Here is a 45,592-nt window from a genome sequence, read left to right as displayed (position 1 = left end):
GTGGTCTTCTTCGCCGTTGAACTCGATCAGGTCTGCCTCGAAGTCCTCGCAGACTTTTCGCATGATCTCTTCGCAGCGTGTCAGCATCTCGTCGTTGAAGACATCCCGCCGGTACCTGGTGACGAACAGCAAGTGTGCGTGGAGGCTGCAGGTGACGTGACGACCGGTGCGGATATCGGGGTTTGGTTCCCAGCGTGGTGGTATACGCCAAGCGCAGTACGATCGTCGAAACCAGGCTGGAAGGGGGTGGGCCGGATGATTCATGCGTACAAGTTCCTCATGCGGCCCACCGTGGGCCAGCAGATCGCGCTCGGCGAGATGCTGCGTGATCACTGCTCGCTCTACAACGGGGCATTGCAGGAGCGCCGTGACGCCTACCGGCACGCCTCGAAGACGACGGTCCGATACGGGCAGCAGTCCGCGCAGCTCAAGGAGATCCGGGCGTTCGACCCGGAGCGTCAGGGGCGCTGGTCGTTCTCGTCGCAGCAGGCCACCTTGCGCCGGCTGGACAAGGCGTTCGCGGCGTTCTTCCGCCGTGTCAAGGCCGGCCGGACGCCGGGGTATCCGCGCTTTCGTGGACTTGGCCGGTTCGACACGGTCGACTTCCCCAGGGACGGCGACGGTTGCCGGTGGGATGCCACCGGGCACGACCCGGTGGTCCGCGTTCGTCTGCAGGGTGTCGGGCACGTCAAGGTGCACCAGCACCGGCCCGTGGTCGGCCAGGTCAAGACCGTCTCGGTCAAGCGCGAGGGCAAGCGCTGGTATGTGATCCTGACCGCCGAGCGGCCCCGGCCCGAGCCGCTGCCCAAGACTGGCAGCGTGGTCGGTATCGACCTGGGCATTGCCAACTTCCTCGCCGACTCGAACGGCGGGTTCGTGCCCAACCCGCGTCACGGGCGAAGGGCCGCAGCGAAGCTCGAAGCAGCTCAGCAGGCACTCGGCAGGTGCAAGCGCGGAAGCAGGCGCCGCCGCAAGGCAGTGGAGGCCGTGGCATGTCTGCACCGCAAGGTGCGGTGCCAGCGGCTCGACCACGCCCACAAGACCGCGCTGGCCCTGGTCCGTGAGCACGATGTCATCGCGCACGAAGACCTCAAGATCCGCAACATGAGCAGGGCCCCCGAACCGAAGCCCGACCCCGACAAGCCGGGCAGCTTCCTGCCCAACGGGGCGGCGGCCAAGGCCGGGCTGAACCGCTCGATATCGGATGCCGGATGGGGGGTGTTCCTCGCGATCCTGAACGCAAAGGCTGAGAGCGCCGGGCGGGAAGTCATCGCCGTGGACCCCCGCAACACCTCCCGGAGATGCCCCGAATGCGGGCACACCGCCAAGGAGAACCGGCCCACACAGGAGAAGTTCCACTGCGTCTCGTGCGGCCACAGCGCGCACGCGGACACCGTCGGTGCTCTCAACGTCCTACGGGCCAGGCTGGTCCGTCGCGAAGCCCAACCGGCATAGCGAGAAGCCACCCCGTCCACGGGGTGGAGGAGTCACGCAAGTGGGAGTGGGTTTCGGTGCCGACCGCGGTCACCGCATCGGCGCTCTCGCTCGGGGGACGGTGGAGGCGGCACGCTGATCGGCCGTGCCGTTGAGACTGGCGTACCTGGGCATGACGAACGCCTTCGCGATGCTGCGACTGCTGCCGATGAGCGACCGGGAGAAGGATTTCGAGATCCTGGCCCTGCATCATCAGATTGCCGTCCTGGAGCGGCATCTGGACGAGCAGCAGTTCCGGTTCGACGTCGGCGACCGGGCGTTCCTGGCGTCGCTGCTCCACGGCGTGCCCCGCGAGGTGCTGCGCCGGATGCGACCGCTGGTCCGGCCGGACACGGTCCTGCGCCGGCACCGCGACCTGATAGCCCGCCGGCACGCCGCCCGCTCCCGGCCCAAGCGCGGCGGCCGACCGCGCACGTGCGCTCGATCCGCGTGCTGGTCCTACGCCTGGCCAGGGAGGATCCCAACTGTGGCTACCGGAGGGTGCATGGCGAACTGCTCGTGCTCGGGGTGAAGGTGGCAGCGTCCACGGTATGGGAGATCGTGAAGGAGGCCGGGATCGAACCGGCACCCCAACAAGCTTCCAATGCCTGGGCCGACTTCCTGCACTCCCAGGCCGGCGCCCTGCCGGCCTGCGACTTCTTCGAGACCGTCACCTTGTCCGGGGCCCGGTTGTACGTGTTCGCGGTGATCGAGCATGCCAACCGCCCGATCCATGTCCTGGGCGCCACCGCACATCCGAACGCGTCCTGGGTGGCCCAGGCCGCGAGGAATCTCGTCATGGACCTGGAGGACGCCGGGTTCCGGGTGCGTGAGCTCATCCGGGACCGGGACGGCACCTCCGTTGGAGCGAGTGACCTTCCCAAGTCGCTTGCGCCCAACGGAGCTTCGATGAGCCGTCAGTCTGCCATGCCTTGTCTGGTGAAGTCTCTGCCGCTGGAGGCGGCCGCTGGTCTGCCCCGCGGATACGACGGCAGCAAGATGCGCGACGGGCGCAAGCGCCACATCCTCGCTCAAGGCTGCCACCTGCACGGATGATTTATCGGCACCCGCAGAGTTGGCCACGGATCGACTCGGAGATGCGCATACCACATCAACGAGCCACAGAGCGGGAAGCAACACGTTGATTCTCTGCGCGCCCTTACGTCCGACGACTGCCGGGTTGGGTCGCGGGGATGCGATGAGTGAAGCACAAAGCGAACAGCCCGGCCAGAGCAAGGATGGCGAGAGCAGCGCGCAGAGCGTCGACCCTCGCGTTGGTGTTGGCGTCGAGAGCGGCCTGGGCCGCATCCGTATGTGCACCCGCCTCGTCGAGTTGCCTCTTGAGCTGGGCGTCCGACAGAAACGGTACGCCACCTGAGAGTTCGACGTTCGCCCGTGCCTTGATTTCAGCCGGGATCGCTGGGCTCCGTTCGATGTTGGCGAGAAACGAAGACGTCAGGGCGGCGATGAGAATCGACCCGGTCAGCGCGGTGCCGATCGATGCGCCGAGATTGGTGACGGTGTTCTGGACGCCACCCACGTCGGCGCTCTGTTCGTCGGACACCGCCGACACGGTGACCGACCCGAGCTGCGACGCCAGCGCCCCCATCCCGTATCCGATGAACAGGAGGGGAATAGTCAACTTCTCGGCCGTAAACGACCGAGCTTGTTGGCTCGGTCGTCTACACCTTGTCGCGCTCCCGACTGCCCCCTACGACAGGGCGGTCACGGGTCGCATCTACCAGTGGAGGAGGTGTTAAGTCCGTTGTGGTACGGGTCCGTTGACGAGAACCCACGCCGAGCGTGCGCAGTTGCGCACGTTGACCCCGGCGACGTGATCGGCGGGACCGGCGAGCCCGCACCGACGACAGGAGAAGGCGTCCCGGGTGGGACGGTTGTGCCTCGCTGTGTGTCCACAACGCGGACACATCTGCGAGGTGTAGCGGGCGTCCACCGCGATCACCGGTACCCCGGCCCGCCGGGCCTTGTACCGCAGGTGTTCTTCGAGCTGGTGGAACGGCCAGGAGGAGAGCGTGGCCCGCTGGTCGCGGGGAGGCCGTACCCGGTCACGGATGCCGCTCAGTTTTTCGAGGGCGATCCCGCGTCCGGTGCGTTGTGCGACGGCCACAATCTCCTTGCTGATCCTGTGGTTGATGTGCGCGGCGTGCCGGGCTTCCTTCTTTGCCCGGCGCTTGGCCCGGCGGGTTGCCGAACGGCTCTGCTTCGCCTGCAGTTCGGCGCGCTTGGCCGCATGCCTGCGCCGGTACCGGCCAAGGCGCCGGCCCTGGTAGTTGTCACCGTCCGATGTGGTCGCGAGGTTCACGATGCCCCGGTCCACCCCGATCCAGTCCGCCGGCTCGAACCGGAGCGACACAATCGCCGGCAGGATCAGCGCCGCCCCGATTCCCTCAAGGAACGACCATCCAACCATGAGTACGGTGAGGTTCGGAGCGAGCGCGGTGGTGAGGGACCCGCAGCCATAGACGACGCAGCCGGCCATGAAGGCGCGCTTACGGCCGACGAGCGCACCCACCTTTCCGCCGCAGATCATGAACATCGCCATCACGAGCGTGTAGGCCGTGATCGCACCCTGGATACCGGTCACCGTCGTCCCCACGTCGGCGGCGACATTGGCGATGGAGACGTTCATGACCGAGCTGTCGAGAGCCATCAGGAACTGACCCGCCGCCAATGTGATGAGAACAATCCTTGTGGCTGGCATCCCATCGGAGGTATCTGCAGCGACTGTCATAAGCGGAGCCTCGGACAGCTGCTGGCAGGCACATGGTCAGCGCTGCATCAGATCAGTCAGTTGGACGAGTACGAAGAGCCGCATTGCCGGGCCGGCACAGCGGTCGGGAGTATGGGCGCAGATCAAAGACATGCCGATTCCGGTTCTGCCGCGGCGCCGTCTTCAGGGTCTCGATGTCCTCGGACGCGAAGACCGCGTCGAAGGACTCGGTGTACTTGCGGTCCCGGTCGCGGACCAGGAAGCGCAGCGACTCCAAGCGCAGGCCCAGGTCGACGGCGAGGCTGCGGGCTTGCTGGACGGTCCAGTGCGCGGTCGGATGCGCGGTCACACCAGCGATGTGCAGGTGGCGCGTGTCGTGCCCGAGGAAGACCAGCGCGCAGACCCGGCGAAGACCGACCAGATCGATGTGCAGGAAGTCGCAGGCAATGACGCCGTCGGCCTGCGCCCTCAGGAACTCTTGCCCCGTCGACCCACCTCTACGGGGAGCAGGGCCGGCGGATCGTGCTTCGTACTGATCGTGGGTGATTCGACAGCCGGCAAGTCCGGCTTGGCCTACGAGGCCATGCGCGCGGCTGTCCCCGATTTCTGGCTGCTGCAGGCGCGGCCGTCGGAGGACCTGCAGGCGTTTTCCTCCGCTGTGTGTGCGTTGCGGCGCTGTGTGGTGTGGTTCGACGAGTTCGACCAATTCATGCGGGCGGCATCACCCTGCAGATGGTCAAGGCCATGCTCGCCGTCCCGGAACGGCAGGTGGTGCTTCTGGCGTCGATGCGCAGCAAGGAGTACGACCGGTACAGCGCGCGACAGCGTGATGTCACGGCAGCATCACTCCGATGTTGAGGATGCCCAGGTCCTTCCCGAAAGTCTCCTTTGAAGGCAGGACTTCGGTCATCAACGCCTGGTCGACTGACTGATATGCGCCAATCCCGATCCCGAGGAATGCGGCCATCAGGATCGTGCCCGAAGCCGTCGGCAGCACCCACAGGATCACCAGCGACGCGGCCATGACCAGGCCAGCGACCAGGACAATTGGTTTGCACCGGCCCATACGGTCCGATATCGGCCCAGCGATGATCCTCGTGACGATGCCTGGGAGAACCGCTCGGTCCAGCCCGGCAGAGTCGCTGTGAGCCCGAAGGAGCCGCCCCGGATGCGCGCTGCCACCCAGACAACGAAAGACGCGGTCGGGAGCTGCCGCTCCGAGCCACTGGATGCCGCCGCTCTGACGGTCGTCCAGCATGTGAAACGGTGATCTAGGATGGGAAACGTGGCGAGGACGAGGGACAGCGAGACCGAGGACTGGGGACCGGCGGGACATGTGCCGCCGAGGCAGTCGATCGTGACGATCTACGGTCTGTACGGAGGGGCCGGCGGCAACTGGATGTCCGTGGCCTCCCTCGTCCACCTCCTTGCCGACCTGGGGATCGACGAGGCGGCCGTGCGCTCGGCCGTCTCGCGTCTCAAGCGCGCGGGCATGCTGGAGTCCACGTCCCGTGGACGGGCCGCCGGTTACCACCTCTCGGAGGGCGCGGAGGCGATGCTGCGCAACGGTCGGGAGCGCATCTTCCAGGCCCGTCGCGCCACGCTCGACGAGGGCTGGGTCCTCGTCGTCTTCTCGGTCCCGGAGTCGGAGCGGGCCAAACGGCACATCCTGCGCACCGAGTTGACCCGGCTCGGCTTCGGGGCGGTGTCCTCCGGGGTGTGGATCGCGCCCGGGCATGTGCACGACGAGGTCGAGGCGATGCTGGCCCGGCTCCAACTGCGTTCGTACACGGACATCTTCCGGTCCGACTATCTCTCGGTGGCCCCCGACCTCGCAGCCAAGGTGCGAACCTGGTGGGACACCGAGAGCCTGCAGGCGCTGTACGTCCGGTTCCTGGCCACCCACCGCCCCGTGGTCGAGCGCCTGGAGCGGGGCGAGACGCTGTCCGACGTGGAGGCCTTCGTGGCTCATGTGCGGGTGCTCACCGACTGGCGCCGCCTGGTGTATCTCGACCCGGGCGTCGCCCGGGAGTTGCTGCCGGCGAAGTGGAGCGGGACCGAGGCTTCCGAGGTCTTCGACGAGCTGCACGCACGGCTCGCGGGACCGGCCCGGCGCCATGTGGCGCGGGTCCGGTCCCGCTGACCCGGGTGGCTTCCTCGGCTCAAGCGCGCGGTGTCCCGGCGGCGCGCCGCCGGATGCTGAGCAGGTACACGGCGGACAGCAGCAGCGTGAAGCCGCCGCCGACGAGCGCCGCGTCGAGCATCGGCGGTACGACGGCGGCCGTGGCCACGACCGCGAGGACGCCGGCGATGCCGACCCAGGCGGTGATCCGCCCGCCCGGAGTCCTGCCCCCGCGCTCCGGCACAGCGGCCTGGTCCTGTCCGCGCCGGAAGCGCAGGTACGAGGCGAGGATCAGCAGCCACACCAGGAGGATCGCGAAGATCGCGATGGATACCAGGGCGTCGAAGACGTTGTCTACCCCGTACGCAGCAAGGCCGGCGGCGACCGCGATGCCGCAGGCCGAGCCGAGCAGCGCGTTGACCGGCACGCCCCGCCCGTTGAGCTTGCCGAGCGCCTTCGGTGCGAGGCGCTCGTGCCCCAGGGAGTGCAGCAGGCGGCTGGCCCCGTAGAGGTTGGCGTTGGCCGCCGAGACCGCGGCCACCAGGACGACAGCGTTGGTGAGCGAGGCCGCGGCGGGGACCCCGATGTCCGCGAAGACCTGGACAAAGGGGCTGGCCTGCACGCTGCCGTCGGCGGTGGCGCTGTCCCTCCAGGGGATCAGCGCGATCACGAGCGAGATCGACACGACGTAGAAGAGGCCGAGGCGCCACACCAGGGAGCGCATGGCCGTGCGGATGGACCGGCCCGGGTCGGAGGTCTCGGCCGCCGAGATGAACGTGGTCTCGAACCCGGCGAAGGCGAACATCACCACGGCCATGGCCACCCACACCGCGCCCGAGCCCTCGGGGAAGAACCCGCCGTCACCGGTCACGTTCCCGAGCCCGGCGGCGGGCGTGCCCGGCAGGCCGAAGAAGACGAGGAGGACACCACACACGATGAACACCAGCAGCGCGGTCACCTTGATGGTGGAGAACCAGAACTCGGCGACGCCGAACGACTTCACGCTCACGAGGTTCACGCCGAGCACGATGCCGGCCACCACGACGATGCCGACGGTCGTCGGGAGCTGCGGCCACCAGAACTGCAGGTACAGGGCGGCGGCCACGACCTCTCCGCCGACCGCGACCACGGCGCCGAGCCAGTAGAGCCAGCGGACGAGGAAGCCCGCCCACGGCCCGAGGTAGCGCCGGGCCACGGAGCCGAAGGAGCCGCGCTCGGGGTGGGCGATCGTCAGCTCGCCGAGGACCATGCCGATGATGCCGACGAGGGTCGCACCGAGCGCGTACGACACGATGACGGCGGGTCCGGCGGTAGCGATGGCCGAGCCTGAGCCGAGGAACAGGCCGGTGCCGAGCGCGGAGCCGAGACCGATCATCGTGATCTGACGGTGGGTGAGGCTCCGCTTGAGCTCCGGCTCTGCAGAACCGGTCGAGGCTGCCGTGGTGCTCCGGGCGGTGGACCCGGTGTGCGCCGTCATCGGACGCCCCCGGCACGCACCAGCTCCGCGAGGACGGCCATGCCGCGGTACACCTCGTCGAACGAGGTGCTCAGAGGGGCGAGCCCGATCCGGATGCCGTCTGGTGCGCGGAAGTCCGGGACGACGCCGCGCTTCCACAGCTCGTCGGTCAGCTCGCGGAAGTCGGCCCGGCACAGGGTGACGTGGCTGCCGCGCTGCTCGGCGTCGAGCGGCGATGCAACGCGGACGCCGTGCTCGGTGAGCCAGGCGTCGGCCAACTTCAGGGCGAACTCGGTCAGTTGGACGGATTTGGCGCGCACCGCCTCGATGCCCGCCTCCTCCAGCATGTCCAGGCTGGACAGCAGAGGCACCATCGCGAGGATCGGCGGGGTTCCGCTCAGCGCGGAGCGCACGCCCGGCGCGGGAACGTAGCCCTGCTCCATCTCGAAGGCGTCCTTGCGCCCCATCCAGCCCCAGACGGGCTGCTGCGTGCTGTCCTGGTGCCGTCGGGCGATGTATCCGAAGGCGGGGGCACCGGGGCCGCCGTTGAGGTACTTGTACGTGCAGCCGACGGCGAAGTCGGCCTCCCATGCATCGAGTTGGACCGGGATGGAGCCGGCGGAGTGGCACAGGTCCCACAGGATCGGGGCGCCCGCCGCGTGGACGGTCCGGGTGATCGCGGCGCCGTCGGCCAGGTGGCCGGAGCGGTACGCGACGTGGCTGAGCACGACCAGCGCGGTGTCCGGGCCGACCACGGCGGCGACCTGCTCGTCCGTGACGCCCGCCGCCGGGTCGGCCTCGATCCAGCGCAGCCGCAGTCCTCGCTCGGCGACGATGCCTTCGAGGACGTAGCGGTCGGTGGGGAAGTTGTCCGTGTCGAGCACGATCTCGTGGCGGCCGGGCGTGAGGTCGAGCGCCGCGCGCGCCAGTTTGTACAGCATGACGGTCGTCGAATCTGCGACGACCGTCTGACCTGCGGCAGCCCCCAGGGCCGCGGCGGCAACCCGGTCACCCACGGACTGCGGCCAGTCCAGCCAGCCGTCGGTCCAGCCCCGGATCAGGCGGCCCGCCCACTCCTCGGAGACGAAGCGCCCCATCCGTTCGGCGGTGGCGGCGAGCGGCCGGCCCAGCGAGTTGCCGTCGAGGTAGGCGATCACATCGCTCTCGCCCGGGGTGAGGAAGCGGTCACGGAAGGCGCGCAGCGGGTCTGCGGCGTCCAGCTCCTGCGCACGTCGCGCCCAGTCGTCCTGGGGACGTACGGAAGAGGTCACGGGATCGGTCACGGTGGGGCCTTTCAGGGAGGGTTCGTCCGGCGACCCGAGGGGCGCACGACGATAGACGCACAGCGCGGTCGACAAGCACGACGGACCGCGACGTCCAGTCGATTATTGGACGACCGTCACTAAGTTGCAAGACTCTGTTTTCCCGGCCGGACGGCCGCTGGGCGCCAGCAGGGATGGACCAGACCCTTCACCTGCCCCTCGCACCCCTCCTCGACCGCCCGATCCAGCGGGATGCGGGCGGTCGAGGAGGGGGCGGCGTCGAGGCCGCCGCGGCGGAGGGCGGCGATCACGGCAGGGAAGTCCGAGCCGGCGTAGCCGATCGTGGAGGTGAGGGCAGTCTCGGAGAGCATCAGCGGGGTGGGCGCGATCTGCGCCGACTGCTCCCACACCGCGAGGTTGACCGCCGTGGCACGTTTGCGCAGCGAGCCAAGTGCGGCGTCCAGGCTGATCTGGCGGCCGGACGCGCACGCAAGGACGTCGCGCTGGCGTTAGGCCGGGCCGTAGCACCACGGCCCCGCGCCAGGAAAGGAGCCTGCTGGGCGCCGACCTGGCCGGACTCAGCGGGCCGGCCGGTAGTGAGTACCAGGGTCAGCCTGCCCAGCCACTCGGAGTCGTCGGGGTACTCCCACTCCTCGGCAGCGGCAAGCACGACGGGAAGCTCCTCGCGCGGGATCGGGGGGCCGGGTTGGTAGCCGATGGCGCCACCTGGTGCTATCCACGAACGAACCGGCAGACCTCGACCATGTGGCGGTCGAAAATGGAGAGGAGAACGGGCTCGGTTCGGTACCTGCGTCACAGGGGCCTATGAAGCCTTCACACTGGACTGATTGGGCCGCCCCGGCGCCGCGTTTCTTCCGGACGGAAGGGGCAATATAGAGCATTCCACTTCATATGATCCGGCCAGAACGCAGCTGTGAGCCGTGCCCACCTCTGCCCGCCAGAGGTGCGGGACGCACAGTCGGATCCTCGAGGGCACCCTGGTGCGGCGGGCGTCGATGGAAACGCCTGCGGGAGCGCGGCGTCAGGTTCGCGCCCCCACAGGCTGCTTGGTGGCCCGCCGTTCTAGGCGGTGCCGCTAATCCGCCGGACCGCTTCAATCGTAAGTTGGCGGTCGTGCGGTGCGGTGTCGAGGGCCCGGTGGAGGGTGAGCCCTTCGATGAGAGCGTCGAGCTGGCGCGCCGTGCCAGGGTCGAAGTGGCGTTCCAGTAGGTGTCGGCTGCGGCTCATCCACGCCTGGGTCAACTCGCGGTACTCGGGTCGCCGGGCGGCCAGCGTGTAGAGCTCCTGGGTCAGGATGAGGTCGCGCTGCGGACCTTCGGAGAGGGCGTGGACGAGGTCGGTGACGGCCTCGCGCGCTTGATCCGCATTGGTGGCGCGGTTCAGGTGGTGTTCGAAGACCATGACGATGTGGTCGGCGAAGAGGGTGAAGGCTTCGCGGAGCAGGTCGTCGATGCCGGTGAAGTGGGCGGCTCCAGTTCTTCCTGTCCGAGTCGACGTGGGACCACGAGCGGTCAATTCCCGCAGGGTGGAGCTGCTGCTGGCCGATCCAGCGACCTGGTGATCGAACCACCCGCCCCCACACCCGCTTGCGGTCCCGGTCGCGGACCAAGAAGCGCAGCGACTCCAAGCGCAGGCCCGCCTCGACGGCGAGTCTGCGGGCTTGCTGGACCGTCCAGTGCGCGGTCGGATGCGCGGTCACACCAGCGATGTGCAGGCGGCGCGCGCCGTGCCCGAGGAAGACCAGCGCGCCGACCCGGCGAAGACCGACCAGATCGATGTGCAGGAAGTCGCAGGCAATGACGCCGTCGGCCTGCACCCTCAGGAACTCTCGCCCCGTCGACCCACCTCTACGGGGAGCAGGGCCTGCTCCGGCAACAGTCAAGATCTCCCCACGGCATCGTCCCACGCGACCCTGAGCGCCACCAGACCCCCTACGACCTGCAGCGACGCATTTCTGAACGGCACAGGCGCACTTTTCGAACGTGGCTCGTGTCGATTGGCTGCTCGACGCCACACGACGACTCGGCTGCCCAGGCGCAGCCCGGTCGACGGGCTTCCGGTCAGGCCCTGCCGTGTTCCTTCTGCGAGTGGCGCGACAGCGTGTCCACGACCAGCACCACGAGCAGCACCACGCCGGTGACCAGGAACTGGACAGCCGTCGGGATCCCCACGAGAACCATGCTGGAGGCGATCGACTGGATAACCAGCACGCCCAGGAACGCCGACCATGGCCTTCCGCGCCCGCCGAACAGACTGGTGCCACCGATGACGGCCGCAGCTATGGCATTGATCAGCAGGACACTGGAGCCCGAGGTCTGGCTGACTGAGGTGATCCGCGAGGCCAGAAACAGGCCGCCGAGCGCGGCCATCGTTCCGGAGATCGCGAACACCGAGATCCTGGTGCGGGTCACATTGACGCCGGCGCGGCGGGCCGCCTCGGCGTTGCTGCCCAGCGCCCGGACTGTCCTTCCGTAGGACGTCCGGCGCAGGACGCGGTCCAGGCCTGCGACGATCACGAGGAAAATCAGAAGCGCAAGCGGCAGGCCCTGGAACTGGTTGAGGACCCAGGCCGCGGCGAACGCGGCCGCCGCAAGTGCCCCCGCGCGCCATGCGATCTCGCTGAGGGACCGGAACGGTACCCCGGCGGCCCTGCGACGCCGCCGGTCATGGCAGGACGCGAAGAGGAACAGGGCCGTGCTGAGCACCGCCAGACCGTAGGCAGCGGCGACGTTGCTGAAGTAGGTGCTGGTCAGTGAGGCCACCAGGCCCTGATCATCCAGGTTGACGGTACCGTTTGGGCCCAGGACAACGAGCGCCAGGCCGCTCCACGCCAGGAAGCCCGCAAGGGTGATAGCGAACGAGGGTGCGCCGACCTTGGCGATGAAAAACCCGTGTAGGGAGCCGACGGCCGCGCCGCAGAGCAGGGCGATGATTACGGCGACGGGTTCGGGCACACCCTCGTAGACGCTCAACACAGCGAACAGGGCCGCGGCCAGACCGCTGACCGCGCCCAGTGACAGGTCGATCTGACCGAGCAGAAGCACGAAGACAAGACCGACCGCCAACATGCCCGTGCCGACGATGTCCAGGCTGAGAATGGAGAGGTTGCGCGGCGAGAGGAAGTTGGCCTTCAGGAACTCCGAGACGACCCAGATCACGACAAGGAGGAGCACGGCAAGGAGCGATCTTGGTTCGCCGCCGGCCAGTCGGTGCCACAGTACGCCGACCCGGTCCGTGATCCCCCGCGCGGATGCCGACCGCTGCCGCCCTGCGGCGGTCCCGGGGGGAGCGTTGCCGCGGTCCGCCGTGATCGGGTTTCCGTCCCGGACCGCCCGGATCCTGGCAAACGCGTCTCTTCCGATCACAGTTCCTCCTCCGAGAGTTCTGTGCGGTGGGCCACGGCGTTGTCCGTGGCGCCGGTGACGGAAGAGATGATCTGCTCGTGCGATACAGCGTTGACGTAGAAGAACCCGTTGTTGCGACCGAGGCGGAGGATGGCGACCCGGTCCGCGACGGCCTTGACGTCACCCATGTTGTGGCTGATGAGGAGGATGCCGACGCCCCGGTCGCGCAGCCGCTCCACGAGGTCGAGGACCTGGGTGGACTGCTCGAAGTTCAAAGCGACGGTGGGCTCGTCGAGGAGGAGGAGCCTGGGTTCGCTCAGGAGAGAACGGCAGATCGCCACGGTCTGCCGCTGGGCCCGGGACAGGGCGGCGGCGGGGACACGTGGGTCGGGGAGGCTGATGGACAGAGTGCCCAGCAGGTCGCGCGTGCGGCGATCCATCTCCACCTCGTCGAGCAGTCCGAACCTGCGGATTTCGCAGCCGAGGTAGAGGTTCTCGACGACGTCGAGGTGGTCGCACAGCGCGAGGTCCTGGTAGACGGCCGTGATGCCCAGGGTGCGGGCGTGGTTCGGGCGCCTGAGCTGGACGGTTCGGCCCTCCCACCTCACGATTCCCTCATCGGCGGGGGCGACGCCGGCTATCACCTTCACGAGGGTTGACTTCCCGGCGCCGGTGTTTCCCACGAGGGCGACGACCTCGCCGGCGCGGATGTCCAGCTCGATGTTGTCCAGCGCCTGAACGGCGCCGAAGCGTTTGGAAATGCCGTGCAGTGACAGTAGGGGTTGGGAGAACACGGCAACCACTTCCTTGTCGCCGGAGAACGCGGACTGGGCCCTTAAGGGAGGAGTCCGGCCTTCTGGCAGGCAGAGGCGAGCTTCGGGGTGCAGATCTGCGCGATCGTGTACATGCCGTCCTTGACGAGGGTGTCCTTGATGTTGCCGACGGTCACCGGTACCGGCTTGAGGATGACAGCCGGAATATCCTTGGTCGTAGGACTGTCGACCTTCTGGTGGGCGATGCCGTCCAACCCTGCGCCGCGGCCGAGGGCAAGGGCCATGGCGGCGGCGGTTTCCGCCCAGGGCTTGTTGGTGTTGTAGACGGTCATGTACTGGTCGCCCCTGACGATGCTCTGCACGGCCGTGAGGTCGGCGTTCTGGCCGACGACAGGAGGCAGAGGCTGGACTTTGGCGGCCTTGAGGGCGGCGATTGCACCGGAGGCCATGCCATCGTTGGCCGCGTAGACACCGTCGATCCTGTCGGCGCCCAGGCTGGCGATGGCGCCAGACATGTCGCTGTTTGCGATGTCAGGCCTCCAGCCGAAGACGTCGTACGACTTGGTGATCTTCCCCCTGTCCCGGAAGACGGAAAGCGCGGCCTTCTTGTACGCGGCGGCGGATGGGTCGCTGTAGGCGCCGTTCAGCATGACGATCCGGTCGCCGTGGCCCTTGCCGGCCATGGCATGAAGGAGCGCTTGGGCCTGGATCTCGCCGCTCCGAGTGATGTCGGAGGTGACATAGCCAGCTATCGGGCCCTGGATGAGGCGGCCGTAGGCGACCACCGGGACGCCCTCGCGTTCAGCCCTCTCGACCGAGGAGCGGATCGCCGTGCCGTTGACAGCGGCGATGACGAGGACGTCGACCCTGTCGGAAATCATGGAGTCGATCTGCTGCACCTGGGTGGCCAGGTCGCCCCCAGCGTTGGCGTACCGAACCGTGCAGTCCCCGCACAGCTCGCCGATCCTCTTCGTGAAGAAGGGCCGGTCGAACTTCTCCCAACGAGGGATCTGGTTGTTCGACAACAGCAGGCCGATCTGAAGACCGTCGTGGTGCGGGGACCGGGACGGGACACCGGCTCCACCGGCGAACTCGCATGAGGTCACCGTCAGCAGGGCGGCCATGACGGCGACGTCACGCACCCAGGTTCGCATCGGGGACACCGCCTTCCTTGTCCCGTCAGCCCGTCCGTGCTTCCTCGGCCGAACGGGAACCCGGGCGACCCGGACCGGCCTGCCCCGGCACAGGCTCACGCGGCGGCAGGGTGATCTCGCTCCAGACCTGCTTGCCACCGCCGACTGGCACCGACCCCCACGCCGCCGACATCGCCTCGACGAGGAGGATGCCGCGGCCGCCTGTCGCCTCCCAGTCCGCGATCGCCGGCTTGGCGGGCGTGCGGGGCGAGGAGTCGCTGACAGCGACGCGCAGACTGTCCGCCGTGAGCGTGAGATCGAAGCGCACCTCGCCCTGGGTGTGCACCAGGGCGTTGGTGATAAGTTCCGACACCACCAGGAGGGCCGTGTCCGTCTCCTGTGTGACGTTCCACGAACGCAGCGTGCGCGCGGTGAAGCGGCGTGCGTGCATGACGGCGTCGGGAAGCCGCCACACCGTCGAGCCGGCGCGTGCGGGCTTCACCTTGGTGCCGTCATAGCGCAGGAGTAGCAGCGCCGCGTCGTCACGGCTGTCCACCCGGTCGCCGAGCAGCCGATCAGCGGCTTGTCCGGCATCGGACGGGTCGACGGCGGAGAGTTCCGTCCACACGCGGTGCACGCCGTCCTCCCGGAGAGTGTCCGTGTGGCCGACCAGTCCGTCGGTCAGCAGAACGAGAACCGCACCGGGTACCAGTCCGACCGGTGTCATGGGGAACTCCGCATCCGCGAGTACACCCAGTGGGGGCCCGCCCTCAACCTCGACCTCCCGGACGGTGCCCTCCGGTTCCCGCAGCAGCGGCGGCACATGGCCGGCTCGGACGATCCAGGCGCTGCCTTCCTCCAGGTCCAGGAGGACGTAGCAGCAGGTGGCGAGCAGGTCACTCTCCGTGCCGACGAGCAGACGGTTTGCATGGGAGACCACCACGTCAGGAGGGTGCCCTTCCATGGCGTATGCCCTGATCGCCGTGCGGATCCGTCCCATGAGCGCTGCAGCTTCGGCGTCGTGCCCCTGCACGTCGCCGATGACCAGCGCCGCGCGGCTGTCGGGGAGCGGGAGGACGTCGTACCAGTCGCCGCCCGGCCAGGGCCCTGCCGCGGCGGGCAGGTAGCGGGCGGCAACCGCCGCGCCCGAAAGCGTCGGAAGCCTGTGGGGTAGCAGGCTGCGCTGGAAGGTCACAGCCCGTTCGTGCTCCGCTTCCCGAGCACGGGCGCCCACCAGGGCCTGGCCTGCCAGGCCCGCGATCACCGTCAGCAGAAAACGCTCCGCCATGCCGAACTCGTGCGGTCCGTCCCACCCTGCCAGGCAGAAGCCGACCCTCTCCCCCGCCGCCGACAGCGGGACGACGGCCAGACCGCCGGGTCCCATATCCCCCAAGTCGGGCCCTGGAGCGGCCCCTGCGGGCCACAGGCGCATGCGGTCCTCACGCAGTGCCGCCTCCAGCACGGACAGGGCGCCGGTCGGCACCGCGGGCTGCTGCGGACGGCTGCCGGAGCTCCAGGACTTTGGCCAGGCCTCGGAGTCCGGCGGATCGAAGAGCGCGGCTGCGGGCCAACCGGCCCCCGACTCCACGAGAGCCACCCGATCGGCCCCCAGCGGGTCGTGCAGCACGGCGGCCACCGCCCGGCCGACATCGAGGACGGTCACCGCGTCCCCCAGCTCGGCGGACAGCCGCCGTGCCACGGAGACCCGGTCCGTACCGGACCGCAGGCACGAAGCCTCGGCAACCAGCCCCAGGACCCGCTCCGGCCGGCCGGCAGCGTCGGCCAGGACCCGGCAGCGCAGCCGCAACCAGCAGACCTCCCCGGTGGACTGGCGGACACGGAACTCCAGCTCCCGGTCACGGGAGGATGCCCAGCCCGGCTCGACGACGTACATCAGCGCGGGCAGGTCATCCGGGACCACACGCGCCAGCAGCGCCTCCACCTCTCCGTCGAAGTCCTCCAGGGCGCTGCCGAGCAGATCCAGGGTTCGTCGGTCCGCGTCGACACGTCCGGTGTCCGTCTCCAGGACGAACGAGCCGACGCGCAGGTGATCCAGCGAGCTGTCCAGCAGCGGCCCCTGCCCCTCGGAGCCGGCGGCCGTGCCGGTCTCCCGCGCGTCGGCCTCCTCGAGCCGCGCCGCGAGCTGCCGGGCATACAACTCCAGGAGGCCGCACCGCACGCGATCGAAGCCGCTGCCCCGTTCGTCCACGACCACCAGACAGCCCAGCCATCGACCGTCCGATCCGAGCGGCAGCACACCCAAGGAGACGTCGGCCGACTGCCTCTCCGGATCGCCCTCGGCCCACAGGACCGGTTGCCCAGGTCCGAACCACTTCGGACAGCCAGTAACGAAGACATCGAAGACAGGCGACCGGTCGGCCTGGGTGTAGTGCTCCGCAAGCCCGTACCGGGTGCCGGACATGCTGACCTCCGCGGCCGACCGCAGCTCGCCCTCTGCGTCCAGCAGGTACACCGCGGCAAACGCCGTGTCAGTGAATGCCAGGCCACGCTCCAACGTAGTCGACGTACTCCGGGCAGCCTCCGAGCACCGCCGATCTGCATCCTGCGTCGTGCCCACAGGCTCAGCCCTTGGCAAAGGCCCGACCCCAGTGCCGATTTCGCTCGCCATCTGGCCCATCCCAACAATTCATTCCATGTTACGTGCGTCCACGCAGGGAAACCATCGACGCATGCGGGAGGCCCGCAGTGATCGCTGCGGGTTTTTCGAGATTCGTGGCCGCCCTTGGTGCAATGCGCGGCGGTGAAGGTCGGGGGCACGGGGGTGTCCGCCCCATGCTGCAGGTGCTGCTCGAGCCCGTAGGGGTTCCCCGAAAGAAGGGGGCATAAGCCGCCTCCCAGGCTGCGCCGTGGGTCAAGGGCGGTCCGCCGCGAGCGGACCGTCCTCCTGCCTCTTGACTACGCCTTGGCCGCTACCGCCGGATCACGCCGCGGGCGAGCCGTAGATGCCCATCTCGTAGACCGAGTAGCCCCAGGTCGTCTTCCGCTTAACGCCCTGCATTCGGACATACTGCACCGCACTACCGGAGTTGATCTTGATCACGTCATTGCCGCAGCTGTCGGGGTGCTGGGTGGCCGCCACGCTCCAGTTCGTCCCGTCCAGGGAGGTCTGGACCTGGTACTCCGTCGCGCAGGCCCCCTCCCAGGCGAGGGTTACCGCTGCGACCTCGGCGGGGGCGGCGAGCTTCACCTGGACCCACTCGTTGTCGCTGTAGCCGGATGCCCAACGGGTGCCGAGCTGACCATCGTTGACGTACCGGGCCGACAGCCGGTCGAGGTTCTGCTCGACACTGGATGCGCTCGCCGTGCCCTTCAGCGCGAGGTTCTCCGAGCCGCCCGCGGCATCCCACAGCTGAAGCCGGATGTCCGCCTGGATGAGGAAGGAGTCGAGTACCCCGTCGCCGACCTTGGGCTGGACCTTGCCCCATGTGTTGCGCGCAGGATCGACCCGTACGGCCCGGGCCTGCTTCTGCAGAGCCTCGGAGTCGGCGAGCAGCGCCTCGGCCTTCTCCTTGTCACCGGCCTGCCGGGCTGCGAGCGCGTCCAGTGTCTTCACCATCGACATGCCCCACAGCTGGGTGGCGTCCAGCCAGGGCTTGGCATCGGCGGCGAAGCCCTGCTCCACCGATCCGGCGCGGATGGCTGCCGGGGCGTCCTCGATTTCGTTCGCGTAGGTGCGCAGCGTCTTGACAGAATTGGTGCGGTCGCCCGCGTCCCATGCCTTCCAGAACTCGGCTATCCGGCCGGCGAGTTCGGGTGCCTGGGACTGCCAGGGGGTGGTGCCGAAGGTCGGGGCCAGGTGTTCCAGGTCGGCGAAGACGAGCAGCGCGTCGGTGGCCCGGCGGTCACCGCCCGCGAGGTAGGCCATGGCACGCGCCCAGCTCGCCTTCGCGTCGTACGCCTTGTCGTTCCAGGTGAAGTCCGCGGCGCCGAAGACCGCGATCTTGCTGGCGTACGGCTGGTTCATCGGGTTGGCGACGATGCCGGAGAGGTGCTCGGACAGTCCCGCCTCGCGCTTGTCGTAGGGGGCGAGCAGCAGTCGGCCGCTGGTGTTCCCGTAGTCGTTGACCGGATAGTTGTCCCAGACGAAGACCTTGCGGCCGAAGAGCTTGGATGCGCCGTCGGCCTGGTCGTTGGTAATCGCGGGCGGCACGACGTCGGTGCCGGTCCACATGACCACGACCGCAGGGTCGAGGGTGGCCCGCATCGTCTGCTTGTAGCTGGTGTCGGTCAGGTCGCCGTACTCGGTCGGCACCATCTGGAGGGGGCGGGCGTCCTCGTGGGTGGCGATGAAGTTCCGCTGGAGGTCGTTGAGCAGATCCACCTGCGCCTTCGCGGCTGCGGTGCGTCCCGGTTGGCCGTACGCCGCCTGGTCGGCCGCGCAGTTCCACTTGGTGTAACTGATGTCGTCCAGAGGGATGGAGAAGGACCGGGTGCCCAGGTCGTAGAGGGCCTGGAGCTTGGCCTTGAGGGCCTTGCGGTCGTCGGGTTCGGAGTAGCAGATCGAGCCGCCGGGTGAGACGGCGAACGTGAAGCGGACATGGTTCGCGGTGGCGCGGTTCACCAGTTCGCCCAGTTCGGCGAGTTTGTCGGTGGGATAGGGGTCGCGCCACTTGTCGCGGTGGTAGGGGTCGTCCTTCGGCGCATAGATATAGGTGTTGGCCTTGACGTCGCCGTAGAAGTCCATCTGGTCGAGCCGTTCGGCATGGGTCCAGGGCTTGCCGTAGAAGCCCTCGATCGTGCCGCGCAGAGGCATCGACGGGAAGTCGACGGCCTGCGCGCCGGCAATCTTCCAGCCGTCGTCGCCGTGGACGAAGAGCTGATGGAGCGTCTGCACGGCGTAGAACTGGCCGGTGGCGTCGTGACCGCCCAGGGCGATCTGCGCGCCCCGCTCACTGGCGTTGACCCGCAGGGCGTATCCCTCGGCGTGGTCCGGGGCGGCCACGTCGCCGAGCGCCTCGGCAACGTCCGGCCGGGCGGCCGGGCCGATCCGCACGGTGAGCAGGCCGGCGGCAGCCTTGGGGACGTTGCCGGGCGTGACGATGTCGACCCGGTCGGCGCCGTGCTTCCTGAGCTCGCGGACGAGGCGGTCACGCGCTGCCGCGTCCGTGGTGTCGTCGGCGACGAGAAGCACACGGCCGGTCACGGTGACATCGCGGCCGGAGCGGGTGAGCAACTGGGGCGTGGGGGAGACAGGCGGCAGCGGTTCGGCGGTGGCGGGCGGGTCCTGCTGCGAAGTTGCGGCAAAGGCCACGGGGCCCTGAGCCAGCGCACCGAAGGCCATGGAACTTGCAAGTGCGAGACATGCGCTCAGAGCGATAACGCGTCTTCCCATCAGGACTCCAAGAGGTCTAGACCAATATTCTGCCCGTAAGGATAGTGGCGGAACTCCATTGCCCGTCAAGGGCGCCGACCGTATTCGGGGCGGCCATTGCCCGTCTTCTAGGGCTGAGGCCGGGTATCCGGGCGGGCGCCGCGGCTGGGCGAAGGTCCGCCACACTGACACCGTCGACGGTTTGGTCGTCGGGTTCACGGGGCCCAGGCTGCGTCCGCAGCACCTGGCCCTCGTAGTTGGCGACGAGGACAGCCAGGCAAGGTTGTCGGCCCGTCTGGAACCAGTCCTCGCCGCACACGCCGGTACGACATTGTCAACTTGTTGGTGTGCGGTTACTTGAGGGTGTGCGGGGGTGTGCTGGGCCTGGTTTCCGCCTCTGGTTCAAGCCTCGGCGGTCATGGCGGTAGTGCCGGTGATCTCGTTCCAGATTCCGAAGCGGTGGCGCATCTCGTGCGGTAGCCGGTGGCGGTCATCCGGTGGCGGCGTGGCCGGAAGAGCGGTGAGACCTGGCTGAACGCGGACAGGAACCTCTGAGTTCTGCCGACTGTACGGAAGCCCTTCATCGCGCGTTCGCGCTGCCTCGTCTCATGGGAGACGGTGATCCCGCGGGCCAGGAGCAGCTCCTCGACTTCGCGGAAGGAGAGCGGGAAGCGGTAGTACGGCCACACCGCGTGGGAGATGACCTCCGCCGGGAACCGGAACCCCTTGCACGACGGCCCGTCCCCGACGCCCTCCACCACCATCTCCTCCCGAACGATCAACAAACCCGGCCACCATCCCAGCCCGGAGACCACTCACTCAACTTGACAGTGCCCTCCTCCTGGTTGAGCCAGGAGGCATACAGCGGGTCCAGCGGACGTGCCGGCGCGGTACGGGGCCGACCATGCCCTGGCGTGCTTGGTGGCGTGGGAGAACTCGAGGGGAATCCGCGCCGGTCGCGCGGGCGACGCGAGGACCGGTGCGGATCCCTCGTGATCTCAAAGCCTCGGTGCCCACTCGCGGGTTACGCGGGGTCGGGATCCGGGTCCAGCAGCGTCGCCACCAGTTCCTCGGCGGTGGGGCGGGAGACGCCGACGATCTTACGCACGTCGCTGACCGTCAGCGACGCGGTGTCGAGGAAGGTCCGCACCGTGGCTGCGAGGTTGAGCTTGCGCAACAGGTGGGCATCGCCCGCACGGCCGGTGGGAGCCGCGCTGCGCTGGTTCACGCATGTCTTGACTCACAGCGTCACGCTATCTACATTGACGCCCCAACAGCAATATTGCCAAGAAACTTACTTAGCTAAATTCTTTGCCGAGCGACCTCCCCTTCCGCTCCATCAGCCCCTACCAGCAGGACTTCGGGGCGGTGTTCGCCTTCATGCTGCTGGCCATGCTGCCCGTCCTGGCCTTCCAACTCGCGTTCCAGAAGCGCTTCGTCCGTGGCCTGACCGGTGGCGCCACGAAGGGTTGACCGGCAGACGCGGCCGGTGCAGCGCAGTTTCCGTCAAAGATGACAGGAGCACCATCATGCAGTTATCGGAGCCCACGCCCGGTTCCCAGACACCCCGCGCGGAGCCGTACTTCGCCGAACAGGCGGTACGTTGGCAGCCGCGATGCTGCCCGCCGGCACCCTGTCTGCGGTCGGCGCATGGTGATCCTTCCGGCATCCGGCGATGCATCAACAGCCACCGCGTAGCCTTCGCCGCCCAACGCGCCCGCCGTACCAGCACCGTCGTCGAGTTGTAATCACCCTGGGAGAGTCATGCGTTCTTCCCTCGTTCTGGCAATCACGGCCACCGCAGTACTCGTCGCTCCACCCGCGCTGGCTGACGCCTCCCATCCGCCCACGGCGCAGCAGTTGAAGATCACCGGTTCGGCCCGGACCAAGGGCGGCCTCGAGGTTGGCTACCGCTTCCAGGACCCCGACGGCGACACCGAAGGTGCAACCCGCTTCCGCTGGCTCGCCGGGCCTGCAAAGGACGGCCCGTGGACCCCGCTCACCGGTGTTCTGACCCGCAACATAGGTATTCCACTGAGCTACGGCGGCCAGTACCTCCGCGCCGAGGTCACGCCGGTGGACGAGACCGGGATGACCGGCAGGTCCCGCCTGTCCCCGCCCGTGCTGGTCAAGACCGCCGAGGGCAACCCTGGTACGGACTGGCTGCACAACGCTCGATACGGCCTCTCCCACCACTTCCTGTCGAACTACCTCAACCGGGTGGCTGCCTCCCCCGAGGAGAAGTGGCAGGACGGCGAGTCCTGGGACGATCTCCTCAAGACCTTCGATGTAGAGGCCTACGCCGATGACATGGAGAAGGCGGGCGCCGGGTTCGCCATTCTCACCCTCGGTCAGAACAGCGGCTATATGCTCGCGCCCAACCATGCCTACGAGCGCATCGCCGGGCTCCAGCCGGGCGAGCGTACCCCTGCCGGGCGCGACCTGCCCATGGAGATCGCCGACGCGCTGGCCAAGCGCGGCATCAAGCTGGTCCTCTACATTCCGGCCAACCCGCCGCACTCGGCGCACAAGCAACCCGGCGACTACGCGATCACCAAAGCCTTCGGATACACCCCCGGTACGGATGGCGTGCCCTCCCAGGACACCATGGCCAAGTGGCAGTCGGTCATCAGGGAGTACTCCGAGCGCTACGGGACCAAGCTGGCCGGCTGGTGGGTCGACGGGGTCTTCCCCGGGCTGCAGCCCGCCTATCAGGACATGACCAAGCCCTACAACTGGTCCAGCCTGGCCGCAGCGCTCAAGGCAGGCAACCCGGACCGGATCATCACGCTGAACTCCGGCCTGGGCGCGCGTAATCATCAGCCCACCTCGGTCTACGACGACTACACCCCAGGAGAGTCCGGAAACATTGGTGCCATGCCCTCGAGTGGGCGATGGGCCGACGCCGAGCAGAGCACCCAGTGGTTCGACTTCACCTACCTGGGCGCAAACGATCCGGGCTGGGCCGGCTGGGGCAACAAAGGCACGTCAAAGGACACCACCTCGCTTGTGCGCTGGTTGAATGCGGCCACTGGCCAGGGCGCCGCGATCGGTCTGGACACCAAGGTCAACAGGTACGGCAGGCTGGACCCCGCACAGCTCGCCCAGCTTGAGCAGGTCCGCAAGGTCGTGCGCGAAGGGGCCCCTGTGCCCGAGCCCGAAGGAGGGCTCTACAACGACACCGACTTCCTGATCAGGTACGTCGGCTCCTGGGCCGGCAGCAGTGGCCGGCCAGGCGATCTGAACGGGGATGTTCACTACACCCGCACCGACGGCGACTCGGCCGAGTTCACCTTCTCCGGGAGCGGCATCGAGTACATCACGGAGCGGAACACCGACATGGGCCAGGTGGACGTCTACCTGGATGGCACCCTGAAGGGAACCGTCGACTGCTACTCGGCGACCAAACAGACCCAGCAGGTGCTGTTCAAGGCCGACGGGCTCACCGCGGGGACGCACACGATCAGGGTCGTCAAGAAGTCCGGTACCTACATGCTCGTCGACGCCCTCCGAGTAACTGGATGATCCGCCAACCCAGAGAAATCCGGGGAACAGCGCGGTTCACGATTACGGCATACCAGAGCTCGGGCCAGCCGCGGGCGCAGCACGACTACGAGATCGACGTGGGTAGTGAGCCGGTCGAGCCGGACGCGCGCGATGGATCACCGTCACGCTGAAAGAGACCTGTATGTGGCGTATAAGCCCTGGGGGCGTACGCCGTGTGTTGCACACCCTCGGCCCCTACCAGCATGGCTTCGGGGCGGTGTTCGCCTTCATGCTGCTGGCCACACTGCCCGTCCTAGCTGGCCTTCTACCTCGCGTTCCAGAACCACTTCGTCTGCGGCCTGACCGGTGCCACCACGAAGGGCTGAGCCGGCTTGCCACGGCATGAGCACGTCCATGACCGGCACGGCTCGTCACCATCCATCCGCTCATCGTCTCAGCAGGATCAGGCAGTTCTGAGCGTCGTTCTCATCGAAGGGAATCCCCATGTACGGTTACCAGCGACTGACGCGCCGCGGGATGCTGCGCACCATGGCCGCGGCCGGTCTCGCCGCCGCGGCCGTCCCCCTTGCCACCCGGGCCAGTGCAAGCGCCGCGACCTCGAGCCCGGCGCTGTCCCAGGACTGGGTCGTCCACCCGGTGACCACGCCGTCGACCATCTCCGTCCACGGTCGCTCCGTCACGATGGCCAACGGGATCGTGCGGCGCTCCTTCCACACCGCACCCAACTTCACGACCACCTCGTTGAAGAACCTGGGCACGGGCCAGGAGATGCTCGACCACACCGGCGAGCCGGAGGCCACGATCGTCCTGGACGGCACCACGTACGACGTCGGAGGAACGAACGCCTCCGGTGGCTTCGTCTACGCCTCGCACCGGATCGAGGACAGCACGCAGAAGCCGTACGAGTGGACCCCCTACGAAAAGGACGGGGTCACCCTCAAGCCGTACGCCGAAAAGCGGCCGTGGCCCGCCAAGGGCAAGGCACTCCTGGTCACCTTCCGCCCCCACCCGAGCCTCGCGGCAAAGCTGCACGGCGTCACGGTGACCGCGCGCTATGAGATCTACGACGGCATCGCCACCGTCATGAAGAAGGTCTCGGTCGACAACACCAGCGCGACACCGGTCATGATCAACCACCTCACGGTCGACCAGCTGCACGTGCACTCTCAGCTGGCCGGGCGGCTCTATCTGGACACCGACTATCACGGAGGCACCGACAACGCATACCGCAACAACGACAAGGACCGTACCTACACCACCACCGACGAGGGCAACCACAGGACCTACACCGTCCTCTACAAGGACGGTCCGGCGTACCGCATCGGAACCGAGGAGCCGCACTGGGGCGGGCACTTCGACGGTTTCCGCAGTTTCCTCCTGCTGCACAGCACCGATCACTACGAGGCGCAGCAGATGGAGATCAAGGCGATGTACCGCACGCTCGCGCCCCAGATCACCGAGAACCCGCTCTTCTACCACCTGATATCGGACGACCCGACCGCACTACGGAACTCAGCGACCGCCAGCGCCGCCATGGGCTTCGAGATGGTGATCCAGTCGTTCGGGAGCGGTTTCAACATGCTCAGCACCAATCCGGCCTACCTCTCCCGGAAGAAAGCCGACTTCGACGCCGTGCGCGCCAACGGCCTCAACCCGGGAGGGTACACGCTGCTCACCACCGGGCAGATCTTCGACCCGGCCGAGAGCAGCTGTGCGGGCACTGACTGGGGCACCGTGATGGGCCTGGGCACCACAGGCTTCGCAGAGTTCCAGAGTCGGGTGCAGAACAGTATCGATGCCACCGGGATGGGTGTTGTCGAACTCGACGGGCCCTGGCCCATGTTCCGTTGCGGGGAGGCCAACCATGCCTACGCCGACGGCGGTGCGGACACGGTCTACAAGCAGTGGACCTTCAGCAACGACCTCTACAAGATGATGCGCGAGCGCGACGTCTACATCAACGCGCCCGACCTGCACTACTTCAACGGCAGCAACAAGAACGTCATCGGCTACCAGGAGAACGGCTGGAGCCAGCCGCGTCAGCAGCAGCTGATGCACGGCCGACAGTACATCTACAACGGCACGTACGAGAAGGTCCCGTCGGCAACCTGGACGTTCATGCCAATTGACGTCTACCACGGCGGCGGCACCGCCGCCGCCTTCAAGCCCCTCAAGAAGAACCTGTTCGACTACAGCTGGGGAATCGGCCAAAGCTTCCTGGCCGGCGTCAACCCGACCTTCCGGGGCACAACGATGGACGACGGCGATCCCGACGTCCGGTCGGTGGTGAAGTACTGGACAGACATCTACAAGACCTACCGCGGCCTCGTCACCGCCGACATCGTGCATCTGATCCCGCCCCGGCACAAGCCCGGCAACCTGGCCCGCGGCACGGGCATCGACGCGTTCATGCACGCACGTTCCGAAGGCAACGAGCGGGCTCTCATGGCGGTGTTCAACCAGACCGACGAGGAGCGCACCCAGAGCCTGACCGTGCCGCTGTACTACACGGGCATGACCGATCTGACTGAGGCGCCACAGCCGGTCCCGGGGTCCTACCTCGACACCAAGGACATCCCGGTGTTCGGCCCCTACCCGGTCACCGAGCTATTCCCGAAGCCGAACTGGTCGGGCAGCTACCCCAGCGCGACGCCCACCGATACCACCGCCGACATCTACCGCGAGGGCGAGGGCGAGCCTCGCAACCTCACGATCGACTCCAACGGCAACGTCCAACTCGAGGTGACCCTGCCGCCGATGACTTTCACGTGGTACGTCGTGACCCCCCACGGCGTCAAGCCGGTGGCCCCGCCAGCCAAGCCCGCTGCACTGCCGCCTTCCGGGTCCAGGTGACCGGCACGCCGCTCGACTCTCCGGAGGCGAACACCGAGCCCGGGTGACACCAGCGCGGCGGCCACGTTCGACGGGGGTGCGTCACGCGCCAACCGGTCAGCTCCAGCTGTTGCGCAACCCATAGCGCAACCCCCTACCGGACAGCGCCCTGCTCCGGCGCCCCTGGCCGCGACGAGGCCAGACCGAACGCCCCGGGCCGGGACAGAGAACGAGAGGGGCCAGCACCTGCTGACCTGATTGCTGACCCGCCGCCCGCCGGACACCCTCAACCTCTCCCGCGGCTATCGCGCGGAAAGACACCTCATGCAGCTACCGGCAGTTCGTTAAATCCGGAGTTGGTGCGGGTTGACGGCAGGTCGGATTGGTCGCAGGCCGGTGGGAAGGAGTCAACTGCCTTGCTGGGGGCTGAAGATGACCGCTCGCCGTCCGTGTCCGCCTGCACCGGGGCCGTTGGAAGAGTACGCGGCCCGTTTCGACGACCTCTTCTTCAGCCTGGCGCAGCGGCGGGGTTTTCGCGAGTACCTGGCCGGACTGCTGGCGCCACGGGAGCGGAACAAGACGATCACCTGTCTGGCAGGCGCTGAGCCGGTGGCCGGCGCCGGGATGGCTGGGGGTGCAGCGGCTGCAGTTCTTCCTGTCCGAGTCCCCCTGGGAGGTCGAGGAGATCAATGACCGGCGGCTTGAACTGCTGCGCGAGCAGCGGGCGACGGCTCCGCACGATGGTGGGGTCATCGTGATCGACGACTTTGGGGACCGCAAGGACGGCACGGCGACCGCGCATGTGGGCCGGCAGTGGATGGGCCGGTACGGCAAGACGGACAACGGCATCGTCACGGTGACCACGGTGTGGAGTGACGGCCGCGTGTACTACCCGCTGCACGCGACTCCTTACCCACCCGCCCATCACTTCACCCGCGGCCGGTCCGATCCGGCCTTCCGCACGAAACCGCAGCTGGCCGCTGCTCTCGCGGCCCGCGGGAAAGAGGCGGGCTTCGGCTGCCGGGCGGTGGTCGCCGACTGCGCCTACTTCGTCAGCGACGACTGGTACCTCGCACTACGCGATGCGCAGCTGGCCTACGTGGTGGCTCTCAAACCGCGCAACGGTGTCTGGGCCCCGGCCGACCAGCCGCACACCCCCCATCGAGGCCCGAGCCTGGACGGACAAGGACCCACCCTCCGAGCTCCAAGCCCTGATCGACGCAGTCACCACCGGACATGGCATTGACCTATACCGCCGGATTCAACGAACTACCGGTAGCGGCGCAACCCCGGACCGGCGGCACCCACACTGGCCAGCCGCGGAGACACATTCAAGGGTTTGACCTGCGGTTTCAGCGTCACCGGTTCACCGGTCCGGTGTCCGCGACGGTGTCTGCTCCGACCAGATGACCTTCCCGGTGTCCGTGTAGCGGGTTCCCCAGCGGTCGGCGAGCTGGGCCACGAGGAACAGGCCGCGGCCGCCCTCGTCGGTCATGGCCGCGTAGCGCAGGTGTGGTGCGGTGCTGCTGGCGTCGGAGACCTCGCAGACCAGGGTCCGGTCGTACAGCAGGCGGACCCGGACGGGGTCGGTACCGTAGCGGACCGCGTTGGTGAGCAGTTCGCTGAGGATCAGCTCCGTGACGAAGGCATCCTCGTCCAGATGCCAGGCGGAGAGCCGGTCGGCGACCTCGCGGCGGATGGGCGCGACGGCGGCGGGGGCGCGCTCCACATCCCAGACGGCCACCCGGGACGGGTCGAGAACGTGGGTGCCGGCCACCAGGAGGGCCACGTCGTCGTCGGGCGGCCCGGTCAGGAGCGCCGCCAGCACCTGCGTGCACGTCTCCTCGGGTGTACGCCCGGCCCGGCCAAGGCTCTGCCGCAGCAGCTCCATGCCGTCGTCGATGTCCCGGTCGCGGGTTTCGAGGAGGCCGTCGGTGTACAGCACCAGCCGGCTGCCTTCGGGCACGTCGAGATCCACCGCCTCGAACGGCAGGCCACCGACACCGAGGGGGACACCGGCGGGGCTGTCCGGGAAGTGCACCGATCCGTCGGGCAGCACCAGCGCGGGGCCGGGATGTCCCGCCCGGCTCAGGGAGCACCGGCCCGCCACCGAGTCGTAGATCGCGTAGAGGCAGGTGGCCCCGGCGATCTCGGTTCCGTCGGCGGTGCTCTCCTGGTCGATCCGGGAGACCAGCTCGTCGAGGCGCGCGAGGAGTTCTTCGGCCGGCAGGTCGAGAGTGGCGAAGTTGTGGACGGCGGTACGCAACCGCCCCATGGTGGCGGCGGCGTGCAGGCCGTGGCCCACCACGTCGCCCACCATCAGGGCGACGCGGGCCCCTGGCAGCGGGATGACGTCGAACCAGTCCCCGCCCACCCCGGCTTCGGCCGGCAGGTAACGGTGGGCAGTGTCCAGGGCGTTCTGCTCGGGCACCCCGCCCGGCAGAAGGCTGCGCTGCAGGGTCACGGCCGTCTCATGTTCGCGGGTGTAGCGGCGGGCGTTGTCGATGCACACCGCCGCCCTGGCCGTCAGCTCCTGGGCGAATGCCTCGTCGTCCTCATCGAACGCCGCTGGGTTCTCCGAGCGCCAGAAGTTGGCCATGCCGAGGACCACGCCCCGTGCGTGCAGGGGGACGGAGAGGACGCTGTGGAAGCCGTATGCGAGGACCCGTTCGGCGCGCTCCGGGTCCCTTCGCTGCCAGCGGAGTACGGTTCCCTCGGACAGGCGGTGCCGGTCGCTGCCGCCCAGCGAGCCGATGCTGGTGGGCACGATGCCGGTCACCCGGCCCAGCGGGTACAGGGGGTGGTCATCGCGAAGGCCGGCGAGGGCGGCCCTCCGCATCTGAACGACCGTGCCGTCCGACTCGCTGGGCTCCTCCCCGCGGAACACCGCCTCGGCCAGGTCCACCGTGGCGAAGTCCGAGAACCGCGGGGCGGCCACCTGGGTCAGTTCCTCCGCGGTCGTGGTCACGTCGAGGGTGGTGCCGATCCGTGCGCCGGCCTCGTAGACGAGCAGCAGCCGCTCCCGCACCGTCTCCGCCCGTCCGGTCACCGCAAGCAGTTCGGTGGTGTCCCGGAGGGTGGCGACCATGCCCGGCGGCCCGCCCCCGTCGCCGGTGGGCCGCAGATTGACGGCGAGCAGCCGCTCCCCCACCGGCAGCACCTCGTCGGTAGCCGGCCGGCCGGCCTCCAGGAGCTCGGCGATCCGGGGGTGGAGGCCGGCCTCGGCGACCGGCTGCCCTTCGGCCTCCGGCGGGTGTCCGAGCAGCCTGCGGGCCTCGTCGTTGGCCAGCACCAGACGCCGCTGTCCGTCGGTGATCAGCACTCCCTCCCGGACGGAGTGCAGCACCGCGTTGTGGTGCTCGTACATGCGCGTCATCTCGGCGGGGCCGAGGCCGCGGGTCAGCCGGGACAGGCGTCGGTTCACCAGGGCCGAGCCTCCGACGGCGAGGAGGAGTGCGCCGGCGGCGCTGCCGAGGATGACCGGCATCTGGCGGCCGGCGGACTGGTTGACGTCGCTGAGCGTGATCTCGACGCCGACGATACCGGCGACCGAACCGTCGCTCCGGAAGACGGGGACGGTCGAGTCCACAGCCGGCCCGACGCTGGCGCTGAGCTCCGTCGTCACGGGAATGCCCTGCAGCGCCTTCTGGTAGGGGCGCAGGATGTGCTTGCCGATGAGGTGTGGATTCGGGTGCGTGTAGCGGATCCCGTGGGTGTTCGAGACGACGACGTAGGCCACGCCGGTCGCTTTGCGGACCGCCTCGGCCCGGGGCTGCAGCACGGCCGTCGGATCTGGACCGTCCAACGCTGCTGCGGTCCCGGGTGCGTTGGCGAAGGTCTGGGCGACCGAAAGGGTCCGGTGACGGGCCTCCTGTGTGCTGTCGTGCCGGGCCTGGAGGACCAAGGACACCGCCGCGGCGACGGCCAGCAGCCCCACAAGCACCACTTGCAGCAGAAAGACCTGTCCGGCAACGCTCTGCGCCGCCAGCCCGCGCTTGAGGGACCCAGACCGTGACTCAGAGACCTGGGACCTTCGGACCAGACGAGACATGAATTCCCGAACCGGGCGATCTGTCGCCACACTCAAATTATGGGTAGTACATACTTGACGGGCTGACTCGACGACACCGCGTAGCCGAAGTATCAGCGGGCCGGCGGGAATGTGCTGTGCGGCCATCCGCCGCGCCCTGCCCGACGCCGTGCAGGTCGCCGACCGGTGGCATCTGTGGCACAACATGTGCGAAGCCGCCCTGAGCGAGGTCAAGGCGCACAGCAACTGCTGGGCCACTGTGCTGGACACGCCGCTTTACGAGGGGCCCGAGCCCAGACCACCCTGGAACGCTGGCGCCAGGTCCGCGGCCTGCTCGACCAGGGCGTGGGCCTCCTCGAGTGCGCCCGCCGCCTGCAACTGGCCCTGAACACCGTCAAACGCTACGCCCGCGCCGACCGGCCCGAGCGCATGCTCCGCGTCCCCAATACCGCGCCAGCCTCGTCGATCCCTACCGCGAGCACCTGCGCAAACGCCGCGTCGAGGACCCCGCCGTCCCCGTCAAGCACCTCTTCGAAGAGATCAAGGCCCTCGGCTTCACCGGCTGCCTCAACCTCCTGCACAAGTACATCAACCAAGGCTGCGCGCATCAACCAAGGCCGCGCGGACGCCGCCCGCAGCCACATCTCCCCGCGCAGACTCGCCCGGATGATCCTCACCAAGCCAGCCAACCTCAAGACCGAACATCACGACGTCCTGGCCCGGCTCACCGCCGCCTGCCCCGAGATGATGCAGCTGAACGCCATTATCAGGGACTTCGCGGAACTCCTGACGCCCTGCGAAGAAAATATCGACGGCTTCTCGCGCTGGATCGACCAGGTCCGCGCAACCGATCTGCCCCATCTGCACTCCTTCACCCGGGGCCTGGACCGAGACCGCGACGTCGTGATCGCCGCGCTCACGCTTCCGTACAGCAACGGCCCCACCGAGGGCGTCAACACCAAAACCAAGCGGATCGCACGCCAGATGCGCGGACGAGCAGGCTTCACCCTTCTCCGCCACCGCATCCTCCTCGGATAGCGGCACTCTCCTTCACCACCGAATGTGAGACAGGGCCGTTAACTTTACAGAACCTCCGGAGCCGTTCCGGCTGTGGCGTAACGATCGTCGAGCGGGGCCGGGAGGCCGGTCGGGATGGACGAGGCTGCGCCGCCGGCCGGTAACTGCGCTGTCGCACCTGTCGGCTGGCGCTGGATTGTGAGCATCTGTCTTCCGGTCTTCTACTTGCCGGTGGGGGCATGGGGGGTGAGTCCGGGGGTGACCAGTCGGCTCTCGTATGCGATGGCCACGAGGTGGGCGCGGCTGGACGCGCCGAGTTTGTGCCTGATCCGGTTGATGTGCGTCTTGACTGTGAGGGGGCTGAGGCCCAGCAGCTGGGCGATGGCGTCGTTGTTGGGCTGGGTGGGGACGAGGGCAAGGACCTGGCGCTCTCGGTTGGAGAGCGATGCGAGTGCTGGAGGACTGAGGGGTGCCGAAGTCGCGTGGGTGGGGGCGGGTGAGATGACCATTCCGCCGCGGCTGACGAGGTCGAGGGCGGTGAAGAAGTGGTCGAGTTCGAGGTGCAGGCCGAGGATGCCGGTCACTCCTGCGCCCACAAGGAGGGCGAGGTCCGTCGGGGGGTTCCCGAGGAGGACGACTCGGGTCCGGGCGGCAGCCTGCCGCAGTGACTGCTGGGTCGCGACCGGTGGGACACCGGCGAGCTCGTGGGCTTCGATCAGGAGGATGTCGCTCGGTGTGGTGGCGAGGAAGGTGAGGGCCTCGGCAAAGGTGGGTGTCTGAGCCTGGAGGGTGAAGGTGGGGGATCCGTCGATGATGTGCGCGTAGGCGTCGCGTACGAGAGTGGCGCCGCCCGCGACGATTACGCGGTGCATCGCCGTCCTTCGGGCAGATGGCAGGCCCGCGGCGCCGTGGCGGCCGCGGGCCTGAGAGGCGGGGGGTGTCAGCGGTGCTCGTCCGAAGAGCCGGCGAAACTGGGCTCGCGTTCCGTGAGGGCGGGGGGTGGTGTGTGCCGGGTGAGCTTCTCGCCTTCGATGTCAACGCTGGGCAGGATGCGGTCGATCCAACCGGGCAGTGACCATGCTCGCTTGCCGAGGAGGGCGAGAACGGCGGGCACGATCGTCATGCGGACGATGAAGGCATCGAAGGCGACGGCGACCGCGAGCCCGAAGCCCAGTGCCTTGATCATGGCGTCCTGGGAGCCGACGAAGCCGGCGAACACGGAGATCATGATGAGGGCTGCGGCGGTGACGACGGTGGCGCTGTGCTTGAACCCCGACTCGATCGCCGAGCGGGCATCAGCGCCGTGGATGTGGGCCTCGCGCATACGGGTCACCAAGAACACCTGGTAGTCCATGGCCAGGCCGAAGACGATACCGACCATGAGGATGGGCATCAGACTCATGATGGGGCCGGTCTGTTCCAAGCCGACCAGATCCTTGAGCCATCCCCACTGGAAGACCGCGACGAGCGCGCCGAGGGAGGCCAGCACCGACAGCAGGAAGCCGAGGGCGGCCTTGACGGGCACGAGAATCGAGCGGAAGACCAGAATCAGCACGAGAACGGCCAGGCCGACGACGAGGGCCAGGTAGGGCGCGATCGCCGCGCTGAACTTGTCGGAGGTGTCGATGTTGAGCGCCGTCGTACCGGTCACCAGGGAGCGGGCTCCGGTGTCCGACTCGATGTCACTGGCCAGGGAACGGATGTCGTCGACGAGTTCCTTGGTCGCGTCGCTGCCCGGTGCGCTCTTGGGGATGACCGTGATGATGGCGGTGTCGGCGGCCGGGTTGAACGCGGCCGGTGTCACCGCGGCCACGGCCGGCAGGTCTGCGAGGGACTTGCCCATGTCCGCGGCGCCGCTGCGGGCGACGGCGGGATCCTGGTCGTCGACGGTCACGGTGAGGGGGCCGTTGAAGCCGGGCCCGAACGACTGCGACAGCATGTCGTAGGCCTTGCGCTGAGTGGACGAGGTGGCCTTGGAGCCGTCGTCCGGCAGTCCGAGTTCGAGTTTCGCGGCGGGCAGGGCGATCACACCCAGGGCCACCACCGCCAGGAGCAGGACCTTCGCCGGCTTGCGCAGGACGTAGGAGATCCACCGCTGCCCCAGTCCCGTCCTGTCCGGCTTGGCCGCGTCAGCCTCGGGGGCGGTCTGCTTGCGTGCCTTGCCGCGGACGCGTTCGCCGGCGAATCCCAGGAGCGCGGGAACCAGGGTGGTGGCGACGAGGACCGCGACGACGACGGCACCGGCGGCGGCCAGGCCCATCGCGGTGAGGATGGGCAGCTTCACCACAGCCAGACCGGCAAGAGCGATGACCACGGTCAGCCCGGCGAAGACGACGGCGGATCCGGCCGTGCCGTTCGCGCGGGCAGCGGCCTCCCTCGCGTCGTACCCGTCGGCGCGCTCCGAACGGTAGCGGGAGACGATGAACAGGGCATAGTCGATCCCGACGGCGATACCCAGCATCGTGGCGAGGGCTGAGGTGTTGCTGTTGAGGTCGAGCGGGCCGCTGAGCGCGGTGATGGCAGCCATGCTCACGCCGACTCCGACCAGAGCGGTGAGCAGGGGAAGGCCGGCGGCGATCAGGGAGCCGAAGGTGATAGCCAGGATGACGGCGGCCAGGGCGAAGCCGATGACCTCGGCCGCGTGGCTCTCCGCAGGGGGCGCCAGCGCGTTGCCGGAGGCCTCCACCGTCAGCCCCTGGTCACGGCCCGCCTCCAGGGCCTTCTCAAGACCTGTGTGATCGCCGTCGGTCAGGTCCGTGTCCTTGGCGGTGTAGGTGACCTGCGCGTAGGCGGTGGTGCCGTCCGTGCTGACCGCCTGCGTTGCGAAGGGATCAGTGACCTGGCCGACGCGTGAGGAGGACTCCTTGACCTCGGTCAAGGTCGCTTCGAGTGCGGCCTTGTGCTCTGCGTTGCTGATCTTCTCCCCGTCGGGGGCCCGCATGACGACGCGGGCGGTGGCACCGTCGGCGTTGGCGGACGGGAACTTCTCCCCCAGCAGGTCGAAGGCTCGCTGGGCCTCTGTGCCGGGCAGCGTGATGCTTGAGCTGGCAGGCCCTGAACTGTTGGCGGCGCCGGCGCCCACAGCGCCTAGAACGAGGGCCCACAGAAGGACGACCAGCCAGCGCCGCCGGAAGGCGAACCGGCCGATCCTGTGCAGGAAGGTAGCCATGAGGGTGCAGAACTCCGAGTCGAAGGGGGATTTTGGGCGTGCGATGCCCTGAGCCCGGCAAAAACGCGCTTGCGGGGCCGTGAGGGCATGCAGAAGTAGAGAGATGGCCGTCACGCTTCCGGGCGCGGAAAGTCGTCAGCAGAAGCGGACAGCACAGGGCCGGGGCGACACCCTGGCCGGGGCCGTGGTCCGGTGTACCGGGATTCAGGTCACGAGGTCATACGGTGGCGGGTTGTGCTGTGAGGGCGGGCAGGAGAACGGTGTCGACGATGGCCTCCATCAGCTCCTGGGTGGCCGAAGTGCCGTAAAGGATGCCGTGGGCGACCAACGGGCCGAGCAGAATCTGGTCCGCCAGACCGATCACCGGGTTGCCCGCAGCGATCTCCCCTCTGTCCACCGCACGCTCGAGCAGCCGGGCCAGATCGCGCACGGCCGGATATACGAGGATCTCGCGGACGACCTCCATGAGGCCCTCGTCCTGCACGATGGCGGGAGGGATCGACGCAAACGTGTCCTTGTCCGGGTCCTCGGCCACCAGCTGCCGCACGACACCCATCAGGTCACCGCGCAGACTGCCCGTATCGATCTGCGACAGGCCGCGCTCGTGCTCACTCCAGGCCTTCCACGCCGAGATCACGAGCCGGGGCTTGCTCTCCCACTGCCGGTAGAGCGTGGCCGTGCTGCACTTGGCCCGCTGCGCGACCGCCGCCATGGTCACCTGGTCGTATCCGACCTCACCGACCAACTCCGCCGTCACCCGCAGCAGCTCCCGCTCCCGCTCAGGGGTGAGTTTGCGACGGCGCGATGCCACCGGTGCCTCGGCCATGACTGCTCCTGATCCGGCGTCCGTTGCTGACACCAGAACTGTAGCCACCTCACCTATCGAAAATCAAGTTTTCGAAAACTGCATTTTCGATAGATGAGGTGGCCACCCGCACGCTTCCAGGACCGAGCCCACCGGCGGTCCTCAGCTCGACACGCTGAACCTGACAGAGAACTCGACACGCTGAACCTGACAGAGAAGTCGTCGCTGACCGCTTCGCGCAGCGCGTCCAGGGAGAGGACCTGGGAGGCGGGCACTCTCTACTGGAGCACCCCGCGGACCGCCGTCGCCAACGGTCTCTGCTCCGCCCTCTGGTTCTGTTCACGAGTTGGCGAGAAACGACAGCACCCCCGCCCAAGGCATCCGACGCACACCCGACGGCGCTGCGCAGCGGGTAGTGCTCGGTCGAGGGACGTCTGGCCGTGCAGCGGATCACGCTGCCGGAGCGGCAGGGTGGGATGGACTTTCCCGGCACGCTCAGGCTGCCCGAGCCGCTTCCGCTGTTGCGCGACGAGCACCGGGTGCCCCCGCCGCCCTCGTAGGACTGCCCTGGGCGATCATGGCCGTATGAGTAGTGGGGACGAGGAAAGCACGGCACGGTTGCGGCGGGCGGGGCTGGAGATCATCGAGGGCCGCGGCGACACGGGAGAGCTCCCGCCCCCGGAGGCTGCGTGGCGTCCGCTGCGGGCCTACGGCTCCAAGCCTGCGGCCGTTGTGTACGACCACCGCCCGGATGCCACGGCCAAGCTCGACGCGGAGTGGCACCGGCTCGCGGTCGAGCACGCAGTGGTCGACGGGGAAGGAAGGTTCCTCCTCGCGGTGGACGGGCGCTGGCTGCCCGTGCGTCTCACCGAGGGGTGGCACCTGTCCGGTGCTTCGAGCGACGCCGACGGGCCGGCCGAGTTCCTCACGCTCTCACTCGACGGGGAGCGCGTGCTCGGGGTGACGCACCACACCTTCGAGCTGCGGCTGGTCCTGTGCCGGGGCCTCACGGCGTGGTACGAGCGGGAGGCACGAAAGGCGCGGCTGGAGGGCCTGACGGACAATCCGTCGGCGTCCGCGGACGTGCTGGAGCGGTTGCTGACACTGGACGGGGTGGGGCACCTGATGTTCTACAGCCGTCATCTCCGCCCTGACGTGGTGGACACCTGGACGGTTTCCCACCCAGAGCCGTGGGTACGTCTGCGGGCCACGCAGGCCGCCTCGGTCGCCCAGTGGGAGCGCATGCTGGACGCGGCGGACCGGGAACAGCGCCTGCTCATCGCCGAGGAGGCCGCGGACCACGACACGCCGCTGTCCGACGCCCTCTTCGGCCGCCTCGCCGCCGATCCGGACCCCGTCGTGCGGAGCCGGATCGCCCGCCACCCGAGTCTGCCGGGCCGGCTGCGCGTGCAGTTGGCCGCGGATCCCGACGCCTGGGTGCGGGAGGCCGCCTGTGCCCGTGTCTGGCCGCTTCTCGACGCGTCCGCGCGGGCCCGGCTTCTCGAGGACGACGACCAGGACGTGCGCGGCGAGGCGCTCGTGTGCCACCACCGGGAACATCCGATGGGGCAGGACGTCTTCGACATCCTCGACCACGACCGGCGGCACGCCGCGGCGATGTTCTGCGTCCTCGACCGGGAGCTCGCCGAGGACCTCGTGGCCGACGTCCGGTGGCGCGACAGTGTCACGTACAACGAGCATCTCCACCCGGACTTGGTCGCCGTCCTGGGGGAGGACCCCGACGACACGGTCCGTCTCACCGTGTCCGTGCGCCCGGAACTCACCGAGGAGGAGCGGTCCCGTATCCGAGTGGATGTCGACCCCGACGTTCCCCAGACCGAGCCGTGGTGGTTCCGCGACCGCCAGTGTGACGCCGAGGAGGTGCGGCGCTGGGCGGCGTCTGGCCATCTCCTGCTCAGGGTGGGCGCCGCGCGCTGCCCGGACCTTCCCCCGGACGTCGTCGAACTCCTCGCCCGGGATCCGGCATACGCCGTGCGCCTGGCACTCGCCGAGTCCTGCCCTCAGACGCCACCGGAGACGCTCCTGGACGTCTGGCAGCGTTGGACGCGCCCGTCGGCACCCAACCGCCCAGGCCCCCGCGAGCACCCCCGCTTCCCGCGCGCGGGAATGCTGCGCTACGCCGCCGACCCGCACCCGCGGATGCGGCAACTCGCCCTCGACGACCCGGACTCCACCGCCGAACTCCTCGAGCGCCTGAGCCGCGACCCCTCCCCCGAGGTTCGTCGGGCGGCGCTCCAGGACCCGCGGCTCGCGCCCGCCTCCGTCCTCCGGCTGGCTGCCGACCCCGACGGTCAGGTCCGGGAGGCCGCCCTGCGCGACCCTCGACTGCCGCAGGATGACCTGTTGCGGCTGCTGGCCTCCCTCGACCCGGACATCGCACGCGCCACGGCCGCAAACCCCGCCCTTCCGGTAGCCGTGATGCATGACTTGCTCGAAGCGGCTGTCTTCTAGAACGGGTCCCCCGCGGCTTCGCAGCGCAGGGTAGTGCCGCTGGATGCTGATCGGAAAATCGAGGTTCGGGAGGGCAGGCGGCAGCATCCGGGCCGCTTGCGGGCCGGATGTCGAGGCGAGCCTGGTCAGGCGGATACGGGTTCGAGGGTGACCTGGTGACCGAGGGCCTGGAGCTGGCGGACGAGGTCGCGGGTCTTGCGGGCGGGATTGAGATGGCGTTGATGCCAGTCGGCGCCGAGTTCCTGGTAGAAGGCGTCCGGGTCGTTGATCAGGTGCCAGGTGATGACGAGTATCGATCGTGCGACGGCGACCAGGGCTTTGGCGTGGCCGCGGCGTTTGACGATGCGGCGGTAGCGGGCGCCGAGGAAGGTGTCGGTGCGGGCGGCGGCGTTCGCGGCCTCGCCGAGGCCGCCCTTGAGCCAGGGGTTGCCCTGCCCGGCCGGGCCTGTGGTGTTCTTCGCGCCGGACTGGATCGTGCGGGGGCATAACTTGGCCCAGGACACCAGGTGTTCGGGGGTGGGGAAGCGGCTCATGTCCGCGCCGATCTAGGCGAGGATGATCTGTGCGGTGGCCGGGCCGATCCCGGGGACGGCGTCCAGTTTCTCGGCCAGGACGCGGGCGTTCACGCCGCCGGCGGACCGTCCCGCTCCCGCGTCGCGCGGGGTGGTGACCTCCTCCAGCGTGTGGGCGATGAGCCGGTCGAGTTCCTGGATCTGTGCGGTGAGATGGTCGACGGTGGCCAGCAGCACCCGCAGCAGCCGGGCGTGGTGTTCCTCGAACTGGCCGGTCAGGGCCTCTATGAGGGCGGCCTTCTTCTTGACCAGGCTGCCCTTGGCCAGGTCGGCGAGGGTGCTGGGGTTGCGTTCACCGGCGACCATCGCGTCGAGCATGGCCCGCCCGGACATGCCGAACAGGTCCGAGACGGCACCGGACAGTTTGATCTGCGCGTCCTGCAGAACCTTGTCGACGCGGTGCTTGTGGCGGGTGCGTTCCTGGACGAACACGGTGCGGGTGCGGGTGAAGTCCCGCAGCTGCCTGACGGCCTTGGGCGGGACGAACGAGGCCCGGACCATGCCGCGTTCGGCGAGCTTGGCCAGCCAGACCGCGTCCAGTTTGTCGGTCTTGGGGCGCCCGGGGACGTTCTTCACGTCGCGTGCATTGACGAGCCAGCAGTCCAGGCCGCGGGCTTCGAGCAGGTAGAAGAACGGGCGCCAGTACGATCCCGTCGCTTCCATGACGACCCGCTCGACGCCCTGGCAGACCAGCTTGTCGCCGAGCTCCAGGATGGCGTTCGTGGTCGAGGCGACCGTCCAGACCTTCTGGATGCGCCGGCCCTCGAGGGTGTCGTGCGGGACGCGCAGGCAGACCATTCCGGATGCCTTGGCGATGTCGATCGCCGCGACCCTGGCGACTGTTCCGTCGTCGTGGTCTTCTCTCAATTCCTCCATGAAGTGCCCCTTGTTGTCTGGTTCGGGCAGGGGCTGCCCGGGGAGCCTGAGGGGTGACGGAGAAGCTGATCGGCGTGCTCAAGGCGACAGTGTGCGGCCCCTCGGACGGCTCCCTCACCAGACTCCTATGCGGGCTCACAGCCCAAACATCAAGCGGCGTCGGCGGACAGCCCCTGTACCGATTTTCACGCCCGCGGGGCGTCACCGCAGGTGAACGGTCGACTCCTATAGAGTCACGAATGCCCGTCCGGTCGCGTGTCAGTGGCTTCTCCGAGTGGATCGACGGATCCAGCGCAAGACAGTCCGACGACGTCCGTCTGCCCATGAGTCAGACCCCTCGGAGAAGCCACTGACATCCTCACTGTCTGCCCAGCTATTCCACGGTTCGGTTCCGGACGGGCCCTGGCGGGCGGGGCGGGCAGGAGCTGTCAGGCCGGCCGGGCCGGGTGGACCACGGCCACTTCCCCGCCTCCCGGCGGCGAAGCACCTCCTCAACCTCCTGGCGGCGGCGCTCCTTCTGGGCTGCGCGCTCCAGGCTCTGCGCCGTTACCGGCATCGCACGTCAAGGGTGGGGACGGGTCATACGGACACGGACCCGTGACTGCACCTACGGTTTCATCAACCGCCTCTCCAACCGGTCAGTCCACTCAAATTCGCGCGGCATCGTGTCGCACGGTCCCCGTCCGGCGGCTGCACCGAAACCGTCCCGGCCGGGACCCGGTAGGCCTGCAGGCTCGAAGAACAAGCACCGGGCCAGGCACTACGGGGTCGGCAAGACGGTCAAACGCGCCGAGTCGATCAAGGCAAACCAAGCCCGCCCACGTTACTGACTTCTGCTTGTCAGGGTGAGGCCGGGTTGCCGAGGGTGAGGCCGGTGCCGGCTATGAAACCGTCGAGGGTTTCGAGCCGGTACTGGAGTCGTTTGAGCCGGTTGCGGACGAGGACCTCCAAGCGATCCAGGGCGACGACAGCGAGGTTGTCCAGGCTGCGCTTGACGTGGGCCCACACGCCCTCGACCGGGTTCAGGTCGGGCGAGTAGGCGGGCAGCAGGAACACCGTCAGCCATTCCCGTGCGTCGATCAACTCGCGCATCGTGCGGGAGACATGGGTGTTGAGCCGGTCCCGGACCAACACGATCGGTGCCTTGATGACCTGGTGGGTGCCGTCGAGCAGAGCGATGAAGTCACGCTCGCTCGTGCTGCGGCGCTTGCCCTTGCCCCCCCCGGGTGGGCGATCAGCCGATGGCACAACCGGGTCCGTGAGCCGGGCCGCATCGCCATCAGCCCGACCACCGACAGCCGCCCCGAGCAGCGGGCTCACCGTCACGACCGGGAGTGTCCGCGTCGTCCCCAGGTCCGGCCTCGGGGCGGTCGGCGGGTGAAGCCTGCTTCGTCCTCGAAGCAGATGTAGCCCCCGCAGGCCGCCCGGGCCCTTTTACCTCCGCCCAGGTCGCCTCCTTCCACACCTTCACCGCCTCCTCGTCGCGCTCGGCGACCCGCCGCACGGGGACCTGTGGGGAGAACCCGAGCCGGTGCATCAGCCGGGTGGCGCCCGAGACGCTGTAGGAAACGTGGAACTTCCGGCCGATCAGCGTGGCCACCCGCGCAGCGGTCCACACCTGGTCCTCCACCCAGCCGTGCGCATTCGGCCCCTCCTCCAGATACGCGGCGAGCTTCTCCAGGCAGCGCGGCGACAGACGGCACCGCGATCCGCCCGGCCCGCGCGAGACCAGGGCCTCGATCCCGCCGTCCCGCCACAACTGGTGCCACCGGTAGGCCGACTTCCGGCTCACCCGGAGGCGCTGCGCGACCTCCAGCGGCTTGATCTTCTGCTCGAACAACTCGGCCGCCTGCCGCCGTACGGCCTCCCGACGCTGCCGCCCCTCAGCGGTCAGTCCGCCCCCATCCGCATATCTCACACAACACGAGATACAGCCCGCACCCCAGGCCCATCAGGCACATCGACAAAGTTCACCCTGACGAGCCGAAGTCAGTAAACGCCGGGCTTAAAGGAGACCTCGTACTTGGCGGATCGCCGCCATGTCGATTCCCGCCATCCGCATCCCCTGGTCGCCGTCGCGGCGCAGTGGAAGAGTCCCGGTGCGCTGCCCGACGTGAGGCAAACACCATTCGGCCGAAAGGGCCCGATCAAGGCCTCAAGCTCCCCTTGATCACGGACACCATTCAGTACCGAAGCACGCCGGAACGCGGAAGCAACTCGCAACTACAGAAGTACGACTGAGTCGAGATCAGCCTGCTTGAGAATTCACGATTTTGGTTTGCATGTACCCCGAGGAGAGCTGTACGTGTCTCATCCCCCCTCCGTGCGACCATTCCGCCGCAGGTCGCGTCCGGTCGCGTTGACCATAATGGTCGGACGTGTCTGCACGCTGATCGTGGCGCTCGCCGTCGCCGCACTCACGGTGATCACTGTGCCGGCCGCGACCTCCGCCGCCGCTGCCTCCGCCGAGAATCCTGTTCCGACCACAAAAGCCGCAGACGCCAACTCGCCTGGCCAGCACCCTACTAATCAGGTGTGCGCCACGCCGTCAAGGGCCGGCGAGATGTCCTGTCTCGCCATGGTCCGCACCGATATCGTCGCAGCGAAGGGTCTCCAGGCTGATGCCGCTCCCACCGGTTTCGGCCCCGTCGACCTGCAGAGTGCGTACAACCTGCCCTCTGGCGGATCCACTGAGACGGTCGCGATCGTGGATGCCTTCGACAACCCGAACGCCGAGGCGGACCTGGCCGTCTACCGTCAGCAGTACGGGCTACCGCCGTGCACCACGACCAACGGCTGCTTCAAGAAGATCGACCAGCGCGGCGGCACGAACTATCCGCCACCGGACGCCGGGTGGGCCGCGGAAATCGCACTCGATGTCGACATGGTCAGCGCGATATGCCCGACCTGCAAGATCCTGCTCGTCGAGGCCGACGACAGCAACGTGGACAACCTCGGTACGGCCGTGAACCAAGCGGTGGCCCAGGGCGCCAAGTTCGTCTCCAACAGCTACGGCGGCCGCGAAGGTTCCGACCAAACCCAGGCCGACGATGCCTACTTCAACCATCCCGGTGTCGCGATCACCGTCAGCAGCGGTGACTTCGGTTACGGCGTCTCGTACCCGTCCTCGTCACCGCATGTGACGGCGGTCGGTGGCACCTCGCTGGTCAAGAACGCCTCCACCAGCCGCGGTTGGACCGAGGCGGCGTGGAGTGGTGCGGGCAGTGGCTGCTCGAATTATGCGTCCAAGCCGTCGTTCCAGAAGGACACCGGCTGCGCGCATCGTGCGGTCGCCGATGTGTCCGCGGTGGCGGACCCTAACACCGGTGTCGCGGTCTACCACGGTGGCTGGCAGGTCTTCGGCGGCACCAGCGCGTCCGCCCCGATCATCGCCTCGGCCTACGCGCTGGCCGGGACACCGGCGACGGGTTCGGCCCCGAACTCCTACCCGTATGCCCAGCCGTCCGCGCTCAACGATGTGACGTCCGGAAGAAACGGCAGCTGCTCGCCTGCCGGCTACCTGTGCGCTGCGGGGCCGGGTTATGACGGGCCCACCGGCCTAGGCACCCCGAACGGGCTCGCCGGGTTCCGTTCCGGGCCGAACGGCACTGTCACGGGCACCGTCACCGACGGCACGGCTCCACTGGCGGCGGCCAAGGTCACCGTTGGTGACATCACGGCAATGACGGACGGGCAGGGGCACTTCACCCTGACCGTGCCACCGGGAACGTATGACGTCAGCGCGAGCAAGTTCGGGTACGCCGGCAAGACCGTGCCGGGTGTCGCGATCGCTGACGGGAAGACGGTGACCAAAGACTTCGCGCTGACCGCGAAGCCGCGTGTCAACGTCACCGGCACGGTCCATGACGGTTCTGGCCAGGGCTGGCCGCTGTATGCGACCGTACGGGTCAAGGATGAGCCGACGGCGGTCGCCTACACCGACCCCAAGACGGGGAAGTACACCCTGAGCCTGCCCGCCGGGAACACCTACACTCTGCAGGCCAACCCGTTGTATCCGGGTTACAAGCAGGACTCTCAGGATGTTCAGGTGGGTTCGGCGGATCTGACGCATGACGTCCATGCATCGGTCGACCCGATGACCTGCAGCGCGGCCGGATACGGCTACCGCTACGCCGGTACCAGCGAGTCGTTCAACGGCGGCACCACGCCGTCGGGCTGGACCGTCGATGACAAGGTGGGCAACGGCCAGACCTGGGTGTTCAACGATCCCCGCAGGCGCGGCAACAAGACCGGCGGATCCGGCGGCTTCGCCATCGTCGACAGCAGCGACTACGGTTACGGAAACACCCAGGACACGTCGCTGATCAGCCCGGTTATGGACTTCAGTCAGCGAACTCACCCTTCCCTGATCTTCCGCACCGACTACTACGGCTTCTCGTTCGGCCAGACCGGGGACGTCGATCTCAGCGTCGACGGCGGCCAGACGTGGACCAACGCCTGGCACCACACCAAGGACAGCACCCGGGGGCCGCGGACCGAGGTAGTAGACCTGCGCCAGGCTGCCGGCAAGGCCAACGTCCAGGTACGGTTCCACCTCACCGCCAAGTGGGGGTGGTGGTGGCAGGTTGACGACGTCTTCATCGGCGACCGCACCTGTGACCCGGTGGACGGCAGCCTGGTCGTCGGCCGGGTGACCGACAAGAACACCGGCGCCGGGCTCAACGGCGCCTCGGTGACCTCGGCTGACAAGCCCGCGGAGAAGACGACCTCGGCGGCGACGCCGAACGACCCGAAGCTGGGCGACGGCTTCTACTGGATGTTCTCCTCGCTCACCGGGGAGCACAAGTTCTCCGCCACGGTGGGGAACTACTACGTCGCACAGGACATCACCGTCAACGTGGCCCCGAACCGCGCAACTGACGGCACGTTTGCCCTGCCCGCACCCCGGATCGCGGTCGGCCCGGCCAATCTCAGCAAGACGGTCGCCTGGAAGGGCCAGGGCAGCTCCACCCTGACCTTGAAGAACACCGGAACAGCCCCGGTGACCGCCAAGATCGATGAGCTTCCGGGCGTCTACCAGCCCGCGGCGCAGCAGGGCGCTCCGCTGCAGGAGGTGAAGGGAAACTACAGCCCCCTGCGGTTCCGGCCCGGCAAGACCACACAGACGGCGACCGCCAAGCCCTCGGCGACGTCGTACGAGGCACCGTGGACGACGGTGCCCGACTACCCCGTCCCGATCATGGACAACGCCGTGGCGACCATCGACGGCAAAGTCTACTCAATCGCCGGAGCCGACGGCACGCATATCCTCAGCAAGGCATACGTCTACTACCCAGGTGCCGAGGGGTGGAGTGCCCTGCCGAACCTGAGCGTCGCCCGGGAAGCGCCCCAGGCGGCCGCCTACGGCGGCAAGCTCTACGTCTTCGGCGGCTGGGGCGCGAACGGGAATCCAGTGGCCAAGACCGAGATTTACGACCCGCTCACCGGCGCCTGGTCCACCGGCGCCGACAACCCGAAGCCGTATGCCGGCGCAGCCGTGACCGTGCTGGGCAGCAAGATCTACATCATCGGCGGCTGCGCGTCCACCTGTGGCACGACGGACGTGCAGGTGTACGACCCGGCCACGAACTCCTGGAGTTCGAGCAAGGCCTACCCGGAGTCGATTTCCTGGCTCGGCTGCGGCGCCATCGCGAACAAGCTGTACTGCGCGGGCGGGTTGTCGGGAAGTACCACCACCGAGCACGCCTACAGCTACGACCGGGCGTCCGACAGCTGGACTCCCATCGCCGACCTGCCGACCGACCTGTGGGGAATGGGCTACTCAGCGGCAAACGGGAAGCTCCTCGTATCCGGCGGCGTGACCAACGGTTCCAGGACGCTCACCAACAAGGGCTCCGCCTACGACCCGGGTTCCAACACCTGGACCGCACTGCCCAACTCCAGCCGCACTTTCTACCGTGGTGGCTCCGCCTGCGGCTTCTATAAGATCGGAGGTACTACCGGAAGCTTTGTCGCCTTTACAACCTCGGAGCTGCTGCCCGGCTTCGACCAGTGCGCTGACACCACCGATGTCCCCTGGCTGTCGGAGGACAAGACCGACGTGACGCTTCAGCCGGGCGAGAGCGTTGACGTCACCGTGAGCTTCGACGCGAACCTCGCCGAGATCACCCAGCCCGGCACGTTCACCGCGCAGCTCATAATCAGCGCAAAGACCCCGTACGGGATCGCGCCGGTGCCGGTGACGTTTGTAGTGAACCCGCCCAAGACCTGGGGGAAGATCACCGGGACGGTCACCGGAACCGACTGCACCGGCACGCCGACGCCACTTGCCGGAGCAACCGTGCAGATCACCTCGAAGAAGACGGCGAGCTACACGCTGAAGACCGACCAGAACGGTCACTACTCGCTCTGGCTCGACGTCAGAAGCAACCCACTAACGGTGACCGCGTCCAAGGACAGCTGGGCGTCGCAGACCGCATCGGCCGAGGTTGAGCCGCGCGAGGCGACCACGGCTGACTTCTCTCTCAAACCCGACCCCACCTGCGCCTGATCTAACGCTCGCGCGGGCCGGGGCCCGCACTGGCAGCTGACGGCCCCGCCACCGATCCGCTTGGGTTCTAATCAACGTCGCAACACCCGACAGCCGGGTAGGCGATGAAGAACAGCAGCAGTACCGCCGGGGGGCGCCCGAACGGTAGAAGGGT

Annotated in this window: 29 protein-coding genes and 6 pseudogenes; 10 read left to right on the top strand and 25 right to left on the bottom strand. The window is 68.2% G+C overall.

The window, feature by feature from the left end:
* A partial coding sequence (locus ACFU8W_RS44040; protein WP_384050409.1) for a transposase occupies nucleotides 1–204 on the bottom strand: 204 nt, incomplete at its 3' end.
* Between the two features lie 51 nt (nucleotides 205–255).
* On the opposite strand from ACFU8W_RS44040, the gene ACFU8W_RS44035 reads away from it, so the two are divergent.
* Both ACFU8W_RS44035 and ACFU8W_RS44030 read left to right on the top strand, forming a co-directional pair.
* Complete coding sequence (locus tag ACFU8W_RS44035) at nucleotides 256–1,455, top strand: RNA-guided endonuclease InsQ/TnpB family protein (protein ID WP_384050394.1); 1,200 nt, start codon at nucleotides 256–258, stop codon at nucleotides 1,453–1,455.
* A 124-nt stretch (nucleotides 1,456–1,579) separates the two neighbouring features.
* Nucleotides 1,580–2,328 (top strand): annotated as a pseudogene (locus tag ACFU8W_RS44030) (integrase); the annotation flags it as partial.
* A 304-nt stretch (nucleotides 2,329–2,632) separates the two neighbouring features.
* On the opposite strand, the pseudogene ACFU8W_RS44025 reads toward ACFU8W_RS44030, so the two are convergent.
* From ACFU8W_RS44025 to ACFU8W_RS44005, 5 genes and pseudogenes are all read right to left on the bottom strand, one after another.
* Nucleotides 2,633–3,124: pseudogene (locus ACFU8W_RS44025) on the bottom strand (MFS transporter); the annotation flags it as partial.
* Between the two features lie 105 nt (nucleotides 3,125–3,229).
* The gene (locus ACFU8W_RS44020) at nucleotides 3,230–3,847 is read right to left on the bottom strand and encodes an RNA-guided endonuclease InsQ/TnpB family protein (RefSeq protein WP_384050406.1); all 618 of its coding nucleotides are present in this window, start codon (nucleotides 3,845–3,847) and stop codon (nucleotides 3,230–3,232) included.
* Nucleotides 3,839–4,195, bottom strand: a pseudogene (locus ACFU8W_RS44015) (MFS transporter); the annotation flags it as partial. The pseudogene ACFU8W_RS44015 and the gene ACFU8W_RS44020, both read right to left, overlap by 9 nt.
* 82 nt (nucleotides 4,196–4,277) lie before the next feature.
* A complete protein-coding gene (locus ACFU8W_RS44010) occupies nucleotides 4,278–4,910 on the bottom strand; it encodes a hypothetical protein (protein WP_384050391.1) in 633 nt (210 codons plus the stop codon).
* A 126-nt stretch (nucleotides 4,911–5,036) separates the two neighbouring features.
* On the bottom strand, nucleotides 5,037–5,462 hold the full coding sequence (locus tag ACFU8W_RS44005; RefSeq protein ID WP_384050388.1) for an MFS transporter: 426 nt from the start codon (nucleotides 5,460–5,462) through the stop codon (nucleotides 5,037–5,039).
* A 27-nt stretch (nucleotides 5,463–5,489) separates the two neighbouring features.
* On the opposite strand from ACFU8W_RS44005, the gene ACFU8W_RS44000 reads away from it, so the two are divergent.
* Nucleotides 5,490–6,347 (top strand): PaaX family transcriptional regulator C-terminal domain-containing protein, encoded by an 858-nt coding sequence (locus ACFU8W_RS44000; RefSeq protein WP_384050385.1) that lies wholly within the window; start codon nucleotides 5,490–5,492, stop codon nucleotides 6,345–6,347.
* Between the two features lie 19 nt (nucleotides 6,348–6,366).
* Here ACFU8W_RS44000 and ACFU8W_RS43995 read toward each other — a convergent pair whose 3' ends face one another.
* From ACFU8W_RS43995 to ACFU8W_RS43945, 11 genes are all read right to left on the bottom strand, one after another.
* The gene (locus tag ACFU8W_RS43995) at nucleotides 6,367–7,803 is read right to left on the bottom strand and encodes an amino acid permease (RefSeq protein ID WP_384050383.1); all 1,437 of its coding nucleotides are present in this window, start codon (nucleotides 7,801–7,803) and stop codon (nucleotides 6,367–6,369) included.
* On the bottom strand, nucleotides 7,800–9,065 hold the full coding sequence (gene kynU, locus ACFU8W_RS43990) for a kynureninase (protein WP_384050380.1): 1,266 nt from the start codon (nucleotides 9,063–9,065) through the stop codon (nucleotides 7,800–7,802). The genes ACFU8W_RS43995 and kynU overlap by 4 nt, the downstream gene beginning before the upstream one ends.
* 119 nt (nucleotides 9,066–9,184) lie before the next feature.
* Nucleotides 9,185–9,454, bottom strand: coding sequence for a hypothetical protein (locus ACFU8W_RS43985; RefSeq protein WP_384050377.1), 270 nt, complete (start codon nucleotides 9,452–9,454; stop codon nucleotides 9,185–9,187).
* Between the two features lie 673 nt (nucleotides 9,455–10,127).
* Nucleotides 10,128–10,580, bottom strand: a complete 453-nt coding sequence (locus ACFU8W_RS43980) for a TetR/AcrR family transcriptional regulator (RefSeq protein WP_384050374.1) — start codon at nucleotides 10,578–10,580, stop codon at nucleotides 10,128–10,130.
* A 545-nt stretch (nucleotides 10,581–11,125) separates the two neighbouring features.
* Nucleotides 11,126–12,430 carry a sugar ABC transporter permease gene (locus ACFU8W_RS43975; protein ID WP_384050371.1) on the bottom strand — a complete coding sequence of 435 codons (1,305 nt, stop codon included), beginning with the start codon at nucleotides 12,428–12,430 and terminating at the stop codon, nucleotides 11,126–11,128.
* The gene (locus ACFU8W_RS43970) at nucleotides 12,427–13,212 is read right to left on the bottom strand and encodes an ATP-binding cassette domain-containing protein (protein WP_384050369.1); all 786 of its coding nucleotides are present in this window, start codon (nucleotides 13,210–13,212) and stop codon (nucleotides 12,427–12,429) included. The genes ACFU8W_RS43975 and ACFU8W_RS43970 overlap by 4 nt, the downstream gene beginning before the upstream one ends.
* Nucleotides 13,213–13,244: 32 nt before the next feature.
* Nucleotides 13,245–14,336: a substrate-binding domain-containing protein gene (locus tag ACFU8W_RS43965; protein ID WP_384050403.1), complete on the bottom strand. Its 1,092-nt coding sequence runs from the start codon at nucleotides 14,334–14,336 to the stop codon at nucleotides 13,245–13,247.
* A gap of 25 nt (nucleotides 14,337–14,361) precedes the next feature.
* Nucleotides 14,362–16,944 (bottom strand): SpoIIE family protein phosphatase, encoded by a 2,583-nt coding sequence (locus tag ACFU8W_RS43960; RefSeq protein WP_384050366.1) that lies wholly within the window; start codon nucleotides 16,942–16,944, stop codon nucleotides 14,362–14,364.
* A 312-nt stretch (nucleotides 16,945–17,256) separates the two neighbouring features.
* Entirely contained in the window at nucleotides 17,257–19,617 is a 2,361-nt protein-coding gene (locus ACFU8W_RS43955) for a beta-N-acetylglucosaminidase domain-containing protein (RefSeq protein ID WP_384050363.1), read from the bottom strand.
* Between the two features lie 446 nt (nucleotides 19,618–20,063).
* Nucleotides 20,064–20,432 (bottom strand): hypothetical protein, encoded by a 369-nt coding sequence (locus tag ACFU8W_RS43950; protein WP_384050412.1) that lies wholly within the window; start codon nucleotides 20,430–20,432, stop codon nucleotides 20,064–20,066.
* A gap of 239 nt (nucleotides 20,433–20,671) precedes the next feature.
* On the bottom strand, nucleotides 20,672–20,875 hold the full coding sequence (locus ACFU8W_RS43945) for a hypothetical protein (RefSeq protein WP_384050361.1): 204 nt from the start codon (nucleotides 20,873–20,875) through the stop codon (nucleotides 20,672–20,674).
* Nucleotides 20,876–20,976: 101 nt separating this feature from the next.
* On the opposite strand from ACFU8W_RS43945, the pseudogene ACFU8W_RS43940 reads away from it, so the two are divergent.
* The 4 genes and pseudogenes from ACFU8W_RS43940 to ACFU8W_RS43925 all read left to right on the top strand — a co-directional run.
* Nucleotides 20,977–21,120: pseudogene (locus tag ACFU8W_RS43940) on the top strand (carbohydrate ABC transporter permease); the annotation flags it as partial.
* Between the two features lie 291 nt (nucleotides 21,121–21,411).
* Nucleotides 21,412–23,172 carry an alpha-L-fucosidase gene (locus tag ACFU8W_RS43935; RefSeq protein WP_384050359.1) on the top strand — a complete coding sequence of 587 codons (1,761 nt, stop codon included), beginning with the start codon at nucleotides 21,412–21,414 and terminating at the stop codon, nucleotides 23,170–23,172.
* A gap of 465 nt (nucleotides 23,173–23,637) precedes the next feature.
* Entirely contained in the window at nucleotides 23,638–26,007 is a 2,370-nt protein-coding gene (locus ACFU8W_RS43930) for a hypothetical protein (protein WP_384050357.1), read from the top strand.
* Nucleotides 26,008–26,620: 613 nt separating this feature from the next.
* Complete coding sequence (locus ACFU8W_RS43925; RefSeq protein WP_384050355.1) at nucleotides 26,621–27,232, top strand: transposase; 612 nt, start codon at nucleotides 26,621–26,623, stop codon at nucleotides 27,230–27,232.
* Between the two features lie 120 nt (nucleotides 27,233–27,352).
* Here the strand turns inward: ACFU8W_RS43925 and ACFU8W_RS43920 are convergent, their stop codons facing one another.
* The gene (locus tag ACFU8W_RS43920) at nucleotides 27,353–30,037 is read right to left on the bottom strand and encodes a SpoIIE family protein phosphatase (protein WP_384050352.1); all 2,685 of its coding nucleotides are present in this window, start codon (nucleotides 30,035–30,037) and stop codon (nucleotides 27,353–27,355) included.
* Nucleotides 30,038–30,158: 121 nt separating this feature from the next.
* Between ACFU8W_RS43920 and ACFU8W_RS43915 the strand changes: the two are divergent.
* A pseudogene (locus tag ACFU8W_RS43915) lies at nucleotides 30,159–31,054 on the top strand (transposase); the annotation flags it as partial.
* Nucleotides 31,055–31,254: 200 nt separating this feature from the next.
* Here ACFU8W_RS43915 and ACFU8W_RS43910 read toward each other — a convergent pair.
* From ACFU8W_RS43910 to ACFU8W_RS43900, 3 genes are all read right to left on the bottom strand, one after another.
* Complete coding sequence (locus ACFU8W_RS43910; protein WP_384050349.1) at nucleotides 31,255–31,905, bottom strand: response regulator transcription factor; 651 nt, start codon at nucleotides 31,903–31,905, stop codon at nucleotides 31,255–31,257.
* A gap of 68 nt (nucleotides 31,906–31,973) precedes the next feature.
* The gene (locus ACFU8W_RS43905) at nucleotides 31,974–34,202 is read right to left on the bottom strand and encodes an MMPL family transporter (RefSeq protein WP_384050346.1); all 2,229 of its coding nucleotides are present in this window, start codon (nucleotides 34,200–34,202) and stop codon (nucleotides 31,974–31,976) included.
* Nucleotides 34,203–34,419: 217 nt separating this feature from the next.
* Entirely contained in the window at nucleotides 34,420–35,028 is a 609-nt protein-coding gene (locus ACFU8W_RS43900; protein WP_384050343.1) for a TetR/AcrR family transcriptional regulator, read from the bottom strand.
* Between the two features lie 564 nt (nucleotides 35,029–35,592).
* On the opposite strand from ACFU8W_RS43900, the gene ACFU8W_RS43895 reads away from it, so the two are divergent.
* Nucleotides 35,593–37,479 carry a PE-PGRS family protein gene (locus ACFU8W_RS43895; RefSeq protein ID WP_384050341.1) on the top strand — a complete coding sequence of 629 codons (1,887 nt, stop codon included), beginning with the start codon at nucleotides 35,593–35,595 and terminating at the stop codon, nucleotides 37,477–37,479.
* A 125-nt stretch (nucleotides 37,480–37,604) separates the two neighbouring features.
* Here ACFU8W_RS43895 and ACFU8W_RS43890 read toward each other — a convergent pair whose 3' ends face one another.
* The 4 genes and pseudogenes from ACFU8W_RS43890 to ACFU8W_RS43875 form a co-directional block, all read right to left on the bottom strand.
* Nucleotides 37,605–38,012 (bottom strand): transposase, encoded by a 408-nt coding sequence (locus tag ACFU8W_RS43890; protein WP_384050338.1) that lies wholly within the window; start codon nucleotides 38,010–38,012, stop codon nucleotides 37,605–37,607.
* 12 nt (nucleotides 38,013–38,024) lie between these two features.
* Nucleotides 38,025–38,927 carry an IS110 family transposase gene (locus ACFU8W_RS43885; protein WP_384050335.1) on the bottom strand — a complete coding sequence of 301 codons (903 nt, stop codon included), beginning with the start codon at nucleotides 38,925–38,927 and terminating at the stop codon, nucleotides 38,025–38,027.
* Nucleotides 38,928–39,767: 840 nt separating this feature from the next.
* Nucleotides 39,768–40,207: pseudogene (locus tag ACFU8W_RS43880) on the bottom strand (transposase).
* Nucleotides 40,207–40,821, bottom strand: coding sequence for a winged helix-turn-helix domain-containing protein (locus ACFU8W_RS43875; protein ID WP_384050400.1), 615 nt, complete (start codon nucleotides 40,819–40,821; stop codon nucleotides 40,207–40,209). The pseudogene ACFU8W_RS43880 and the gene ACFU8W_RS43875 overlap by 1 nt, the downstream one beginning before the upstream one ends.
* A 474-nt stretch (nucleotides 40,822–41,295) precedes the next feature.
* Here ACFU8W_RS43875 and ACFU8W_RS43870 point away from each other — a divergent pair, with 474 nt between their 5' ends.
* The gene (locus tag ACFU8W_RS43870) at nucleotides 41,296–45,438 is read left to right on the top strand and encodes a carboxypeptidase regulatory-like domain-containing protein (RefSeq protein WP_384050397.1); all 4,143 of its coding nucleotides are present in this window, start codon (nucleotides 41,296–41,298) and stop codon (nucleotides 45,436–45,438) included.
* Nucleotides 45,439–45,592 lie beyond the last annotated feature (154 nt).

Origin of the sequence: Streptomyces sp. NPDC057565 (assembly GCF_042801455.1) — a bacterium.
Classification (GTDB): Bacteria; Actinomycetota; Actinomycetes; order Streptomycetales; family Streptomycetaceae; genus Streptomyces; species Streptomyces yanii.
This window is presented reverse-complemented; position numbering and strand designations above follow the sequence as displayed.

Bases quoted from the DNA above. Each gene is read 5' to 3' on its own strand.
- ACFU8W_RS44035 (WP_384050394.1), top strand. From the start codon at position 256: ATGATTCATGCGTACAAGTTCCTCATGCGGCCCACCGTGGGCCAGCAG.
- ACFU8W_RS44005 (WP_384050388.1), bottom strand. From the start codon at position 5,462: ATGCTGGACGACCGTCAGAGCGGCGGCATCCAGTGGCTCGGAGCGGCA.
- ACFU8W_RS43995 (WP_384050383.1), bottom strand. From the start codon at position 7,803: ATGACGGCGCACACCGGGTCCACCGCCCGGAGCACCACGGCAGCCTCG.
- ACFU8W_RS43965 (WP_384050403.1), bottom strand. From the start codon at position 14,336: ATGCGAACCTGGGTGCGTGACGTCGCCGTCATGGCCGCCCTGCTGACG.
- ACFU8W_RS43960 (WP_384050366.1), bottom strand. From the start codon at position 16,944: ATGGCGAGCGAAATCGGCACTGGGGTCGGGCCTTTGCCAAGGGCTGAG.
- ACFU8W_RS43955 (WP_384050363.1), bottom strand. From the start codon at position 19,617: ATGGCCTTCGGTGCGCTGGCTCAGGGCCCCGTGGCCTTTGCCGCAACT.
- ACFU8W_RS43935 (WP_384050359.1), top strand. From the start codon at position 21,412: ATGCGTTCTTCCCTCGTTCTGGCAATCACGGCCACCGCAGTACTCGTC.
- ACFU8W_RS43930 (WP_384050357.1), top strand. From the start codon at position 23,638: ATGTACGGTTACCAGCGACTGACGCGCCGCGGGATGCTGCGCACCATG.
- ACFU8W_RS43920 (WP_384050352.1), bottom strand. From the start codon at position 30,037: ATGTCTCGTCTGGTCCGAAGGTCCCAGGTCTCTGAGTCACGGTCTGGG.
- ACFU8W_RS43910 (WP_384050349.1), bottom strand. From the start codon at position 31,905: ATGCACCGCGTAATCGTCGCGGGCGGCGCCACTCTCGTACGCGACGCC.
- ACFU8W_RS43905 (WP_384050346.1), bottom strand. From the start codon at position 34,202: ATGGCTACCTTCCTGCACAGGATCGGCCGGTTCGCCTTCCGGCGGCGC.
- ACFU8W_RS43900 (WP_384050343.1), bottom strand. From the start codon at position 35,028: ATGGCCGAGGCACCGGTGGCATCGCGCCGTCGCAAACTCACCCCTGAG.
- ACFU8W_RS43895 (WP_384050341.1), top strand. From the start codon at position 35,593: ATGAGTAGTGGGGACGAGGAAAGCACGGCACGGTTGCGGCGGGCGGGG.
- ACFU8W_RS43890 (WP_384050338.1), bottom strand. From the start codon at position 38,012: ATGAGCCGCTTCCCCACCCCCGAACACCTGGTGTCCTGGGCCAAGTTA.
- ACFU8W_RS43885 (WP_384050335.1), bottom strand. From the start codon at position 38,927: ATGGAGGAATTGAGAGAAGACCACGACGACGGAACAGTCGCCAGGGTC.
- ACFU8W_RS43870 (WP_384050397.1), top strand. From the start codon at position 41,296: ATGGTCGGACGTGTCTGCACGCTGATCGTGGCGCTCGCCGTCGCCGCA.